The sequence below is a fragment of the Actinomadura geliboluensis genome (assembly GCF_005889745.1).
Classification (GTDB): domain Bacteria; phylum Actinomycetota; class Actinomycetes; order Streptosporangiales; family Streptosporangiaceae; genus Spirillospora; species Spirillospora geliboluensis.
The window spans coordinates 1-48284 of record NZ_VCKZ01000011.1 but is presented as its reverse complement, the minus strand read 5'-3'; the positions used below and the strand labels follow the sequence as shown (position 1 = coordinate 48284).

Sequence of the window (48284 nt, the reverse complement as noted above, 5' to 3'; positions counted from 1 at the left end):
GCCGTCCAGCCGCCGGTGCCCAAGAAGATCAATTTTGCAATTGGACGCCAGGTCAGAGCGGTCCTCTGCTGCACCCCCGGCGGAAGGACACCCACCCCACATGAGACGCGTAAGCCTGCCCAAAACCAGACCGGCACTCCTGATCGTCGGCACCCTCATGGCCGTACTGATGACGGTCACCGCCGCCCAGGCCGTCACCGGCAGAACACCGGCCAGAGCCGGCACCACCACACCGACGGCGGCGGCCGTCCCCTGCCAGCAGCTCACCGGCCTGGACCTCACTGCCCTGCCCGACGCCCCCACAAGGATCATCTCCGCGACGCACGTCGCCGCCACCGCCGACAAGCCCGCCTACTGCCAGGTCAAGGGCTACGTCTCACCCCAGATCCAGTTCGAACTCCGACTCCCCGCACAGGGCTGGACCGGACGCTACGTGCAGCTCGGCTGCGGCGGCTTCTGCGGATTCGCCGCCCCCGACAACCCCAACCACTTCCTCCCCGGCGGATGCGCGCCCCCCGATGACGGGCGCGTCGTCCTCGGCGCCAGCAACGGCGGCCACATCGGCGTCGACTCGCGAGACGCCCTCTGGGCCCACTCTGACCCGCAGCTGCGAATCGACATGGCCTACCGGTCCGAGCACGTCACCGCGCTCGTCGCCAAGGCGGTCACCAAGGCCTACTACGGGCAGGCGCCCCAGTACTCTTACTTCGCCGGTTGCTCCAACGGCGGCCGGCAGGCGCTGATGGAGGCCCAGCGCTACCCCGACGACTTCGACGGCATCATCGCCGGCGCCCCCGGCAACAACCTCGTCGCACTGGCCGGCGAGTTCTTCCCCTGGATCGCCACCGTCAACACCGACGACAAGGGCCGCCAGATCCTCGGCCCGGACAAGTTGCCGCTCCTGCAGAGCAAGGTCATGCAGGCCTGCGACGCCACCGACGGGCTCACCGACGGCCTCATCAACAACCCGCGCAACTGCGACTTCGATCCCGGCACGCTGCGCTGCCCCACCGCCTCGCCCCAACCGACCTGCCTGACCAGAGACCAGGTCTACGTGGTCCGCAAGATCTACCAGGGACCGGTCGACGCCAAGGGCCGACGGCTGTTCCCTGCCGGACTCGCCAAGGGCACCGAAGCGGCCTGGCTCGGCTACGTGATCGCACCCCAAGGCCAGACCGGCGGCCTGGAGGCCCTCGGCTACAACTACCTCAAGTACTTCGCGTCCTGGAACAACCCACCCGCGTCCTACACCCTCAAGGACCACCGCTTCGACCTGCGCACCTTCAAGAAACTGCGCGAGATGAGCGGCATCTACGACTCCACCGACCCCGACCTCACCCGCTTCCGCGACCGCGGCGGCAAGCTCATCATGTGGCACGGCTGGGCCGACCCCGCCATCCCGACCGAGAGCACCCTGGCCTACCACCACGCCCTCACCCAGCGGATGGGCGGCCCCGAGGCCACCGGACGATTCGCCCGAACCTTCCTGTTCCCCGGCGTCTACCACTGCGTCCAGGGATACGGACCCGACACCTTCGACCTGTTCACACCCATCTACGACTGGGTCGAGAAGGGCGCCGCACCCGAGAAGATCATCGCCGCGAAGAAGGACGGCGACCGGACCGTCCGGACCCGGCCCGTCTACCCCTATCCGATGCAGACCAAGTACACCGGCACCGGGAGCATCGACGACGCCGCCAACTTCACCGGAGTCATGCCCACCGAACAACCCGACGACCGCTACCCCTGGGTCGGCGCCCCATTCCGCTCCGACTACCAGCAGACCTGCCGCTGGGAAGGCACAAAACTAAAGTGCACCCGGACCAGGTCCGCCTGAGTCCACACTGAAACACAGCCTCACGGGGGACCGCGGGAGCGCATAGTGCACGTGGCAGAACGCCACAGGAGCAGCGCACCCCGCGGTCCCACGCGGTCTAGGCGTTCCCCTCCCGCATGCCACCGCACCGACGCCCACCGCTACGACGCCCGAACTGAGCGGGCTTTGCACCTCTGTCCACACCCTCAAACCGGCGAAGCCATTGGGCAGAGATGGCCGGCACAGGATGCGATCGGCTCGCGGACATCAAGTTTCATCTGAGGACTCGAACGGAATAGAAAACGAGGCATCCGAACAGGCACGATAATCCGTAGGCAATGTTCCGGCCGGTGCCACCGAAGAAGACGTAGAAGCAGGCTGCGAAAACGCAAACCAGGACGAGAACGATGTCCAGGATTCCGAGAATGAGCGCGAGCACAAGTCGGATCAAGAACCAGACGAACCCCAGGCCGTACCACTTCCCCATGGTGGAGTCGCCGTAGGCCCATCGACTCAGGGCCAGTGGACTGTAGAACGCGTCATCCCAGTAGCCGTTCCACCTGTCGATTCCTTTGTTCAGCAGGTTCGGCGGTGCCTCCTGGGCAGCGGCCTGAGCGGGCCTGAACTCGATGCTCCTCGTCTCGACCTGAGTGACATCGATCGTGACCGTCCGGTCGCGGACCTGGACCTTCGTCGTACCGTCCAGGGTGGCCTCGAACTCGCCCGCATGCCCGCCGAGATCATAGACCTCGTCGAAACCGACTGACCGGTCCCGGAGCACCACACGGATGGCATCGGCAGGCCGCCGAGGCAGCGAGTACTTGGCACCGATCGAGAACTCCCCCAGCGGCGTCACGACCGACTTGTCGCCGGTGACAACCATCCCGCTCCCCGGACTATAACTGATCTTGAAGGGAAGGAACGTCGGCTTGTACGACCCCTGGGCACCGCCACCGTTGCCGCATCCCGCAAGTCCGAACAGAACAAAGATCAGCAGCGGGGCGATGACGAGCCCAGTACGGCGAGCCATATCGCCGGAGCCTAGGGTGAAATACGCCCAACGACCATGTCAAACGACACAGACACGAAGTCTTTCGGAGGCGTGTCTTCCCATGCTGCCGGGTGCATGCTCACCACTCGATAGATGATCATTAAGGAGGGACATACGTGCCCGTGGCGTGGTGAGATGACGTACAGCCTGCGGCCCCTTGAGGCAGGCCTCGGCTTGGCTGAGTGGACGATCGCCAAGTGCATCCCGTCGGTTGTTGGAAGGGATGATGGTGGTCTCGGTGGAGCCGATGACGGTCAGGTGGTTGCGCTAATCGGCGGAGGTTGACGGCGCCCGGGTGGTGCGAGGATGCGGTCATGGCCGACCTCCGTAAGCGCGAGCCCCGGACGATCAAGGCGCATCTGGCCACGGTGACCTTGCGCGGCGACCGCGTGGAGATACGCCGAAGCGGCTTGGCACGCATAGCGGCCGAGCGGCACACGGTGATCCCCTTGGCCGACATCGTCCAAGTGCAATGGAAAGATCCCACGATGCTGGTCAACGGGTGCGTCTTCATGGCTACAGCCGAGGATGTCAAGACCGTGAAGGCGCTGGGGACGACCAAAGAGACGGCGATCGGAGGCAACTCGCACACCGTGCTGTTCACCGGGTATCAGCGCAGGCGCTACGCAGAACTGCGTGCCGCGCTGAAGGCACTCCTGCCGGACGTCCCCACGGCACCGGCGGGATAGGCGCCTTCTGGCACCTGCTGGATCCAGCCTGCCCGCAGAGAACACGGCCGGGAGGCGTGCCGGCGGTCTATTCGAGGTCGAGTTGCGCGATGATGTCGCGGACGGCGTCTCGGGCGGTTCTGGCAGAGCCGACCAGGGTCGCCGAGCCGGGGCCCGTCCAGTCGCCGTAGCCGAGCAAGTGCAGCCGAGATTCGGCCAGTGCGCGGGTTCCCCCGCCGGTCGGTATACGCCCCGTCCCGTCACGCAGGCCGAGCGGCGTGAGGTGACCCAGCGCCGGGCGGAAGCCGGTGCACCAAATGATCGCGTCGCAGTCCTCGGTCCTGCCGTCGGACCAGGCCACGCCGGTCGGGGTGAGGCGGTCGAACATCGGCTGGGCGCGCAGAACGCCCCGGTCCCGGGCGTCCCGTACCGCAGGCACAGCGACGATGTCTCCCAGCCCGCTGATGCCGCCGGAGTCGGCGTGCCCATCGCGGAGCTGGCGGATACGGCGAGTGGCCAGCTCGAAGAGGGCACGTCCGTCGAGGTCGTCGGGGAGGAAGCGCGGCGGGCGCAGGGTCGTCCAGATCGTTGTCGCCCGCGAGTGCAGGTCTGCGGTGATCTGGGCGGCGGAGTTGCCTGCACCGACCACCACGACGCGCTGCTCGCGGAAGTCATCGGGCGTGCGGTACTGCGCGGTGTGGAGCTGACGGCCTTGGTAGTCGCCGCGTCCCGGATAATAGGGCAGGTAGGGGCGCCACCAGGTCCCCGTCGCGCTGATGACGTGCCGGGCCCACCAGGACGCGGTCGCGCTGTCCAAGCGGAGGAGATCGCCGTCGCGGTGCACCGCCTGGATGCGCACTGGCCGGTGTATCGGCAGGTCATAGCGCTTCTCGTAGGCGGTCAGGTAGTCGACGACGTGGGCGCCGGGTGGGTAGCCGTGGTTCCAGGGCGGCATCGGCCAGCCTGGGAGCGAGCTGTAGCGGGCGGGTGAGAACAGCCGTAGCGACTCCCACATGTGCGGCCAAGCCCCGCCCGGCTCTTCCTGTGCGTCGAAGATCGCGAACTCCCTGCCGCTGCGGCGCAGGTAGAAACCGGCGGCCAGACCTGCCTGACCGCCGCCGATGACGGCGACGTCGAGAACATTGGTAGGCATGTGTCATTCCTCGTTCCTGCGCGGTGCCAGGCGCGGGGCGGGCATGCGCGCGGTCGATGTGGCGGGCGATGTGCGGCGTGTGGTGCGGGCCGTTGCGGTACCGGCTGCGAGTACTGCGGCCAGGGCGGCGACGACGGTCAGCACCAGGAACATGCGGGGGTATCCGCCGAGTCCGGCGGCGATGGGGTGATGGCCGCGGTGGACCAGCCGGTGTCGCGGGTGATGTCCTGCGCGAGCACGGGGAAGGCGTAGTAGAGCACGCCCCAGCTGGTGATCTCGGTGACGCAGAGGGCGAGCAGCGGAACGCGGGACACCGTGCCGGGCCCGGCGGCGGAGGTGTCCGCCGCCGGCCCCGGTGCGGGAGTGCCTTGGCTCATCAGGTCGTCGCCCCGTCACGCACCACTGTGTTCGGCCTCGCCGGAGTAGCCGTGCACGTGCCCGGTCGCGAAACCCAGCCCGGCGGGTGCGCCCATGCCGATGCCGACCGGCTCGGGGGCCGCCGGGCCGCAGCACGACCCGCCACCCGGCCCGGACTGGGCGGCAGGGGCAGGCGTCGCCTCGGTGGAGCACGACGTCCCGCAGCCGTCATCCTGGCCGGCGCTCTGGTTGACGGCGCCCGGTAGCAGGTCGTCGGTGACCAGGCTGGTGGAGCACACGCCGGTCTCGGGCAGGTCGAGGTGGACGGTGTCGGCGGCTTCGCGGTCGCCGGAGAGCGCGGCGGCGATGGAGCGGACCTGCTCGTACCCGGTGGCCATCAGGAAGGTGGGGGCGCGGCCGTAGCTCTTCATCCCGGCCAGGTAGAAGCCGGGTTCGGGGTGGGCGAGGTCGCGTTCGCCGTGCGGCGGGACGGTCCCGCAGCTGTGGAAGTTCGGGTCGATCAGCGGGGCGAGCCTGACCGGCGCCTCGGTGGCGGGGTCGAGTTCGACCCGCACCTCGCGCAGCATGTCCAGATCGGGCCGGAACCCCGTCGCGGCGACCACGATGTCGGCCTCCAGGACGCGCGGGCCGTCCGGGGTCTGGCCGTTGACCTGGACGGCTGCGGCTTCATCGCCCGTCGTGGCGACGCCGGTGATGGTGAAGCCGCGGACCAGGTCGATCTCACCGTTGTCCACGGCCGCCTTCAGGCGGGTGCCGAGCGCGCCGCGCGCGGGAAGGCCGTCGGCGTCGCCACCGCCGTAGAGCCGGGCCACCGATGCGCCGCGCACCGCCCAGGTGATGCGGGTGCCGGGCTCGTTCTTGGCGAGTTCGGCCAGCGCCAACAGCGTGTTGGCGGCCGAGTGCCCCATCCCCACCACCAGCGTGCGGCGGCCCGCGAAGCGGGACCGGTCGCGACCCAGCACGTCCGGCAGCGGGCCCGTGATGCGGGCGGCTGCCTGCTCCTCGCCGGGCGCGGGCAGGCCGGAGTGGCCCAGCGGGTTGCTGCGGCCCCAGGTGCCGGACGCGTCGATGACCGCGCGGGCGGCGATGTCGTCCACGGCTCCGTCCGGGCCCACTGCGCGGACCAGCAGCGGACGCTCCGCACGCCCGACCGTGCGGGTCACGTCCACGCCCTGCCGGGTCACGGCCACCACGCGGGTGCCGGTGCGGATCCGACCGGCCAGCGCGGGAACCTGAGCGAGCGGCGCCAGGTAGTCGCGGACGAGTTCGGCACCCGTGGGCAGGGCCTCCGGGTCGGGCAGACGCCATCCGGTCGGCTCCAGAAGCCGCCGGGCGGCGGCGTCGGTGTCGTACCGCCATGGCGAGAACACCCGCACATGCCCCCACTCCGACATCGCCGCGCCCACCTCTCCCCCGGCCTCCAGCACGAGGAAGTCCTGATCGCGTTCGGCCAGATGAGCGGCGGCGGCCAGCCCGACCGGCCCGGCACCGATCACCACGACCGGCAGCCCGTCGAGCGCCCCATCCTCCGCGCAGCCGCAGCCGGCGCCGGTCTTGGCCTGCTGGACGGTGACACCAGGGTCTACGGCCTGCTCGGTGCTGGTGCAGCACGCGCTGACACCGCAGCAGCTCTCCGGTCGTCCGGCCTCGTCATTCACGGCAGCCCCTTGTTTCGATACTCGTCTAAGCAGGAGCCAGTTTGCATCGCTGGATCGATGGATGTCAAATTAGATGCATGTCTAAGTTGCTGGACCTCGAAGACGTGACGGCCCCCGCCTGCTGCGCGCCGCTGAGCGATTCGGCATTGAGCGAGGCGGAGGCCGCCGAACTGGCCAAGGTCTTCAAGGCCCTGTCCGACCCGGTGCGGCTGCGCCTGCTGAACATGATCGCCTCGGTGGACGGCGACGAGGCGTGCGTGTGCGACCTGACCGGCGCGTTCGACCTCACCGCGCCGACCATCTCCCACCACCTGAAGGTGCTGCGCCAGACCGGGCTCATCGAGGGCGAGCGGCGCGGCACGTGGGTGTACTACCGGGTGGTACCGGACAGGCTGACCCGCCTGTCGGGTCTGTTCGCCCTGCCGACCCCGGCCTCGGCCTGACTCCACTGGGGAACGAGAGGGTCGGTTACTGGTCTCGGATTGGGCAAGGAAAGCTCGATCGTGGGTCGGGTGTGCCGGAAGAGGGCAGAGTGTCCGTGTCGCACGACGGCTCGTTGATTCGCCGGGTGCACACCACGACCCAGGGGCATTGCATGGAGGCCGAAGCCGGCCGGGGGCAGGAGAAGACCCTGCTCCTGCTGCTGGAGAAGATGCACTTCGTGTCGCCGGACCGGCTGCCGTCGCTGTTCAACGCGTACGCGGCCGACCTGGGCGTCCGGGCGATCACCATCTATCTGTCCGACCTCCGCCAGAACACCCTGGTCTCGCTGCCGGAGGGGCCCGACCAGCCGTCCCTGCGGCTGGAGGTGGACGCCACCGAGGCCGGCCGGACCTACCGCACCGGCCAGCTGCAGGCGGCCGAGCACCGCTCCGGCGGGCTCCAGTTGTGGCTGCCGATGAACGACGGCATGGACCGCATCGGCGTCCTGGAAGTGCGGACCGACACGCTCGATCAGGCCACCCTGCGGGTCTGCCGGACGCTGGCGTCGCTGCTGGCCCTGGCCGTGATCGGGAAGGGCGGCCACAGCGACGCCTACTCCCGGCTCCAGCGCAGCGCGTCGCTGAAACTGGAAGCGGAGATGGCGTGGGCCTACCTGCCGCCGCGCACGATGGGGACCGAGCAGGTCACCTCGAGCGCCGTCCTGGAGCCCGCCTACGATCTGGGCGGCGACGCCTTCGACCACTCGCTGATCGGCGGGGAACTGCACATCACCGTCCTGGACTCCATGGGCCACGACCTGCTGTCGGGGCTGACCTCCACGGTCGCCATGGCCAGCTGCCGGAACGTGCGCCGCAGCAGCAGCGGGTCCCTGCAGGAGATCGTCACCACCGTCGACCAGAACCTCGACACCTGGTTCCCCGACCGCTACATCACCGGGGTCTTCGCCCATCTCAACCTCGCCAGCGGGGCACTGACCTGGATCAACTGCGGTCACCCGTCCCCGCTGCTGCTGCGCGAGCAGAACCTGCTGCCGGGTGCCCTCGACCGGGAACCGCAGCTGCCGCTCGGCCCCGCCCGCCAGCTGACCGGCGACTCCGGCGGGCCCGCGTGGCGGGTCGACACCGTCCAGCTCCAGCCGGGTGACCGGGTCCTGCTCTACACCGACGGCGTCACCGAGGCCGAGGCGCCCGACGGCACGCGTTTCGGTCAGGAGCGCTTCACCGACTTCATCATCCGCGCCATCGCCGCCGGAGAGCCCGCCCCGGAGGCGCTCCGCCGCCTGGTCAACAACATCATGGCCTACCAGGACGGCCGTCTCACCGACGACGCCACGATCCTGATGTTCGAATGGCATCCCACTCGGGCCTGAGCCGCGACGCCGCCGGGGCGGGCCCGCCGGAAACGCGCCATGGGCTCCGCCGGACGGCGGCGGCACGGCGGGCGGGGCGCCAGGTGGCGACGAGGGCGGCGGCGAGCAGGAGTTCGGCGATGTCTCCGCCGTAGTACATGATCTCCGCGCCGCCGCGGACTTCGGCGATGGGGGCGTGCACGTCGATGAGGAACCCGCCGTACATGAGCTGGGCGATGACGGCGTGCAGGGCGATGGCGGCGCCGAGGACGAGCAGCCGCGCGTTGACCCGGGGCCGTGAAGGCGCGGGATCGGGCCCGGCGATGACCCACGCGAACAGGAATCCCGAGAGCACGAAGTGCGCATGCATCAGCCAGTGCAACGCCGGACGGGTGGTCGTGGCGTCGTACAGCGGGGTGAAGTACAGCACCGCCAGACTGCCGGTACTGAGCGTCAGCGCGATGATGGGGTGGGCCAAGACCCTCATCGGCCTACTGCGCAGTACGCCGGTCAGGTCCCTGGCCCAGTCGGTGGGCAGCGCACGCAAGAGCACGGTGATCGGGGCGCCCAGGACAAGGGCCAGCGGCGCGTACATTCCGAGCAGCATGTGCTGGAGCATGTGACCGCGGAAGTCCTCGTGCGCCCACGGAGCGATCGGCGGAAGGAGCGCCACCGCCAACAGGGTGCATCCGGTGAGGAACATCGCCGTGCGCCACCCGTCCCGGGAGCCGGCCTTCCTGCCGGGTCCGCGGTGGGCCAGCAGCACGTAGGCGATCGCGAGGGCGACCACGCCGGCCACCGCGAGCACGGTGCCCCATCCCCCGCCGTGGTGCGCCGGCGTCGGGTGATGGTGCATCACGGGCTCCACGGCCGGAAGGAGGCATCGGGCTCGGGGTCGAACGGTGTGCCGGTGCGCTGCACCAGCCATCCGACGGCCACCAGCACCGCGCCCAGGAGCAGGAAGCCGACGTCCCACCAGATCTGGAGCGGGCCGCCGTGCACGTGGTGGATGCCGAGGATCTGGTGGTCGACGACGCCTTCGACGACGTTGAACAGGCCCCAGCCGACCAGCACCCATCCCCACAGCACCTGGGAGGTCCACACCCGGCGGCGCCGATGAGTGACCCGTGAGTACAGGATGGACAGCCCGGCGAGCACTGCCAGCCAGCACACCACATGGAACAAGCCGTCCCACAGCGTGTTCATCTCCAGCCCGGAGACCGTGTGGGGGTCGTAGTACTTCACCCCGATCCGGGCGGTGTCGGTGCTGCTGAGCATGTGGTGCCACTGGAGGAGCTGGTGCAGCAGGATGCCGTCGACGAAGCCGCCGAGGCCGACACCCAGCGTGATACCGGGCAACTGCAGGCTGGCCGGCATGGATGTGGCGCCGGTACGGCCGGTGGCGGTCATGGTCCGTCGTCCCTCCCAGATGCGGGTGCGGCAGAGCCAAGATCAGGTACCGCCACAGGCGGCTGCTACCCCGCGCCGACCCGAGTATTCGCTGGACGATCCAGGTCGGCCGCGCGTCTTCGCCATCTGGAGCGCCGGACGCCGTCGGAGCCGCGCGCGTTGATCACGACCAGTGCGGAGAGGATGAGCATCCCGCCGAGGACGATCCGCGCGTCAAGGCGCTCACCGAAGACGGACAGGCCGATGACGCCGGCCCACACCGGCTCCAGGACCATGGTGATCGAGACCGTCGACGCCGGGAGGTGGGCCTGGGCCCAGGTCTGCCCGAGCAGCGCGATGCCGCCGGCGACGATCGCCAGATAGAGGAAGGCCGGGACGTCCCGGGACTCCGGCAGTTGCACCCCGTCGACGGAAGCGACGGCGAGGAAGGCGAACCCCATGGTCCCCAGTTGCACGACGGCGAGCGCGTAGGCGGTTCGTGCCTGCGACCAGCGTCCGAGGGCGAGGATGTGGACGGCGTACAGCAGGGCGGCGAAGAGCGTGAGCATCTCGCCCCAGCCGAGGGAGAAGCCCCGCAGGGACATGGCCGCGACGCCTCCGGTGGCGAGAAGCGTCGCGGCGCTCGTCCGGACGGACGGCGGCTTACGCGCGAACAGGCAGGCCAGGAGCGGCGTGAACACCACGTACATGGACACGACGAAGGCCGACACGGTCGGCGCGGTGTGCTTGAGCCCGACGAACTGCAGGTACTGGCCGGTGAAGTACGCGAGCCCGAGCCCGGCGCCCACGCCGACGACGCGCCAGCCCGCGCGCAGGACCGCCGCCGGGCGCACGAGCCCGACGACGAGCGCGGCCGTGAGGAACCGGAGCGCCAGGAAGTCCGGGACCGGCAGCCGGGTGAGGAGGTCCTTGGAGATGGGGAAGGTCGAGCCCCACACCGCGGTGACGGCCACGAGCACGCCGCCCGCGAGCGTCAGCCGGACGTCACGCCGGGCGGACACGGGCGGTCACAGTTGCAGCGCCTTGGTCTCCAGGAACTCCTCGATCCCCCAGCGGCCCAGCTCGCGGCCGTTGCCGGAACGGCCGTAGCCGCCGAAGGGCGCCGCCGGGTTGAAGGCACCGCCGTTGACGTCGACCTGGCCGGTGCGCAGGCGGCGGGCGACGGCGACGGCCGCGTCCCGGTCCGGCCCCCACACGGCGCCGGCCAGCCCGTAGGGCGTGCCGTTGGCGAGCGCGACCGCCTCCTCGACGCCGTCGTAGGGCTGGACGGTCAGGACGGGCCCGAACACCTCCTCCTGGACGATCTCCGCGTCGGGCGCGACGTCGGTGACGACGGTCGGGCGCACGTAGTGGCCGCGCGGCAGTCCCGCCGGGCGCTCCGCGCCGCCGGTGGCGATCCGCGCGCCGGCGGCCTCGGCCCGCTCGATGAAGCCCGCGACGGTCCGCCGCTGGGCCGCCGACGCGACCGGCCCGAGGTCGGTCTCGGAACGGGCCGGGTCGCCGACGACGAGCGCGTCGGCGCGCGCGGCGGCGAGGCGCAGCGCGGAGTCGAGGTCCGCGCGCGGCACGAGGAGCCGGGTCCAGGCCGTGCAGGTCTGCCCGGAGTTGAGCATGGCCGCGTCGACGGACGCGCGCACGGCCGTCTCAAGGTCGGCTCCGGGGAGGATGACGCTTGCGGACTTGCCGCCGAGTTCGAGGCTGACGCGTTTGATGCCCGCGGCGGCGACGGCCGCGACGCGGGCGCCGACCTGGGTGGAGCCGGTGAAGGAGATCGCGTCCACGTCCGGGTGGCCCGCGAGGGCCTCCCCGACGACCCGTCCCGGGCCGGGGACGAGGTTGAAGACCCCCGGCGGGACCCCGGCCTCGTCGATCGCGTCGGTGAGCAGGTACGCCGACAGCGGCGTCAGCTCGGCCGGTTTGAGCACGACGGCGGCGCCGGCGACGAGGGCGCCGCCGATCTTGGCGAGGACCTGGTAGAAGGGGTAGTTCCACGGGGTGACGCAGGCGGCGACGCCGATCCCCTCGCGCAGGACGAGCGAGTTCCCGACGCGTTCCTCCCAGACGAGGTCCGCGGCGGCGTCGAGGTAGGCGCGCAGGACGTCCAGTCCCGTGTCGATGTGCGCCTCCCGGGCCACGCGGAGCGGCGCGCCGATCTCGGCGACGGTCGTCTCCACGAGCAGGTCCCGCCGGCGTTCGAGGGCGGTGTGGACGCGTCCGAGCACGGCCAGCCGCTCGCGCGGCGGCATGGCCGACCAGGACGGGAAGGCCGCCGCCGCGGCGGACACCGCGGCATCGGCGTCCTCGGCCCCGGCATTGGCCGCGGTCCCGACCGGCGCCTCGGTCGCCGGGTTCTCGACCTCCGTGGTCCGGCCGCCCGCCGCCTCCCGCCACCGGCCGCCGATGTACACCGCCGACCGCGCCCATTCGGGGCGGCCGGCCTGCCGGGCGCTCATGCCCGTGCCGAGGAGTCGGAGTAGACGGCCTTGCCGAGCCACTGGCCGCCGTCCACCGACAGGACGTCGCCGGTGATGTAGGCGGCGCGCCGGGGGTCGAGCAGGAACGCCGCCGACTCGGCCACCTCCTCGGGGGTGGTGAACCGGTTCGCGGGGACGCTGCCGAGCACGCGGCGGCGGTCCTCCTCGGTCGGCCACAGCGCGGCACCGGCGCCCTCGGTCTCGGTGGGGCCCGGGGAGATGCAGTTGACCCGCACTCCCCGTCCGCCCCACTCGGAGGCGAGGGTGCGCGTCATCGCGAGGACGCCGCCCTTCGCCGCCGCGCTGTGAACGGTCCCGGGGTGCCCGTGCCAGGCGTAGCTGGCGATGACGTTGAGGATGGCGCCCCGGCCCGCGGCGAGCATGTGGCGGCCCGCGGCGCGGGTGCCGTAGAAGGTGCCGTTGAGGACGATGTCGACGACGGCGCGCCAGCCTCCGGGCGAGAGGTCCTCGGCCGGGCACACGAAGTTGCCCGCCGCGTTGTTCACCATCGCGTCGATGCGCCCGTGCTCGGCCGCGACGCCGTCGATCGCGGCCGTGAGCGCGTCGGCGTCGCGCACGTCGCAGGTGACGACCGCGGCCTCGGCGCCGAGGCTCTCGGCCATGCGGGCGGTCTCCGCCAGGGGCTCGGCGCGCCGGCCGATGACGACGACGTTCCCGCCACCGGCGGCGTAGCGGACGGCGATGGCGCGGCCGATGCCCGAACCGCCGCCGGTGACGACGGCGACCTGGCCGGCGAACTCGGCGAGCGGAGACTTCTCGATCATGGCTTCCCTCACTGGTCGGTGGTCGGGGTGGGGGCCGGCGCGGCGGCGAGGACGAGGGCGTCGACGGCGATCGCGCCGCCGGGCCCGGCGCGCAGCGGGTTGACCTCGCATTCGGCGACGCCGGGGTCGTCCGCGATGAGCCGGGACACGGCCGCGACGCTCTCGGCGACCGCGTCGAGGTCGACGGCCGGGCGGCCGCGGAACCCGGTGAGCAGCGGCAGCCCGGCGAGCGACTCCACGAGGCGGCGGGCCTCGGCGGCGCCGACGGGCGCGAGCGCGAGCGCGACGTCCCGGTACACCTCGGCCTGGACGCCGCCGATCCCGACGAGGACGACGGGTCCGAAGGCGTCGTCCCGGCGGGCGCCGACGATGAGTTCGACGGCGTCGGTGCGGGCGTCCATCTCCTCAAGGACGTAGTCGCCCTCGCCCAGCCGGGCGACCATGTCGGTGAGGGCGGCGCCGACGGCGTCCGGGCCGGTCAGGCCGACCGCCACTCCGCCGACCTCCGTCTTGTGCTCCAGCCATCCGGCCTTGAGGACGAACGGACCCGACATGGCCTGCGCCGCCGCGGCGGCGTCCGCCGGGGTCCGGACGGCGACCGCGCGCGGGTAGGCGAGGCCCGCGGCGGCGAGGAGGTCGCGTCCCGCGAGGTAGGGAAGCGCCTCGCCCGCCCCGCCGAGCGGCGCGGTGGGGGCGGCGGGTCCCGCGGCGTCCTCCGGCGGTGCGGAGCGGACGAGTTCGACCGCGAGCCCGAGCGACCGCGCCACCGCGTCGATGGTGAACAGCGCGGGGACGGAGCGGGCGCGCAGCTCCCGCACCGCCTCCGAATCATGGCTCATGCTGTGCGCGAGCACCGGGCGCCCGTGCTCGGCGGCCGACAGCCCGAGCGACGCGGCCACCTCCAGCTCCCGCTCGACGAGCGTCGGGGTGTCGGCGCCGTAGCAGCCGAAGTACCCCGACAGCACGACCGCGTCCACCTCGCCGCTGCGCAGGAGCACGTCGACGATGCGCGCGTAGGTGTCGAGGTCCTGCTCGCCCGCTCCGGCGAGGTCGATGGGGTTGGCGGCCCCGGCGCCCTCGGGCAGCAGGGCGGAGACGGCGGCCCGCGCCGCGTCCGAGAGCCGGGGCACGGTGAGCCGGTGGCGGGCCATCACGTCCGCGGCGAGGGCGCCCTGGCCGCCGCTGTCGCTGACGATCGCGACGCGGTCCCCGGCGGGGAGCGGGCCGCCGGCCAGCAGGTGCGCGAGGTCGATGGCCTGCGCGGGGGTGTCCACGAGGACGGCTCCGGCCGCCCGGCAGGCCGCCGCGACGACGTCGGTCGACGCCGTCAGCGCGCCGGTGTGCGACCGGGCCGCGGCCCGGCTCGCGTCGCTGGCGCCCACCGTGAGGACGATGACCCGCTTGCCCGCAGCGCGGAGCCGGGCCATGACGTCCACGAGGTCGCGTCCCGCGCCGAAGCTCTCCAGGTAGAGGACGACGGTCCGGGTCGCCTCGTGCGCCACGAGGTCGGCGAGCAGGTCGGCCGCGGTGACGTCGACCTGGTTGCCGACCGAGACGAACCGGGAGACGCCGAGGCCCGCGTGGGCCGCGAGCCCGGCGATCTCCAGGCCGAGCTGCCCGGACTGCGACACGATCGCGATGCCGCCCGGGACGAACGTGCCCCAGGCGAGCTCCAGCTCGGCGTCCGCGTCGTACAGGCCGAGGCAGTTCGGCCCGACGATCCGGGCGCCGGCCCGGCGGATCCGGTCGGCGAGCCGGCGCTCCAGCCCGGGCTCGCCGTTGGCGAGGTCGATGTGGGCGGTGATCCCGAGGAACCCCTTGACGCCCAGGGCGAGCGCCTCGTCCACGACGGCGGGGATCGTCCGCGCCGGGGTGGTGAGGACGACCAGCTCCGGCACCGACGGCAGCTCGCCGAGCGACCGGGCCGACTGGACGCCCTCGATCGTGGCGCCCTTGGCGTTGACGAGGTGGACGTCCCGCCGGTGGGCGCCGCGGAGGGCCCCGCGGGCGATCCAGTGGCCCCACTTGGCGGGGTCGGGGGAGGCGCCGACGACGGCGACCGACTTCGGGTCGGAGAAGACCGACAGGGCGTCGCTCATCGCCCGGCCACGGCGCGCGAGATGATGAGGCGCTGGATGTCGGAGGTGCCCTCCTCGAGCTCCTCCAGCTTGGCGTCCCGCAGCCACTTCTCGACCATGAACTCCCGCGAGTAGCCCCAGCCGCCGTGCGTCATCAGCCCGGCGTTGGCCACCCACGTCGCGTTCTCCGAGGCGGTCAGCTTCGCGACCGCCGAGGCCGCGGTGACCGGCGCGCCGGCGTCGTACAGCCGGGCGGCCCGCATGGTGACGAGGTGGGAGACGTCGGTCTTCGCGGCCATGTCGGCGAGGCGGAACGCCACGGCCTGGTGCTCGATGATCGGCTTGCCGAACTGGACCCGCTCGCGGGCGTACCGGACGGCGTCCTCCAGCACCGCGCGGGCCAGGCCCGTCGCGGCCGCGCCGATGAGGATCCGGGACGCGTCGAAGGTGTGCATGAGCCCGTAGAAGCCCTTGCCCTCCTCGCCGAGCCGGTTCTCGACCGGGACGCGGACGTCCTCCAGGAAGACCTCGGCGTTCAGGGTGCCGCGCTGGCCGTACTTCCGCATGGGCGCGCCGACCGTGAGGCCCTCGCGGTCGCGCTCGACGACGAACGCGGTCACCCCGCGGGAGCGGAGGGCGGGGTCGACGGTGGCGAACACGACGAAGTACTGCGACAGGGGGGCGTTGGAGATCCACGTCTTCGACCCGTTGAGGACGTAGTGGTCGCCGTCGCGGACCGCGCGCGTCTGCAGGGCGGCGGCGTCCGACCCGACGCCGGGCTCGGTGACGGCGACGCTGGTGACCGGCGGGGTGGCGCCGGTGAGCGGGGTGATCCACTTGCGCTTCTGCTCCTCGCTGCCGAGGGACAGGATCGGGTCGGCGAAGAACGAGCTGGAGGTGAGGAAGTTGGCGATGCCGATGTCGCCGTGGCACAGCTCCTCCTGGACGAGGCACTGGGTCACGAGGTCGGTCACGCCGCCGCCCCCGTACTCGGCGGGCAGCATGTAGGCCGCGAGCCCGATCTCGGCGGCCTTGGCCCACAGGTCCATGGGGGCCTCGGTGTCCGCCTCGTCGACGGCGCGCGAGCGGGGGCGGATCTCGTTGCGGGCGAAGTCGCGGGCGAGCGTGACGAACTCGCGCTGTTCGTCGCTCAGCTCGATCCCGTCGGTGAGGTCGTAGGACATGGAGGGGCTCCCGATGAAATTTAACTGACCCGTCAGTTATGTTTGTGTGATCGTGGGGCAGGGCGCAACAGGCTGTCAAGGGGTTTCAGGGGGCGGACCGCGCGGCCGCCCGGGCGGAGGGGCGCGCGGGCGCGCGGCGTCCGGAGGAGGGCCGGGGGGCGCTCAGCCGATGGCGGCCCGGGCGGGCTCGGTCGACATCGTCGCGAGCAGATGGTCGCACACGCTCTGCATCCGCTCGATCGTCATGTGCCGGGACCCGACGAGGGCCTGGATCGCGAGGCCGTCGATCATGCTGACCAGGGCGTTCGCGAGCAGCACCCGGTCCCCCTGGACGATCAGCCCCTCGGCCTGGCCGGCCCTTATGATCTCGGCGATCACGCTGCGCCACTCGCCGTAGATCCGCTCGTTGAGCTCGCGGAGGTCGGGGTCGTGCAGCGCCTCGACCCAGGTCTCGGCCCAGATGCGCCAGGCGGCCGCGGTCTCCTCGTCGTGCGGGAGGTAGGAGTCGACGAACGCGCGCAGCCGGTCCCGGGCGTTGGGATGCCGGTCCAGGATCTGCTTGCGGCGCTCCAGCGAACGGGTGAAGTTGTACTCGAACGCGGCGTGCACGAGGTCGCGCTTCGTCTCGAAGTAGTAGTGGACGGAGCCGGTACTGATCTTGGCGCGCCTGGCCACGTCGGTCACGCGCAGCGCCTTGTAACCCCGCTCGCTGACGACCTCGCAGGCCGCCCTCAGGATCTGGTCGCGACGCTCCGCTACGACGCTCGGTCGTGGCATCCGTTCTCACCTCGTGTGCTGTAAATGGTCAGGTTGTCAGACGGCCGCGGCTCAGTCCAGCGCCGGTCGCGGCCCCGCGCCCGGCCCTCTCCGCCGCCCTTCGAGGACGGCGGAGACGGGCCGGCCGCGGGCGTGCCACTCGACGACGTTCCGGGCCTGTTCGAGCACGTAGTCAAGGGTGCTGGCCGCCGACAGGTACGCGGCGTGCGGTGTGACGAGCACCCGGGGATGGCGGACGAGCGGGTCGCCTGGCTCGGGCGGCTCCTGCGGCAGCACGTCGAGGGCGGCGCCGGACAGGCGGCCCTCGTCCAGGCACCGCAGGAACGCGCGGTGGTCGACGAGGCCCGCGCGCGACACGTTCACGAGCGCCGCGCCCGCGCGCATCAGGCCGAGCCGCCGGGCGTCCAGCAGGTTCCGGGTGGCATCGGTCAGGGGCAGGTGCAGGCTGACGACGTCGCTGCACGCCAGCAGCGCGTCGAGCTCCATCGACTCGACGCCGTCCACCTCGGCGGCGACGGGGTCGTGCCCGACGACGCGGCCGGCGAGCGGGCGGACGAAGCCGGCATAGCGGCGTCCGATCCGCCCGAGGCCGACGACGCCGACGGTCGTCTCCGAGAGCCGCCGCAGGTCGTGCCGCGTGCCGTCCCACATCCCGGCGCGGACGTCGCGGTCCAGCCGGGGCAGCCCGCGCAGCAGGGCGAGCGTCATGGCGAGCGCGTGGGACGCGACCTCCTCGGTCGCGGCGCCCGGAACGTTGGCGACCCAGACACCGCGTTCGCGGCAGGCGTCGAGGTCCACCATGTCGTAGCCGACCGACTGCGTGGCGACCAGGCCCACGCCGGGAAGCGCGTCGAGCAGCGACGGGCCGACCTCGGCGTAGCCGAGCAGGAGCGCGTCCGCGTCCGCGGCGGCGGCCACGATGTCCGCGGGCGCGGGCGTGCGGGCGAACCGCACCGCGAACCCGGCCCGCTCCAGCAGTTCCACGCCGGGTGCCGGGTCGGTGTCGACCACGTCGGTGTAGACGGCGACGGGTTTCGTCATGCCATGCCCCTCGCGGCGCGGCTCTCCTCGCGGACGTGGATGAGCGTGGGGCGGTCCGCGTCCAGGGCCGCCTTGATCTCGCCGGTCAGCTCGGCGGCGTCCTCGACCCGGACGCCGCGGCAGCCCAGCGAGCGGGCGAGCGCGGGGAAGTCGGGCCGGCCGAGGGCCACGGCGTGCACCGGCTCGTCCCGGTCCGCCATCTCGTTGCGGATCTCGCCGTAGCCGCCGTTGTCGACGACGACGACGGGCAGCGCGATCCCGAGCTCGGCCGCCGCGGCCAGCTCGGCGACGGTGAACATCGTGCCGCCGTCGCCCTGCAGGACGAGCACGGCGGTGTCCGGGTGGGCGGTCTTGGCGCCGATGCCCGCGGGGAGGCCGAAGCCGAGCGTGCCGCCCCCGGTCGGATAGAGGAAGGCGCCAGGACGGTGCAGGGGCAGGTTCGACAGCGCGCCGTAGTAGCAGGCCATCGCGCTGTCGGACGCCACGATCGCGTCGCGGGGCAGCGCCTCAGCGATCGCGGACACGATCCGCAGCCAGGGCGCGCCCTCCTCCCGCGCGGCCGCCCGGTGCAGGTCGCGCCATCTCGCGGCCCGCTCCGGAGCGTCCGCCGGCGCCGGGACGTCGAGCCGTTCCAGCAGGGCGCGGAGCGCGAGTGCGGCGTCCCCGACGAGGGACACCGCCGGGATCACGTTGGTCACGATCTGCGCCGGGTCGACGTCGACGCGCAGCACCTTGCCGGACAGGTCGGGCAGCCCGATCCACCAGTCGGACGGGGCGAACTCCGTCCCCACCGCGATGACGAGGTCGCTGTCGTCCATGAGCTCCAGGACGCACCGGTGCTGGAGCCCGGCGCCCACGAAGAGCGGGTGGTCCTCCGGGACGACGCCCTTGCCGTTGGCGGTGGACACGACCGGGGCGCCGACCGCCTCCGCCAGGGAGAGCGCCTCGTCGCCGGCGCGCGCCGCTCCCCCGCCGACGACGAGCACCGGCCGCCGCGCGGCGGCGCACGCCGCCGCTCCGGCCTCGACCGCCTCCGCCGCCGGAGTGCGGGCCGCGGCCGGGACGGGACCGGGCACGGTCACGTCCGCCTGCTCTTCGAGCAGGTCGAGGGGTATCTCCAGATGGACCGGGCGGGGGCGTCCCGAGACCAGGTCCGTCCACGCCTGGGCCACGGCGAGCGGGATCTCCTCGACGCTCGTCACCCGGTGGCTCCGGCCGAGGACGGCCGCCATGGCGGCGCTCTGGTCCTTGACCTCGTGGAGGAGGCCGTTGCCCCGGCCCGGGTGGCGCAGCGGCATCCCGGGGGACACGAAGAGAACCGGCACCGAGTCCGAGTACGCCTGCGCCGCGGCGGCGGCCGCGTTGAGGATCGCCGGGCCGGTCGTGGTCAGGCAGACGGCCGGCCGTCCGGACGACCGCGCGTACCCGTCCGCGGCGTAGCCGGCGCCCTGCTCGTGGCGCGGCGAGACGTGCCGGATCCCGTGCCGCTCCATGGCCGCGTAGACCGTGAGGTTGTGCGTCCCCGGGATCCCGAAGATCGTGTCCACGCCGTGCGCGGCCAGCGCGGCGACGAGTGCCTCGCCGCCCGTCATGCTCGTCATGCTGCTCACTCCTTCCGGGTCAGTCGAGGACGCAGGCGTCGCGGACGTCCCAGTACGCGTTCACCCGCGCGCCGGGGGCCACCCCGTCCGGGGTCCGGGGGACCTCGGTGCTCGCCACCAGCCGCCGGCCGGCGTCCGTGCGCAACTGGACGGTGCGGCTGCTGCCGAGGTAGATGCAGTCCTCCACGATCGCCTCGACGCGGTCCATCGTGTCAGGGACGGGGTCGCCCGCGAGGGCGATGCCGAGACGTTCCGGCCGGATCAGCAGGGACGCGCCGCCCTCGTCCGCGGCCCCGTCGAGCCGGAAGCTGCGGCCGCTGTCCTCGTCGACGAAGCTCCCGCCCCGGACGGTGCCGGTGAAGACGTTGGAGGCCCCGACGAACTCCGCGCTGTAGCGGCTGTTCGGCTCGGCGTAGAGCTGCTCGGGCGTGCCGAGCTGGACGATGCGCCCGTTCCGCAGCAGGGCGATGCGGTCGGACATCGTCAGCGCCTCGTCCTGGTCGTGCGTGACGAAGACGAAGGTGATGCCCATCTCCCGGTGGAGCCGCCGGATCTCCAGCTGGAGCTGCTCGCGGAGCAGCTTGTCGAGCGCGCCGAGGGGCTCGTCCATGAGCAGCACGCGGGGGCGGAAGACGATCGCCCGCGCGAGCGCCACGCGCTGCTGCTGGCCGCCCGACAGCTCGGCCGGGCGGCGGGCGCCGAGGTGGCCGAGCTCGACGAGGTCGAGGGTCTCGGCGACCCGCCGCCGGATCTCCGCCTTGGCGGTCTTCTGCCGCTTGAGGGGGAAGGCGATGTTGTCGGCGACCGACATGTGCGGGAAGAGCGCGTAGTGCTGGAACACCATCCCGAAGCCGCGCTTGTGCGGTGGCAGGGAGGTGATGTCCCGGCCGTCCACCTCGACGGTCCCGGACGTGGGCCGGGTGAAGCCGGCGACGATGTTCAGCAGGGTGGACTTGCCCGAGCCGGACGCGCCGAGCAGGGTCAGGAACTCCCCCGCCCGGACGTCGAGGTCGACGGCCTCCAGCACGGTGTTGTCGCCGTACTCCTTGCTGACTGCGCCGATGGAGATCGGGGCGCCGGTCGACGCCGGGGCGGGCGTCGTCTCTAGGGCTGCGGTCATGTCATGCACCTGTGTTCGTTGCGGGGCGTGCCGTGCGGCGGCGGGCGACCTGCCGGATCAGCCGGGTCAGGCCGAGGACGATGAAGGAGCCGAAGATGACGATCAGCACCAGCGTCGAGAGGGCCGCGACGGTGGGATCGATCTGGACCCGGATGCCGGACCACATCTGGACGGGCAGGGTCGTCATCTCCGGGCCGGAGAGGAAGATCGCGGTGACGACCTCGTCCCAGCTGATGAAGAAGGCGAACAGCCCGCCGGCGAGGACGCTCGGGAGGATGAGCGGGAGGGTCACCTTGAAGAAGGTCGTGACCGGTCCCGCGCCGAGGCTCATCGCGGCCATCTCGAGCCGCCGGTCGACCGAGACCAGCCCCGCCACGACGTTGATCACGACGTAGGGGACGGCCAGGCACGTGTGGACCAGGACGAAGCCGAGCGTCGTCTGCGTGAGCCCGAGCTCCAGGAAGGCGATGTAGGCCGCCAGGCCGACGATGACGTAGGGGACGATCAGCGGCGCCAGCAGTACCGCCATGATCGTGTTGCGGAACGGGAGGCTGCCGCGCACCAGGGCGAGGGCCGCGAGGACGCCGAGGACGACCGCGCAGACCGACGACAGCAGCGCGACGTTGAGGCTCGCCAGGGCCGAGTCGATCCAGACCGGGTCGTCCAGGATGTTGCGGAACCAGCGCAGCGACATCTCGCCGGGCGGGAAGGACAGGAACGAGCTGTCCGAGAACGACATCGGGACGACGATGAGGACCGGCAGGACGAGGTAGACGCCGACGACGGCGGCCAGGGTCACGAGTCCGGCACGGGTGAGGATCTTTGTCATGGCTGCCGCATCAGGTGTTTCTGGAGGTCGACGAACCGTCCGGCCACCACGAGCAGGAGGAGGGTGGTGAGCAGGAGCATCGTCGCGAGGGCCGCGGCGAAGCCGAAGCGGAGCACGGTGCTGACCTGCTGCACGATCAGCTCGCCGATCATCGTGTTCTTCGGGCCGCCGAGCAGCGCCGGTGTGATGTAGTACCCGAGCGCCTGGACGAACGTGAGCAGCACCGCCGCCGCGACGCCGGGCGCGCTGAGCGGCACGAAGATCCGCCAGAACGCGCCGGCCGGGCGGTCGCCGAGCGACTCCGCCGCCTGGAGCAGCCGCCGGTCGATGCCCTGCATGGTCGCGTAGATCGGCAGCACCGCGAAGGGCAGCGCGACCTGCACCATGCCGAAGACGACGCCGGTGAGCGTGCGGATCAGCGGGATCGGCTGGTCGACGAGGTCGAGCGACTGGAGCGTCGAGTTGAAGGCGCCGGTGTCCCGGAGGAAGAGCACGAGCGCGAAGCTGCGCACCAGGATGCTCGTCCAGAACGGGACGAGGACCAGCCCCAGCATGATCATCCGCCAGCCGGGCCCGACGAGCGTCATCAGGTAGGCGTAGGGGTAGGCGAGCGCGAGCGTCACCACCGTGACGATCGTCGCGATCAGGAACGTGTTGCCGAGGACGCGCGGGTACACGGCGTTCGCGAAGACGTCGCGGTAGTTCTGGAGGCCGACGGTCGGGTCCGTCAGGCTGCGGGACAGCATGACGACGAGCGGCACCACGAACACCAGGACGAGGAAGACCAGCAGCGGCAGGACCAGGACGCCCCAGCCGTCGAAGCGCGTCCAGCGGGGCAGCCGCAGCGGGCGGGGCCGCCCCCGGACCCTGCCCGCCGAGGAGTCAGCGGTGGCCGACGTCACTTGGCGATCCACGCGTTCAGTCGCTCGGTCACACCGTCGTAGTTCTTGGCCCAGTAGGCGTAGTCCACGAGACCCGCGGAGCTCTGCGCGTTGGCGGGGAAGCCCGGCAGCTCCTTGCGGACGTTCTCGGGCACCAGGTCGAGCGCCTTCGCACTGGCCGGGCCGTAGATCGACGCCTCGGCGTCCGCGGCCTGCGCCTTGGGGTTGTCGAGGAACCAGCGCATCCACTCGAAGGCGAGGTCCTTGTTCGGGTAGCCCTTCGGCACCACGATCTGGTCGTAGGAGACCAGGTTCTCCTTCCACTCGTTCGCGACCTTCTCCCCCGCCTGCTGGGCCTGGAAGATCCGGCCGCTCCACGCCTGGACGAGGGGCGCCTCACCGCTGGCCAGCATCTGGGTCATCTGGTCGCCGGTGTCGAAGAAGACGATGTCGCGCTTGATCGAGTCGAGCTTCTTGAAGGCCCGGTCGATGTCGAGCGGGTAGAGCTGGTCGGGCTTGACGCCGTCCGCGAGGAGCGCGGCCTCGAACATGCCGCCGGTCGCGTACTTCCAGAAGCCCCGCTTGCCGGGGAAGCGCTGGGTGTCGAAGAACTCGGCCCACGTCGTCGGGTGCGCGCCCGAGAAGGTCTTGGAGTTGTACGCGATCGTGAAGGAGTACTGCAGGATCGGGATGGCGCACGGGCCGATCTGGTTCTCGGCGACGCCCGTCGCCTTGGCCTTGTCGAGGATGTCCTGCGGCAGCTTCTCCAGCAGCCCGCCCTCGCAGGCCGTGTTCGCGAAGTTCGGCTCCACCTCGGTCGGCCCCGAGGTGACCTTGCCCGCCTCCACCTGCGCCTTGATCTTGGCGTAGTCGGTGGGAGAGTCCTGCTTGATCGTGACGCCCTTGGTCTTGGCCCAGGGGGTGAAGTAGGAGTCGACGTGCGCCTTCTGGGCGGCCCCGCCCCACATGGTCACCGTGAGCGACGAATCGGAGGCGCCCGAGCCGCCGCCGCAGGCGCTCAACGCGACGGCCAAGCCCGCCGCCGAGGCGATGGCGAGCAACCTGGTGGTCTTCATCGACCCTCCCGTTCCGGGGGTTGTTTGACTGATGCGTCAGTTAATGTCGTACACCGTGACGTGCGCCACGCTCGGTGTCAAGAGGTCACCGGCAACTTCTCGCCCACCGGACCCCGCGCCGTCGCATCACCCTCGGAAACCGCCGTCCGCCTCACCGAAGCGCTGGTCAACGCGCTGCCGCACCCCCGGCCGCCGGAGAATCCGGCGCCCCGGGCGACCGTTCGCGAACCCGGGCCACGACCCCGCCCGAACAAGCGCCGTCGGCGGGGCCGCCGCTCGGGTGAGCGGAACGGCCCCGCCGAATGGGACGAACTGTGCGCGCCGAAATGCGCATTCGCCGGGAACTCTGACAGCAGGTCAAAAGTCCGGTTTCATGCGGCGCGCGGCGGCGCAGTAGACGCCTGAGCTAACGCCCGGAAAAAGCCACCACGCCCGGAATTGCGGACGCCTGATCGTCAGGCGGCGGCGGTGAGCGGCAGGCCGGCGCGGGCGCTCGCGGCGTACTCGTCGTCGATGGCGACCACGCGCCGTCCGGCGGCGGCCAGCAGCGAGGCGGCGATGGCGGCGCGGTAGCCGCCCGCGCAGTGCACCCACACCTCGCCGCCCGGCACCTCGTCCAGGCGCTTCGGCAGGTCCTGCAGCGGGATGTGCACGGCGCCGTCGATGTGCGACTCGTCCCACTCCAGGGCACGGCGCACGTCGAGGACCACGACCGGGCGGTGGTGCCGGACGGCCGCCAGTTCCTCGAACGACGCCCGCGGGAAGGACGCGAGGTCCTCGGCGCCCGCCCAGCGCTCGGGGCCGCCGGTGGCCGACGCGGCCGGGCGGTCGATCCCGATGCGGACGAGTTCGCGCTGGGCGTCCGCCACGTCCTCGGGTGTCTCCCCCAGCAGCGTCAACGGCGTGCCCCACGGGACGAGCCAGCCGAGGTAGGTCGCGAAACTGCCGTCCAGCCCGAAGTTGAGCGTTCCGGCCATGTGCCCGGCCGCGAACGCCGTCCGGGTCCGCAGGTCGACGACCCACTCCCCGGCCTCGATGCGGCGGCGCAGTTCGGCGGCGTCCGCGCGGCGCGCCTCCGACAGATCGGGCGCCTCCGGCCCGGCGGTGTTGGCCGGCTCCATGTGGGCGTAGTAGGCGGGCCAGGCGTCCAGGCCGGCCAGCAGCCCCTCGACGTACTCCTTCTCGTCCAGGGTGAGCGCGGGATTGCCGCGCTTCTCCCGCCCGATCGTCGACGCCTCGGCCTCGGACTGGGTGGCCGAGCAGAAGCTGCCGAACCCGTGGGTGGGGAAGATCTCGGCGTCGTCGGGCAACTCGCGCGCCAGCCGCCGCACCGAGCCGTACTGGGCGGTCGCGAGGTCGAGGGTGTGGGACGGCCCGAGCAGGTCCGGCCGTCCGGTGGACCCGTACAGCAGCGACCCGCCGCTGAACACCGCGGGCGGCCGGCCCTCGGCCTCCAGGACGTAGGCCAGGTGCGTGAACGTGTGGCCCGGAGTCGCCAGGACCCGCACCCGCATCCGGGAGCCGACCTCGATCACGTCGCCCTCGGCCACCGCGTGGTGCTCGAAGGCCACGGGGTCGGCGGCGTTGAGGTGGTAGGCGGCACCGGTCGCCCGGGCCAGCGCCAGTCCGCCGGTCACGTAGTCGTTGTGGACGTGGGTCTCGAAGACGTCGACGACCGCCACCCGCCGGGCCTCGGCCAGGGCGAGCACCCGGTCGATGTCGCGCTGCGGGTCGATCACGAGCGCGACCTCGCCGTCGGTGACGAAGTAGCTGCGGTCCCCCAGCGTGGGAGTGTCGATCGGAACGATCTCGATCACTGGCCTGCCTCGCTCTCCGTTGTCCGCGATCTGTCGCTCATATACCCCTGGGGGTATCTTTCCTCGCACGTTAGCCGATGGACGAAGCCGGATGCAAATACCCCCTGGGGTATCCTGGAGAGCGCCAGGGGGTGCGGGCAGGCATCGCCCGGGAGGCGCGGCGGCCACCTGGCGAGGGCCACGGCGCCCGCATGCCGCTCCCGTCCGGCCCGGTCGAAACCGTCCCGCGCCGTATACCCTGGCGGGTATTAGGAGGTCAACGTGAGATTCGAGGCTGACTCGCTGGCCGACGTCCTCGTGCGCCTGCGCCGTGCGCAGGGGCAGCTCGGCGGCGTCATCCAGATGATCGAGAACGAGCGGGACTGCAAGGACGTGATCGCCCAGCTGGCGGCGGTCTCCCGGGCGCTGGACCGCGCCGGGTTCAAGATCATCGCAACGGGCCTGGAGAAGTGCGTCCAGGAGGGCGCGGATCCCGAGCAGGCCGCGGTGGACCGCGCCCAGCTGGAAAAGCTCTTCATGAGCCTCGCCTGACCGGTCGGACTTCCCCGCGGCCGGGCGGGAACGAGGGCCGCCGCGTCACCAGCTGATCGCGGCCGCCACCGGCAGGTGGTCGCTGCCGGTGGACGGCAGCGACCACGCCCTCTCCGGCTTCACGCCCCTGACCAGGACCTGGTCGATCCGGACCATCGGGAACGCCGCCGGCCAGGTGAAGCCGAAGCCGTCCCCGGCCGCGTCCTGGGCCGAGCGCATCCGCGACGTGAGGGTGTCGAACGCGCGGTCGTCCATGGTGCCGTTCAGGTCGCCGAGCAGCACCACCCGCTCGTTCTTCTCCGAGGCCACGGCCTCGGCGAGCGCCTGCGCGCCCCTGTCCCGATGGGTCGTCCAGAAGCCCGCCCTGGGATTCACCCGTACGGACCCCAGGTGGGCGACGTACACCGCCAGCGGCCCGTGGTCCGTAGCCACTGTGGTGCGGAATGCCCGGTTGTAGGTCATCTTTTCGTCGGTCGGCTTGGTCTCCCCCAGCGGGCCGTAGTCCATCTTGATGTCGATCGGCCGGGTGTCCGACAGGGGCAGCTTGCTCCACAGCCCGACCGTGCCCTGCACCGTGTGGTGCGGGTACGCCTTCGCCAGTTCCCGCTCGTACGATCCCAGGGCCTGCGTGGTCAGCTCCTGCAGAGCCAGGACGTCCGCCCCGGAGGCTGCCAGGTCGCGCGCGGCAACGGCCGGGTCGGGGTTGGCGGCGCCGACGTTGTGGCTGGCCACGGTGAGGTCGCCGCCCGGACCGGACCTGTCGCCGAGCAGCCCGCCGAAGAGGTGCAGCCACACCGCGACCGGCAGCAGCAGCGCGAGCGTCGCGGTGGCGGAGCGGCGCAAGAGCGCGGCGACCAGCAGCACCGGGATGAGCAGGCCGAGCCACGGGAGGACGGTCTCCAGCAGGCTGCCGAGGTGCATGCCACGGTTCGGGACCTCGGCGTGCAGCAGCATGAGCATGGCCAGCAACAGAGCCGGCGCCGCGAGGACCATGCCGCGCTTCCACGGGCCGGGCCGGGAGCCGAGGCGGACCGCGCGGCGGACGGCCGCGCGCCAGGCGCCGGAGCCGGTATCCGGGCCGCCGGTGCCGACCGAGCCGGTCTCCGCCGTGTCCACCTGCGTCATCGTCTGGCCTCGCTCACTGCCGCTCACCCCTGCATCCTGCATGCCGCCCAGTCAACGCGGCGCGATGTTGCCGTCGCGTATGCGGTTTTACATACGCCGGCGATATGCGCCCGTTCGTAGCATCGAGCGCATGCGCGTGCTGATCGTCGAGGACGAGCCCTACATGGCGGAGGCGATCCGCGATGGCCTCCGCCTGGAGGCCATCGCGGCCGACATCGCGGGGGACGGCGACACCGCGCTGGAACTGCTCGCCGTCAACGCCTACGACATCGCCGTCCTGGACCGCGACGTCCCCGGGCCGTCCGGCGACGAGATCGCCGAGCGCATCGTCGCCTCCGGGAGCGGCATGCCGATCATGATGCTCACCGCGGCCGACCGCCTCGACGACAAGGCCACCGGGTTCGGGCTCGGCGCCGACGACTACCTCACGAAGCCGTTCGAACTGCGCGAACTCGTGCTCAGGCTGCGGGCCCTCGACCGCAGGCGGGCCCACAGCCGGCCCCCGGTGCGGGAGATCGCGGGCCTGCGGCTGGACCCGTTCCGCCGGGAGGTGTTCCGGGACGGCCGCTACGTCGCGCTGACCCGGAAGCAGTTCGCGGTGCTCGAAGTGCTCATCGCCGCCGAAGGCGGCGTCGTCAGCGCCGAGGAACTGCTGGAGCGCGCATGGGACGAGAACGCCGACCCGTTCACCAACGCCGTCCGCATCACCGTCTCGGCGCTGCGCAAACGGCTCGGCGAGCCCTGGGTCATCGCGACCGTGCCGGGCGTCGGCTACCGCATCTCCACCGGGCCGGGAGCCGGAGGTGAGGGCGGCGGGCATGGATAGGGGCCCGGGTCTGAGCGCCCGCCTCCAGCTCACGCTCAGCTACGCCGCGTTCCTCATGCTCGCGGGTGCGCTGCTGCTCGCGGCGGTGTGGGTGTTCCTCCTGCGCTACGTCCCCGACCGCGCGCTCATCGTGCCCTCCGGCACCACCAATACGGGCGTCTTCCCCATCCGGTCGAACCTGCTGCGCGTCTTCGCCCCGCGGGCGGCGGCCGTCCTGGCCTTCCTGCTGGTCTTCGGCCTAGTGGGAGGGTGGATCCTCGCCGGCCGCATGCTCGCCCCGCTGACCCGCATCACCGGCGCCGCCCGGCTGGCCACGGAGGGGTCGCTCTCCCACCGGATCCGGCTGCCCGGCCGCCGGGACGAGTTCCGCGAACTCGCCGACGCCTTCGACGCGATGCTCGCGCGGCTCGAAGCGCACGTCGCCGAGCAGCAGCGGTTCGCGGCCAACGCCTCCCACGAGCTGCGGACCCCGCTGGCGATCTCGAAGACGCTGCTGGACGTGGCCCGCGGCGATCCGGCCCGTGACACCGGCGAGATCATCGACCGCCTCCACGCCGTCAACGGCCGGGCCATCGACCTCACCGAAGCCCTTCTGGTGCTCAGCCGCGCCGACCAGCGTGCCTTCACCCGAGAGCACGTCGACCTCTCCCTCGTGGCGGAGGAGGCCACCGAAGCGCTCCTGCCCCTGGCGGAGAAGCACGGCATCACCATCGAGACCTCGGGCGACATCGCTCCCACCGTCGGCTCACACGCGCTGCTGCTGCAACTGACCACGAACCTCGTGCAGAACGCGATCGTCCACAACCTGCCCGAACGGGGCACCGCTCGGGTCACGACCAGCGTCCGTCCCGAAACGGTGGTGCTCACCGTTGAGAACACCGGCGAGAACCTCACTGCCCAGCGAGTGTCGACGCTCACCGAGCCGTTCCAGCGCGGCACCGAACGCGTCCACACCGATCACGCGGGCGTCGGCCTCGGCCTGGCGATCGTCAAGTCCATCGCCCACGCACACGGCGGAGCGCTCACCCTCGTCCCGCGCCCCGCCGGCGGGCTCCGCATCACCGTGGAACTCCCGCGGCATTCCCTCGCACCGCTGAACGAAGCACCGGGAAACCGCTCGCGGTGCCCGGTCGGCGAACAGCCGGTCAGCGAACGGCCGGTCGGCGAACGGCCGGTCAGCGAACGGAGCGCAGGGTGAGTCTCCGGATCAGGTGCACGTCGGTGTGCGGGCCCGTGGAGGCGGCGAAGCCGAACTTGACGGTGTCGGGCAGGGGCTCGGGAGCCGGGAACCGCAGCACCCGCTGGAAGCCCTTGCCGTCCCGGAAGTCGATGTCCACCGTCACCATCGGGTCGGACCCGGGCGGCACCACGACGCGGACGACCCGCTTCACCGGTTCGAGAAGGGCCTCGGCCCGCGTCGGCTTGACCCGGGCGGGCATCTCCTTCAGGGAGCCGTGGAGCCGGCCGGGAAGCGCGGACGGCCACGGGCCGGTGTCCTTCTTGTTGGCCGTCGTGGCGTCGAGAACGCAGTAACCCTCGGTGCCGTCCCCCGGGCCGCGCGCGGTCACGATGTTGGGCCCGGGAGGAGGCGCCTGGAACCTCGTCCCGGCCGGGGAACGCCGCTCGCAGCCGTTCCCGCGCTGCTCTCCATCGCCGAAGTAGTCGCCCAGCACGTCCAGGCCGATACCGAGGTATCCGCCTTCGACACCCGGGATGAGCCGGCCTTCGGTGCTGCCGTCCGGCAGTTTCTGGGCGTAGCCGAGGCTTCCGCCGAAGGCGCCGGGCGTGGTGAGCCCTTTCTCGCCGTCGGTGAGGAAGAAGGAGATCCCGTCCGCCGGGGTCCGCGTGGTGTTGCCGTACTGCCACTGCTCGAAGGTCACCTCCAGGCCGTCCTCCGCCTGGACCGGCGAGTCGAACAGCACGGCGCCGGTCTCCTCGAAGTGGGCGTCGGTGAGCTGGAGATAGCCGTGCGGCGCCGCGCCGACCGGCGGAACGGGACCGGCCGGGTCCGGGTGGCAGCCGCCGAGCGGGTGGTTCGCGGCCTCCGCCACCCGGCCCCCGCGGTGCGCGCCCGTCAGGCACGCGGCCCCGTACCCGATGAAGCGCGAGTCGGTGACGGCTCCGGTGAACGACTCCGCGACCAGGACCGCCCTCGGACGCTGCCGCGCCGCCTGGGCGGGACCGGCCGACGCGGCGGCCGCGGCGACTCCGATCAGCGCGACGACACGAAGCATCCCACGTCTCATGCTGGACTCTTCCATTCGAATTCGAAGTGATCTCCCCTGCCGGTTTCATATGACCATGGACTCACGACGAGCTCCAGCAATTGCCGTGCCCGCAGCGGCATTCACACCAATTCATTACGGAAATGCGCGGCATCCCATCAGGCGGTCATGCCTTTCCCATGGCCGGGCTTTCCGCCGCGCGGCGCGGCCCGCCTCCGCTCGCGCTGACAGGTCACGGCGTCGCTCCTTCCTCGGCGGGCATCTCCCAGCCGAGCAGGCGCATGGCCTTGCGGGCGACGGGCGGAGCGCCGTACACGCGGAGCCGCCGTCCCTGGCGGATCAGGGCCTGCTCGGCCCGGTGCAGGAGAGCCAGGCAGCCGACGTCGATGAAGGCGAGGCGCCTCAGGTCCACGTGCAGGTCCGAGGTACCGGGAGCCGTCATGGTGCGCAAGGTGGCGGCGAGGAGGTCCCGGGTGGACAGGTCGGCCTCGCCTTCGAGCCGAAGCAGCAGGGGGTGGGGGGCGGTGACGACCTTCAGTAGTCCGTCCCGGGTCTCGGTGACGCCTGGACGCGGACTGGGCAGGCTCATCGTCCCGTGATGGACGGGCTGAACGAGCGAGATCGGAGGAGTGGACAGCTCAGCGTAGGGAGTCATGCGCACAGCCTGCTCGCCGCACCACGAGATCGCGCCTGGGGATGTCACTGGCCGATACCCAGGTCCTCCCGGGCGCACGCAGGGCACCAGTGCATCGGCCAGGGTCTTCCCCGGCGCGGTCCAAGGCCATGCAGAGCAAGCCTGGAGAGACGTCTTGCGCAGGTCCTTCGGAGCCCCGATCCGGCAGAGCCCGCGCACCTACTCCCCCTGGTAGGGCCGTCGGCCCCGGTCGGTTGGGAGATGCCTGTGAAGGAGCCCGCATGACCACCTCTCTCAACGAACTCGCAATCACCGGGCCGCTGCTCACCGGCCTCGATCTGGACGGCGGCCGGCTCCGGGAACTGCTGTCGCTCGCGGCCCGGCTGAAGGACGGAGCGGCCGGCGAACCGGCCGCGGAGCCGCTGCGGGGCAAGAGCATCGCGCTGGTCCTCCAGCGGCCCGCGCCCCGCTCCCGCGCCGCGGTCGAGACCGCCGCCGCGGAGCTGGGCGCCGGCACCACCGTCCTGTCCGCGGCGTCCCTCCGGAAGCCGCCCGCCGCCACCGCCAGGGCGCTGAGCAGGGACTTCGACGGCATCGCCTACGCCGGCACCGACCACGACGCCCTCGTCCGGCTCGCGCGGGCGGCGACCGTGCCGGTCTGGAACCTCGGCACGGACTCCTGGCGTCCCGTCCAGGCCGTCGCCGACATCCTCACCATGCGGGAGCTGGACGGCGGCGACCTCGCCGGCATCGCCTTCTGCTTCACCGGCGACGCCCGCGCCCCCATCGCCGCGTCGCTGCTCACCACCGGCGCGAGCCTCGGCATGGACGTGCGGATCGCCGCCCCCGTCCACATGCGCCCGCCCGCCGGCGTCCTCAGCCGCGTCCACGACCTCGCCCGCCGCAGCGGCGCCCGCGTCCTCATCACCACCGACGCCCGCGACGCCGTCGCCGGGGCGGGCTTCGTCCACACCGCCGCGTGGGTCACGACCGACCTGCCGTTCCACAGCCTGCTCGCACGCGTGCAGGCCCTCGTCCCGTACCGCGTCACCGGGCAGCTCCTGCGGGCCACCGGCCGGACGGACGCGCGGTTCATGCACGGCCTGCCGGCGGTCCACGACGCCGAGTCCCCGGTCGGCCGCCGCCTCTACCGGCAGTTCGGGCTCACCGGCGCCGAAGTCACCGAGGCGGTCTACGGATCGCCGCAGTCCGTCGTCGTCCAGCAGGCCGCCAACCGCGTACCGGCCGCCAAGGCGCTTCTGCTCAGCGCCTTGGCGCCGGCGCGATGAACACCTGAGGGCCCTTCTCGCGCCCGGTTCCGGTCGGCGATCCAAAGAAAAGTTCGACGGCTTGTCGATCCGCCGGACCGCCGTTCGACCTCTGGGTGACGGTCCCCTCCACGGGGCCGGCCCGGACGCGTTCAAGGGAGCATTCCGATGGGATTCATCAAGTCCAGCCTCTTCATCTCGCTCGACGGTGTGATCGAGGCGCCGGAGACCTGGCACTTCCCCTACTTCGACGACCAGATGGGCGCCGTGGTCGGTGAACTGATGAACGAGGCCGAGGCGACCCTCCTCGGCCGGACGACCTACGACGGGTTCGCCGCCTACTGGCCCGACGCCGACCCCGCGGACCCGATGACCAAGGCCATGAACAGCGCCCGCAAGTACGTCGTGTCCACCACGCTGACCGAGGCCACCTGGGAGAACTCGACGCTGATCAACGGGGATGTCGCGGCGCGGCTGGCCGAGCTCAAGGCCGGCACCCGGCTCGGCACGACGGGCAGCGCCGCCCTGGTGCGCTGGATGCTCGGGCAGGGCCTGGTCGACGAGCTGCACCTGCTCCTGCACCCGATCGTCGTCGGGCATGGCGACAAGCTCTTCACCGACGGCGAGACGGTGCCTTTGAAACTGGTGTCCTCCACCACCTTCGAGGGCACCGGCGTGGTTCACCTCGTCTACGCCAACGCCGACTCGTCCACCGGCTGAACCCGCGAGCCTCATCATCGCGCGCCCCGACGAATTGCCTCCGGGCGCGGCGCGTTTGGCGATCCGAATACCGGGTGCCGTTACCGCTTTCTCTGCGCGTAACCGAGGCATTGCGCGGCTATACGGTGCATTGAACGCGAGGCACGTAGGCTCCTTGGCATGCGTGCCGCCCCGCGCCGGGGCGGCACATTCCAGCCGGGGGAACGACCTTGCCGGAACGGTACGGCCCGCAGTTCGGGCCCGACATCACCTTCCTGGGCGTGCCCCGATGCACCTGGTCGGAGCCGTCCACCTACGCCGACGCCGATGTGGTCATCCTCGGGGCGCCGTTCGACGGCGGCACGTCCCACCGGCCGGGGACCCGGTTCGGGCCGCAGTACATCCGCAAGACCTGCTACCTGCCCCAGATGGGCTCGCGGCCGTCGCTGGCCCTGCGGGTGGACGGCCTCCAAGGCGACCTCACGGTCTACGACGCCGGCGACGTCGAGATGTACTCCGGCGACGCCGAGCGCTCCGTCCGCGACCTGCAGAAGGCCGTCTCCACCGTCGCCCGCACCGGGACGATCCCGCTCATCCTGGGCGGCGACCACACGATCGCCTGGCCCGACGCCGCGGGCGTCGCCGAGCACGTCGGCGCGGGCCGCGTCTCGATGGTCCACTTCGACGCGCACGCCGACACCGGAGACGTGGCGTTCGGCTCGCTCATCGGGCACGGGCAGCCGATGCGGCGGCTGATCGAGTCCGGCGCGGTGCGCGGCGACCGGTTCCTGCAACTCGGCCTGCGCGGGTACTGGCCGGGGCCGGAGACCCTCGACTGGATGGCCGGGCAGGGCATGCGCTCCTACGAGATGACCGAGATCGTCGCGCGCGGCCTGGACGCGTGCCTGACCGAGGCGTTCCAGATCGCCACCGACGAGTGCGACGCGGTGTTCCTGTCGGTCGACATCGACGTGTGCGACCCCGGCCACGCCCCCGGCACCGGCACGCCCGAGCCCGGCGGGCTGACCGCGCGGCAGCTCCTGGACGCGGTCCGCCGCGTCACCTACGAGCTGCCGGTCGCCGGCGTCGACGTGGTCGAGGTGTCCCCGCCCTACGACCACGCCGACATCACCTCGGCGCTGGCCAACCGCGTCGTGCTGGAGGCACTGTCGGGCATCGCCCGGCGCCGCCGCGACGCCCGCGACGGCACCTCCTGGGACCCCCGCCGCCCCCTCCTCGACGGCCGTTCCACCGACGGCTGACGACGGCGAGCGATCCGTGGGCCCCGGCCGCGGGGACGACGCCGTCCGATAGCATCTGCGCCATGTCTGCCGCTTCGTGCGCGGCCGCCTGCGCCGCGGTGACGAGGACGCTCCGCTAGCGGCGGGGCGTTCCTCCACCACCTGACAGAACGTCCGGCCGCTTCGCCGTTCAGCCGAAGCGGCACATTCGTGCTGCTCGGAACCTCTTCTGAGCAACGGAGCACTCGGTGTTCTCAGGCATTCTCTCCGCGCGCCGGGACGCATCGTCCCCGGCGCGCGCGTGGCTGGTGCTGTGCAGCCTGGCCATGCTGCAGTTCTTCATCGCCGTCGACGTGACCGTGGTCAACGTCGCGCTGCCCTCGATCGGCGCCGCCCTCGGCGCGGACGGCCACGCGCTGACCTGGGTCGTGGTCGGCTACACGATCACCGGCGGCGGGCTGCTGATGCTCGGCGGCCGGCTCGGCGACACGCTCGGCAGGCGCCGCGTCCTGCTGCTCGGCACGGCGCTCTTCGGCGCGGCGTCGCTGCTGGCCGGGCTCGCGCCGTCCTTCCCAGCGCTGGTCGCGGCCCGGCTGCTGCAGGGGGCCGGCGAGGCGCTCGCGCTGCCGGCGGCGATGGCGGTGATCGTCCTGCTGTTCCCCGAGGGGCCGCGCAGGTCGCGGGCGCTGAGCGTGTGGGCGGCCGTCGCGAGCTGCGGGCTCGTCCTCGGGTTCGTGGTCTCCGGGGCCGTCACCGAGCTGCTCGGCTGGCGGTGGATCTTCCTGATCTCCGTCCCGTTCATCCTGGCCGTGCTCGCCGCCGCGGTGCTGCTCGTCCCGGGCGAGCGGCCCGCCGGGCGCGCCCCGCTGGACCTGCCCGGCGCGTTCCTGCTGACCGCGGCGCCGCTGCTGTTCACCCTCGGGGTCGTCGAGGCCGGCGCGGCGGGCGGCACGCCGCCCTGGCTGCCGCCGGTCGCGCTGGCCGGGGCGGTGGCGGCCGGGGCCGGGTTCGTCCGGGCCGAGCGCCGCGCGCCGGACCCGCTCGTGCCGCCGCGGTTCTTCCGCAACCGGACGCGCGTCCTGGCCAACCTCGCCACGGCCCTGCTGAGCGCGGCGCTGTCCGCCTCGTTCCTGCTGTTCAGCTACTACCTGCAGGACCGGGCGGGCGCCGGCCCGCTGCGGGCCGGCCTGACGATGCTGCCGCTGGCGGTGTCGCTGATCGCGGCGTCCGTCCTGGTCCCCCGGCTGCTCGGACGGTGGGGCGCGCGGCGCTGCGTCCTCGCCGGGATCGGCTTCACCGCGCTGGCGATGGCCTCCATCGCGCTGGTCGCCCGCACCGGGGCCGCCGGCCCGGCGCTGGTCCCGGCCATGGTGCCTCATCGCCGCCGGGATGGGGTTCGGGATCGTCGGGCTGCAGTACGTCGCGGTGACCGGCGTGACCGAGTACGACGCGGGCATCGCCTCCGGCGTCCAGCGGGCCGCCGACCAGCTCGGCGGCTCCACCGGGGTCACCCTGTACGTCGGCGTCGGGTTCGCGCCCGCCCTGGACGGCGCCGACCCGTTCCTGGTCGCCGCCACGGCGGCCATCGCCGGGCTCGGGGCGGCGGCGCTCGTCGTCCGGCGGATCTCCGCGCCCGCCGGGGCGCTGGAGGAGGCCGTCGAGTGACGGCTACCCGGTCCCGCCGGCCCCGTGGACCACCGCCACCGGGCAGGGCGCGTGCTGGACGAGCGCGTGGCTGACCGACCCCATCAGCAGGCCCCGGAAGCCGCCCAGGCCCCGGGACCCGACGACGAGCAGGCGGGCGCCGCCGGCGGCGTCCAGCAGGACGCCGCGCGGCGGCCCGGTGACGACGGAGATCCGGACGTCCACGCCGGGATGCAGCTCGCGCAGCGGGATCATCAGCTGGGCGAGCCGCTTCTCCGCCGCGTCCCGCATGCCGGCCTCGTCCACCAGCGGCGGCAGGTCCCCGGGCGGCGGCGCGGCCCAGGCGGTCACCGCGTGCACGGACGCCCCGTGCAGTCCGGCCTCGGCGAAGCCCATGGCGAGCGCGGCCCGGGACGCCGGTGAGCCGTCCACGCCGACGACCACGCAGTCCTGGCCGGTCCGGGGGCCGCGCTCACCGCGGGCGATCACCACCGGGCAGGCGGCGTGCGCGACGACCTGGGCGCCGACCGATCCCAGCACCAGCCCGGCGAAGCCGCCGAGGCCCCGCGGGCCCAGCACGATCAGGTCGGCGCTCCGCCCGGCCTCGATCAGCCGCTCGGCGGCCGGTCCCTGGACGAGCAGCCCGCGGACCGGCAGGCCGGGGGCGGTCTCGCGGACGTGCGCGACGCCGCCGTCCAGGGTCTCCTGGGCCAGGGCCCGCAGGTCCACGGCCGGCACCGCGACGGGGCCGCCGAGGAAGGCGTCCCACACGTGGATCACCGTGAGCGGCAGCTCCCGGACGCGGGCCTCCTCGGCGGCCCAGTCCAGGGCCAGGATCCCGTTCTCGGAGCCGTCGTAGCCCGCGACGATCCCGGTGATCGGCTGTGCGTTCATGCGGCCCCCCGTGCCTTGCGCCTCCATGAGTCCGTCACCTCCAGACTCACCGGCAAACCGCCTACCCGGGAGAGCCGTCCGTCCGAGCGAGAGGGGACCTTCGCCCGCGACCAGGACATGGCCGGGGACGCGGGCATGGAGCGGCTGCTGGAGCAGATCCACGACATCACCGGCCTCCGGGTGGCGACCGGCGCCGGGCGACTTCGCCGCCGCGCTGCTCGACTTCGTCCGGAAGGCGGCGGTTCGGTAGCGTCGGGCGGCATGCGGGTTCATGTGGGGTGCGCGATGTGGGCGCACGCGCGGTGGCAGGGCCGGTTCCTGCCGCCGGCGCTGCCTCCGGCCGAGCGGCTGCGCGCCTATGCGAGCTGGTGCGACGCGGTGGAGGGCAACACCACCTTCTACGCGACGCCGGCGCGGAGCGCGGTGGAGTCGTGGGCGGAGCAGACCCCGCCGGACTTCCGGTTCCTGCTGAAGCTGCCGAAGACGATCACGCATGAGCGGCGGCTCGCGGACGCCGGCGAGGAGCTCCGCGCGTTCCTGTGGGCGATGGAGCCGCTGGGGCCGCGGACGCACGCGCTCTGGGTGCAGCTCCCGGGCTCGTTCGGCCCCGGTGACCTCGGCGCGCTGGCCGGTTTCCTGCGCGGGCTCCCCGCCGCCCACCGGTACGCCGTCGAGGTGCGGCACCGGGCCTTCTTCGAGGACGACCGGAGCGCCCGCGACCTGGAGCGGGTGCTCGGCCGGGCCGGCGCCGAATGGGTGCCGTTCGACACCACCGCGTTCTTCACCAGCCCGCCGACCAGCGACGCCGAACGGGACGCGTGGACGAAGAAGCCGCGCGTGCCGCGCCGGTCGGCGGCGCTCACCGACCGGCCGATCGTCCGCTACCTCGGCCGGGACGACACCGAGCGCACCGTCGAGGGCTGGCGGTTCTGGGTGGAGAAGGCCGCCGCATGGGCGCGCGAGGGGCGCTCGCCGACCGTGTTCGTCCACACCCCCGACAACGCCGACGCCCTGGAGCTGGCCCGCCGCTTCCACGAGGAGGTGCGGGCCCTGGCGCCGGAGGTGGAGCCGCTGCCGGAGCCGGTCCCGGCGGAGCCGCCCACCCTCTTCTAGGACGTCACGCGCGTCCGGGCGTCACTCGCCCGCGTCCAGCATCGCCCGCGTGGCCTCGTCGACGATGTCGCGCATGGCGCGTTCGGCGGCGTCGGCGTCGCCCGCCTGGACGGCCTGCGCCACCTCCGCGTGCCAGCGGATCGCGGCCGGCTCGGGGCGGGCGGGCATCAGGTGGTGGTGGGTGCGGCCGGCGAGGACGGCGGCGACCAGGCCGCTGAGCGCGGCCATCATCTCGTTGCCGGACGCCTCCAGCAGCGTCCGGTGGAAGAGGACGTCCGCGGTGAGGTAGGACTCCAGGTCGCCGGACCGGCCGTGCACCGCCATGTCCATCACCGCGCCGGTCAGCGTGCCGCACTGGGCGGGGGTGGCGCGGCGGGCGGCGAGCGCGGCGGCGGCCGGCTCCAGCCCGCGGCGCAGCTCGCCGAGCGAGCGCAGCTGCTCGTCGCGGCCCGCGCCGTCCAGCCGCCAGCCGATGATCTGCGGGTGGAAGACGTTCCACCGCATCCGCTCGGCGACCGTGACGCCGACGCGGCGGCGGCTGGTGACCATGCCCATCGACTCCAGGACGCGGATCGCCTCCCGCACCACCGACCGGGACACCCCGAACCGGGACTCCAGCTCCTCGATCCGCAGCACCGCGCCCGCGCCGAGCTCGCCGGACGTGATCAGCATGCCCAGGCGGTCGAGGACGCTGCCGTGCAACCCGGCCTGCGGGATGTCCATCATGGCCCAATCATCACACGAATCTCGGCATCACTCGCACAAAGATATGATTTTTAGCCCCGATCTCTTGTAAAAAGCAGGTCATTGCGGTCACACTCGGGCGGACCATCCACCCCTCCTCGCTCCCCGGAGGATGAGAAATGCACACGATCGTGCTGGCCGCGGCGCCGGCCGCCGACGGCGGGCGGCTCGTGCCGGCGGCGCTCGCCGGCATCGCGCTGATCGTCGTCCTGATCACCTACTTCAAGGTCCACCCCTTCCTCAGCCTGACGCTCGGCTCGCTGCTGGTCGGCGCCATCGCCGGTCTTCCCATGGCGGACACCTTCGAGGCCTTCGGCCAGGGCTTCGGCAAGACCACCGCCGACGTCGGCGCGCTCATCGCGCTCGGCGCCATGTTCGGCAAGCTGCTCGCCGACTCCGGGGGCGCCGACCAGATCGTCGACACCATCGTCGGGCGGTCCAGGCGCGCCCTCCTGCCGTGGGCGATGGCGCTCGTCGGCGCGCTCATCGGCCTGCCGATGTTCTTCGAGATCGGCCTCGTGCTGCTGATGCCGGTCATCTTCCTGGTCGCGCGCCGCTCGGGGCTGTCGCTCATCGCGGTCGGCATCCCGGCGCTGGCCGGGCTGTCGGCCATGCACGGGCTCGTCCCGCCGCACCCCGGGCCGCTCGCCGCCATCGGCGCCCTCAAGGCCGACCTCGGCCTCACGCTGGGCCTCGGCGTGCTCGTCGCGATCCCGACGGTCGCCCTGTCCGGCCCGCTGTTCGCCCGGTTCGCGGCCCGCTGGGTGGACGTGATGCCCCCGCAGCTCTACGTCGACCCCGGCGAAGAGGAGGAGACGAGCCTGGCGAAGGAGGGCCGCAAGCGCCCGTCGTTCGCCGTCACGCTCGCCACCGTGCTGCTCCCCGTCGTGCTGATGCTGGGCAAGGCCGTCGCCGACATCACCCTCGACGAGGGCGGGACCCTCCGCACCGTCCTGGACGACCTCGGCACGCCGCTGATCGCGCTGCTCATCGCCGTCGTCGTCGCGATGTTCACCCTCGGCCTCGGCTCCGGCATGGACCGCCGGGCCGTCTCGTCGTCCACCGCGGAGTCGCTGCCGCCCATCGCCGGGATCCTGCTGATCGTCGCCGCCGGCGGCGGGTTCAAGCAGACGCTGATCGCCACCGGGATCGGGGACCTCGTCGCCGACTGGGTCAAGGACAGCGGGTTCTCCGTGCTGCTGCTCGCCTGGCTGGTCGCCGTCCTCATCCGGCTGGCCACCGGGTCCGCGACCGTCGCCACCGTCACCGCCGCCGGCATCTTCGTCCCGCTGGTCGGCGCCCTCGACAGCGGCGAGACCTCGCTGCTCGTGCTCGCGATCGGCGCCGGCTCGCTGTTCTTCTCGCACGTCAACGACGCCGGCTTCTGGCTGGTCAAGGAGTACTTCGGGCTCAGCGTCGGGCAGAACATCAAGACGTGGTCGCTCATGGAGACCGTCATCTCGGTGTCCGGCCTGGTGTTCGTGCTGCTGCTGAACCTGGTCGTCTAGCGGGGGCGCGGGCCCGGGGCGTCCCCGCCTTGGGCCCGCGCCCACCGATACCCGATCATGGAAGACGGAACACCCACCCACGGGCGGAGCGAGACGATGCGCGTCATTTCTGAATCACACCTCGGAACCGTCCTCGCGGGCCTGCCGGGGCGGCCGCGGGTCGTGGCGGGCGGCAACTTCGCCACCCCGCGCCGGGCCCTCGCCGTCCTGGACGCGGCCGCCGCCGAGTACCGGCTGTTCATGCTCAACGCCCAGGGCGACCTGCCCGACCGCGACGGCGTGGACCTGGAGACGCCGTTCGTCGGGGCGGGCATGCGCGGGCACGCGCGCCTGCGCTACTTCCCGTCGCGGCTGTCGCTCGTCCCGAACCTGCTGAAGGGGTCGCTGCCGCCCGACGTCGTCATCCTGCAGACGTCCACGCCGCGCGACGGGACGGTGTCGCTCGGCATCGAGGTCAACATCCTGCCCGCCGCCGTGGAGGCCGTCCGCGCCCGCGGCGGGCTCGTCATCGCCCAGCTCAACCCGCGCATGCCCTACACCTTCGGGGACGCGGTCATGGCGGTGGACGAGATCGACTACGCGATCGAGTCGGACGAGCCGCTCGCGAACCCGGTGCCCCGGCCGCCCGGCGACACCGCCCGCGAGATCGGCGGCCGGGTGGCGGCCCTCGTCCCCGAGCGGGCGACGCTGCAGCTCGGCATCGGCGCCGTCCCGGACGCCGTGCTCGCCTCGCTGCTCGGCCGCCGCGGCCTCGGCATCTGGTCGGAGATGTTCAGCGACGGGGTCCTCGCGCTGGAGAAGGCGGGCACGCTCGACCCGGACACGCCGATCACCGCGTCGTTCGCGTTCGGCGGCGAGGAGCTCTACGACTGGGCCGACCGCAACGAGCGCGTCCGCATGCTGCGCACCGAGAAGACCAACGACCCGAGCCTGATCGCGCGCCGCCCCCGGCTGGTGTCGGTGAACTCGGCGCTCCAGGTCGACCTGTACGCGCAGGCCAACGCCAGCCGGGTGCGCGGCGTGGTCTACTCGGGGTTCGGCGGGCAGACCGACTTCGTCGTGGGGGCGCTGCACTCCCCCGGCGGCCGAGCGATCATCGCGCTGCCGTCCTGGCACCCGCGCGCGGACGTGTCCACGGTCATCCCGCGGCTGGCCGGGCCCGTCACCTCCTTCCAGCACAGCTTCATCGTCAGCGAGCAGGGCACCGCCACGATCTGGGGCCACGACTCGCTGTCGCAGGCGCAGCAGCTCGTGGACGAGGTGGCGCACCCGGACGCCCGCGACGGCCTGCGCGAGCAGGGCCGCGAGCTCGGCTTCCCGCTGCGCTGACCCCGGTCAGGAGGCGGCCTTCGCCCGCGCCTTCCCCTTGCCCGCCTTCTTCTTCGCGCTCTTGCCGCCCTTGCCGTTCTTCGCGTTCTTGTCGGCCTTGTCGGGCTTCGGCGTGGCCTTCTTCGCCACGGCCTTGGCGGGACGCTTCTTCGCCTCGGCGTCCTTCTTGGCCTCCTTGCCCTCGGCCTTGGCCTCGGCGTTCTTCTTCGGCTTCTTGCCGTTCTTGGACGGCTTCGGCGCCGGGGCCTCGACCGGCGCGGCCACCGCCACGGCGGCCTCCGTCTCCGCCGCAGGGACGGCGGCGGGGGCGTCCCCGGCGACCCGGGTGCGGAACGTCTGCCCGGACCGGAACCGCGGCACCTGCGCGGCGGGGACCTCGACCGGCAGCCCGGTGCGCGGGTTGCGGGCGCTGCGGGCGGGCCGGGCGAAGCTGTCGAACGTCCCGAACCCGGTCACGGTGACGCGCTCCCCGGCGGACACCCGCTCCATCACGGTGTCGAACACGGCGTCCACGTGCCGGCGGGCGGCGGCCTCGTCGCTCCCCGCGCGCTCCGCCACCATCTTGACCAGTTCACTCCGGTTCATGCGCCATGCCCTTCACTGTGGCGATATGTGCTGCTCAGCGTAATGGGGCGCGGCCGTCCGGGCCCCTCACTTGCCGATGAACCCCCGGGACTGCAGCCAGGTCTCGGCGACCTCCGCCGGCTCCTTGCCCTCGATGTCGACCTCGCCGTTCAGCTCCCGCAGGACGGAGTCCGTCAGCGCCGCCGCGATCGGGTCCGCGATCTTCCCGATCGCCGGGTGGTCCCGGTAGACGGAGTCGCGGACGGTGAGGGCGGGGTTGTAGACGGGGAAGAACCTCTTGTCGTCCGGGACGGGCGTGAGGCCCAGCGCCTTGATGCGCCCGTCGGTCGTCGCGACCTCGCCGAAGGCGCACGGCTCGCCCTTGCCGATGGCGTCGTAGATGGCGCCCTCGGCCAGCGTCGCGACCGACGACTTCGGCAGCGTGAACCCGTAGGACTTCTGCAGGCCGGGCCATCCGTCGCTGCGCCCGGCGAACTCGCTCGCGACGCACGTGGACGCCTTGGCCGGGTCGGTCTTCGCCAGCGCGGCGTAGTCCGACAGGTTCTTGATCCCGAGCTGCCGCATCGTCGTCGTCTTCACCGCGATGGCATAGGTGTTGTTCGCGGGCGCCGCCGCGAGCCACTTCACCTTGTTCTTCGCGAGGTCCTGCTCCGCGACCGCCTTGTACTGCGCGGCCGGGTCTCCGATCGGCTCGGTCTCCTTCAGGTAGTTGATCCAGGCCGTCCCGGTGTACTCCCAGTACATGTCGATGCTGCTGGACGTCAGCGCCGCGCGCGTGGTGTTGCTGCCCTGGAGCCCGCACTTCTCGCGGACGGTCGCGCCCGCCGAGCGCAGCGCGAGCGCGGTGACCTGGCACAGGACGAGCTGCTCGGTGAACTCCTTGGACCCGACGGTGAGCGTGGCGCCGTCCAGCGAGTTGCCCTCCGCCAGGCTGCCCGCCTTGGCGTCGGTGCCGCCGGAGCTGAAGCATCCCGCGGTGAGGGCGACGGCGGCCAGGGAGACGGCGACGGGTGATCGTCGGATGGTGGGCAGGCGCATGGTGACTCTCCTCTGGGGTTCAGACGCCGCGGGGGCGGACGACGTGCTCGACGAGTCCGATGAGCCAGTCGGCGGCCATGGCGAGCACGGCCGTCAGGACGCTGCCGGTCAGCAGGATCGGGGTCCGGTTCAGCGCGATGCCGGTGTTGATGAGCTCGCCGAGCCCGCCCGCGTTGGTGAAGGCCGCGAGCGTCGCGCTGCCCACGTTGAGGATCACCGCGACGCGGACGCTGGCCAGGATCACCGGCACCGCGAGCGGCAGCTCGACGCGGAACAGCACCGCCGTCCGGGACATCCCGATGCCGCGCCCGGCGTCGATGAGCGACCGGTCGACGCCCTGGAGTCCGACCATGGTGTTGCGCAGCACCGGCAGCGCCGACACGAGGATGAGGGCGATCACCGCCTTCTGGAAGCCGATGCCGACCGTGACCGCGAGCAGGACCAGCACCCCGATGGACGGGACGGCCTGCCCCACGTTCGCGAGCGCGAGGAACGGCGCGGACAGCCGGCGCAGCCGCGGCCGGGTCAGCAGCACCCCCAGCGGGATCGCGATCGCGAGGACCAGCGCCGTGGACACCGCGACCAGGCCGACGTGCTCGCCGAACTGCCGGACGACCTCGTCCCGGTCGATGGCGCGGCGCTCGATCGGGTCGAGGTCGAGCCCGCGCACGTAGAGGTAGAGCGCCGCGCACACCAGCAGCAGGAAGACGGGCGTGACGAGGAGGCCGGCGCGGCCCCGCGCCTCCTCCCCCGCGGCCGTCCGCTCCGGGACGGCGGTGACGGTCATCGCCCACCGCCCGCCGCCGGGGTCTCCCTGACGATCGCCGACCAGGAGACCGAGCCGGCGGGCCGTCCGTCCTCGTCCAGGACGGTCGCGGTCTCCGCGCCGGCCCGCAGCATCGCGTCGAGCGCCTCGTACAGCGACTGGTCGGCCCGGACGGTCGCGCCGCTCGCGCTCCCCTCCGTGGCGGCGGGCAGCGCGATCGAGCCGACCTCGACGAGCCGGAGCCTGCGCATCGCCGCGCCCGTCCCGACGAACGACGCGACGAACTCGTCGGCGGGCTGGGCGAGGATCTGCGCGGGCGTGTCGTACTGGACGAGCCTCGCCCGCCGCCCGAGCATCGCGATCCGGTCGCCGAGCTTCAGCGCCTCGGTCAGATCGTGCGTGACCAGCACGATCGTCTTGCGGATCCGGCCCTGCAGGTCCAGGAACGCGTCCTGGAGCCGCTCCCGCGTGATGGGGTCGATGGCGCCGAACGGCTCGTCCATCAGCATCGCGGGCGGGTCCGCGGCGAGCGCGCGGGCGACCCCGACGCGCTGCTGCTCGCCGCCCGACAGCTCCTTCGGGTACCGGCCCCGGTACGTGCCGGGGTCGAGGCCGACCATGTCGAGCAGCTCGTCGACGCGGTCCCGCACGCGCCGCTTCGGCCAGCCGAGCGTGCGCGGGATGACCCCGATGTTCGCGGCGATCGTCATGTGCGGGAACAGCCCGACCTGCTGGATGACGTACCCGATGCGGCGGCGCAGCTCGTCGGGGTCGGCGCGGGTGACGTCCTCGCCGCCGAGCAGGATCCGGCCCGCGGTCGGCTCGATCAGCCGGTTGATCAGCCGCAGCGTGGTGGTCTTCCCGCAGCCGGACGGCCCGAGCAGCACGACGATCTCCCCGTCCCGGACGCCGAGCGTCAGGTCCTCGACCGCCGGGGCGTCCTGGCCCGGGTACCGCTTGCTCACCCCCTCCAGCCGGATCATCTCCCGGACGGCGGTGCTCTCGGTGACGGCGGCTTCGGTCATCGCAGCCCCCTGGCGGTGGTGAGGCGGGACAGCACGACGAACAGCAGGTCGAGGACGAGCGCCAGCACGGCGACGCCGAGCGTCCCGGCGAGGGTGTCGTTCAGCGCGTTCGCCCCGCCGATCCGGGCCAGCCCGCCGAAGATCAGCTCGCCGAGGCCGGGCCCCGCGACGGCGGCGGCGATCGCCGCGATCGCGACCGTCATGATCGTGGCCACCCGGATGCCGGTGAGCACCACCGGCCAGGCCAGCGGCAGCCTGATCCGCAGCAGCCGGCTCAGCGGGCTCATGCCCATGCCGCGCGCCGCCTCCTCCACCGCGCCCGGCACGCCGTCCAGCCCGGTGATGGTGTTGCGCAGGATCGGGAACACCGCGTACAGCACCAGCGCGGTGATCGTCGGTGCGAGGCCCAGCCCGAACAGCGGGATGAGCAGGCCGAACAGCGCCAGCGACGGGACGGTCAGCAGGGTGCCCGCGACGCCGAGCGCGAGGGCCCGCGCCCGCGGGCGGTCCTCGACGGCGATCCCGAGCCCGATCCCGACGACCGCCGCGACGGCGACGGCGATCAGCACGACCTCGGCGTGCTCGGCGGCGAGCCGGGCGATCGTGGGCCAGCGTTCGGAGAGGTAGTCGGAGAAGCTCATCGCCGCCTCCCGGCGGCGGGAGCCCGGGCGAGGAGGGTACGGCTCGCGTCTCCCATACCTCAGAGGCTGCCTACGGATGATCAGTTGTGCAATGGCCGATCGGTCATCCCGGAGTGTCGCGCAGGTGCCGCAGCAGCAGGGCCAGGTCGAGCCGGCGCCGGCCGCCGGGCGCGGAGAACGCGAAGCCGAGCCGCGCCTCGGCGTACGCGAGCCGCGCGGCGATCGTGCTGTGGTGCCGGTGCACCTTCGCCGCGGCCCGGCGGGCGGAACCCGTCGCGCAGAACGCGGCGAGGACGGCGATGAGCCCGGCGCCGTTCGGTTCCCGGGCGAGCTCGTCCAGCACGGCGACGTCCGCGACCTCGGCGATGTCCTCGTCCCGCATCCGCGCGGCGACCACCGCGAGGGCGCCGAGCCCGTCGTAGTGGACGACGTCGGAGCCGAGCCCGGCGAACCGCAGCGCGGTCCGCGCACGCCGCCACGACACGGGCGCCTCGATCGCGGGCAGGGCGGGACCGACCCCGACCCGCACGCCTTCCGGCACCCGCTCGGGCAGCGCCCCGCCGAGAACCGCGCGGACCCGCCCGACCGGCACCGCGTGCCCGCCCACCGCGACGTCCCCGTCAACGGCGAGGACCCGCATGACGGCCCCCGGTTCGATCCGCAGCATCCGCAGGGCCCTGGCGCGTTCGAGTTCCCCGGCCTCGCTCGAAAGGGCCACCTCGGCGAGGCCCTCACCGCTATCCCTCGGCGCGGGCTCCAGCAGGAACCGGGCCGCGATCGCGAACCGGTCGAGGATGATGTCGTCCAGCGGCAGGGGCGCGTCCCGTCCGAGCCACACGTGCCCGCTCTCCGAGAACTCCCTGACCTGCCGGCGCCCGCCCGGCGGCTCCCCCGCCGCCAGCGACAGGCCGGCGTCGACGAGCCCGGCCGGGCATTCGGCGAGCCGCGCGGTCTCCTGGACGAGGACCCGCGCGCTCGCCCCGGCCGCCATCAGCCCGTCGAAGAAACTGATCACCCGCACCGCGGTCTCCGCGTCGGCGTCCAGCGCCGAAAGCCGCAGGATCAGGCCCTTCATGACGGCAGGGTACGGCACCCGACGACCGGCGGTCAGCGGGCCGATTTTCCCGGCGGCCGTCGGCTGGGCACGGCGGCCCCGGCGTCCGACACTGAGGACGCCGGCCGCGTGAGAGGAGCCCGTGGTGACCTACGCCTACGACCCGGAACTCGCCCCCTGGATCTCGATGATCCCGCACCTGACGATCGCCGACGTGGAGAAGGTCCGCCGTGAAGAGGCGGAGATGTTCGGGGACAAGCCCGCGTACGAACCTCCGGTCCCGGTCGAGACCCGCGACGTCACCGTGCCGCCGGGCGTGCCCGTCCGCGTCTTCCGGCCGGCGGAGCACGACGGCCCCCTGCCCGGCCTCGTCTACATCCACGGCGGCGGGTTCGTCCTCGGCTCCGTCGACCTCTACCAGGACGACACGACCGCGATCGCCGCCGAGGTCGGCGCCGTCGTCGTCTCGGTCGAGTACCGCCTCGCCCCCGAGCACCCCTTCCCCACCGGCCTGGAGGACTGCTACGCCGCCCTCACCTGGACCGCCGAGCACGCCGGCGAACTCGGCATCGACCCGGCCCGCCTGGCGGTCGGCGGCGAGAGCGCGGGCGGCGGCCTGTCCGCGGCGGTCGCGCTCCTGGCCCGCGACCGCGGCGGCCCCGCCCTGTGCTTCCAGCTCCTCGGCGTCCCCGAACTGGACGACCGGCTCGACACCCCGTCCATGCGCGCCTTCACCGACACGCCGATCTGGCACCGCCCCAACGCGGAACTGAGCTGGGACTACTACCTCGGCGAAGGCGTCCGCGGCACCGCCGGCGTCTCCCCGTACGCGGCGCCCGCCCGCGCCGAGGACCTGTCCGGGCTGCCGCCCGCCTACGTCACCACCTGCGAATTCGACCCGCTGCGCGACGAGGGCCTGACCTACGCGATGCGGCTGGTCCAGTCAGGCGTCCCGACCGAGATCCACCACTATCCGGGCACCTTCCACGGCTCGACCCTCGTCCCGCAGGCGGCCGTGACGAAGCGGATGAACGCCGACCGCCTCGGCGCCCTCCGCCGCGCCCTGCACCCCTAGAGCTCCAGCACGAGGCGGGGCCCGCGGGCCCGGGACACGCAGATCATCATGAACCCCCCGTCCGCGCGCTCCGCCTCGCTCAGCACCGAATCCCGATGGTCGGGCTCACCGTCGAGGACCACGGTCTCGCACGTCCCACAAGTGCCCTCCCGACAGGACGAAAGAACGCTCATACCCGCCTTCTCCACGGTCTCCAGAATCGAGCGACCAGCCTCGACCCGCAGCGTCCGCCCACTCAGCGCCAACTCAACATCGAACGCCTCAACAGGCCCGGAGACCGCCTTCGGCGAGAACCGCTCCGTACGCAGCACACCCGCCCCGCACCGCTCCTCAACCGCCGCGAGCATCGCCTCCGGCCCGCAGCAGTAGACGAGCGCGCCCTCCACCTCTCCCAAGACCACATCAAGATCGAGCAGCCCCCGCTCGTCCTGCGGCCAAACGTCAACACGCTCCCCGAACCGCGACAGCTCCTCAAGAAACGCCATGGAGGAGCGCCGCCGCCCGCCGTAATACAACCGCCAATCAGCCCCCGCCGCCTCGGCCGCGGCCACCATCGGCAGGATCGGCGTAATCCCGATCCCACCCGCAAGAAACACGTAACGAGGCGCGTCCTCCAGCACAAAGTGATTCCGAGGCCCGCGCGGCGGCCGTTCCGCCGTGCACGGTGGTCGTCCCGCCGCCCGTCCCCTGGACGACGAACGAGTTGTTGATGAACGGGGTCGTGCCGCCC

At 72.5% G+C, this 48284-nt stretch carries 46 protein-coding genes; 15 read left to right on the top strand and 31 right to left on the bottom strand.

Annotated elements, in window-relative coordinates:
* Positions 1–100 precede the first annotated feature (100 nt).
* Positions 101–1837 carry a tannase/feruloyl esterase family alpha/beta hydrolase gene (locus ETD96_RS03515; RefSeq protein WP_138633913.1) on the top strand — a complete coding sequence of 579 codons (1737 nt, stop codon included), beginning with the start codon at positions 101–103 and terminating at the stop codon, positions 1835–1837.
* Positions 1838–2090: 253 nt separating this feature from the next.
* Here the strand turns inward: ETD96_RS03515 and ETD96_RS03510 are convergent, their stop codons facing one another.
* Entirely contained in the window at positions 2091–2846 is a 756-nt protein-coding gene (locus ETD96_RS03510) for a hypothetical protein (RefSeq protein WP_138633910.1), read from the bottom strand.
* Between the two features lie 335 nt (positions 2847–3181).
* On the opposite strand from ETD96_RS03510, the gene ETD96_RS03505 reads away from it, so the two are divergent.
* Positions 3182–3556: a hypothetical protein gene (locus tag ETD96_RS03505; RefSeq protein WP_131951879.1), complete on the top strand. Its 375-nt coding sequence runs from the start codon at positions 3182–3184 to the stop codon at positions 3554–3556.
* 67 nt (positions 3557–3623) lie between these two features.
* On the opposite strand, the gene ETD96_RS03500 is transcribed toward ETD96_RS03505, so the two are convergent.
* The 3 genes from ETD96_RS03500 to ETD96_RS03490 all read right to left on the bottom strand — a co-directional run bounded on the left by ETD96_RS03500 (position 3624) and on the right by ETD96_RS03490 (position 6724).
* Positions 3624–4688, bottom strand: a complete 1065-nt coding sequence (locus ETD96_RS03500) for an ArsO family NAD(P)H-dependent flavin-containing monooxygenase (RefSeq protein WP_138633907.1) — start codon at positions 4686–4688, stop codon at positions 3624–3626.
* Positions 4689–4825: 137 nt separating this feature from the next.
* A complete protein-coding gene (locus ETD96_RS45705) occupies positions 4826–5065 on the bottom strand; it encodes a hypothetical protein (RefSeq protein WP_205719088.1) in 240 nt (79 codons plus the stop codon).
* Between the two features lie 15 nt (positions 5066–5080).
* Positions 5081–6724 (bottom strand): FAD-dependent oxidoreductase, encoded by a 1644-nt coding sequence (locus ETD96_RS03490; RefSeq protein WP_171068834.1) that lies wholly within the window; start codon positions 6722–6724, stop codon positions 5081–5083.
* Positions 6725–6801: 77 nt separating this feature from the next.
* Here ETD96_RS03490 and ETD96_RS03485 point away from each other — a divergent pair, with 77 nt between their 5' ends.
* Together ETD96_RS03485 and ETD96_RS03480 are read left to right on the top strand one after the other, a co-directional pair.
* Complete coding sequence (locus tag ETD96_RS03485) at positions 6802–7167, top strand: ArsR/SmtB family transcription factor (RefSeq protein WP_138633904.1); 366 nt, start codon at positions 6802–6804, stop codon at positions 7165–7167.
* A gap of 152 nt (positions 7168–7319) precedes the next feature.
* Positions 7320–8537: a PP2C family protein-serine/threonine phosphatase gene (locus tag ETD96_RS03480; protein ID WP_138633901.1), complete on the top strand. Its 1218-nt coding sequence runs from the start codon at positions 7320–7322 to the stop codon at positions 8535–8537.
* Here ETD96_RS03480 and ETD96_RS03475 read toward each other — a convergent pair.
* The 15 genes from ETD96_RS03475 to ETD96_RS03405 all read right to left on the bottom strand — a co-directional run bounded on the left by ETD96_RS03475 (position 8485) and on the right by ETD96_RS03405 (position 25589).
* The gene (locus ETD96_RS03475) at positions 8485–9372 is read right to left on the bottom strand and encodes a cytochrome c oxidase assembly protein (RefSeq protein ID WP_138633898.1); all 888 of its coding nucleotides are present in this window, start codon (positions 9370–9372) and stop codon (positions 8485–8487) included. The genes ETD96_RS03480 and ETD96_RS03475 overlap by 53 nt on opposite strands.
* Entirely contained in the window at positions 9372–9926 is a 555-nt protein-coding gene (locus ETD96_RS03470; protein ID WP_138633895.1) for a DUF2243 domain-containing protein, read from the bottom strand. The genes ETD96_RS03475 and ETD96_RS03470 overlap by 1 nt, the downstream gene beginning before the upstream one ends.
* 65 nt (positions 9927–9991) lie before the next feature.
* Positions 9992–10927 (bottom strand): DMT family transporter, encoded by a 936-nt coding sequence (locus ETD96_RS03465; protein ID WP_138633892.1) that lies wholly within the window; start codon positions 10925–10927, stop codon positions 9992–9994.
* 6 nt (positions 10928–10933) lie between these two features.
* On the bottom strand, positions 10934–12379 hold the full coding sequence (locus tag ETD96_RS03460) for an aldehyde dehydrogenase family protein (protein WP_138633889.1): 1446 nt from the start codon (positions 12377–12379) through the stop codon (positions 10934–10936).
* The gene (locus ETD96_RS03455; RefSeq protein WP_138633886.1) at positions 12376–13185 is read right to left on the bottom strand and encodes an SDR family oxidoreductase; all 810 of its coding nucleotides are present in this window, start codon (positions 13183–13185) and stop codon (positions 12376–12378) included. Before ETD96_RS03455 ends, ETD96_RS03460 begins: the two co-directional genes overlap by 4 nt.
* A gap of 8 nt (positions 13186–13193) precedes the next feature.
* Positions 13194–15284: an acetate--CoA ligase family protein gene (locus ETD96_RS03450; protein ID WP_138633883.1), complete on the bottom strand. Its 2091-nt coding sequence runs from the start codon at positions 15282–15284 to the stop codon at positions 13194–13196.
* The gene (locus ETD96_RS03445; RefSeq protein ID WP_138633880.1) at positions 15281–16447 is read right to left on the bottom strand and encodes an acyl-CoA dehydrogenase family protein; all 1167 of its coding nucleotides are present in this window, start codon (positions 16445–16447) and stop codon (positions 15281–15283) included. The genes ETD96_RS03450 and ETD96_RS03445 overlap by 4 nt, the downstream gene beginning before the upstream one ends.
* 162 nt (positions 16448–16609) lie before the next feature.
* Positions 16610–17224 (bottom strand): TetR/AcrR family transcriptional regulator, encoded by a 615-nt coding sequence (locus tag ETD96_RS03440; RefSeq protein WP_138633877.1) that lies wholly within the window; start codon positions 17222–17224, stop codon positions 16610–16612.
* A 51-nt stretch (positions 17225–17275) separates the two neighbouring features.
* Positions 17276–18265, bottom strand: a complete 990-nt coding sequence (locus ETD96_RS03435) for a C-terminal binding protein (RefSeq protein ID WP_138633874.1) — start codon at positions 18263–18265, stop codon at positions 17276–17278.
* Complete coding sequence (locus ETD96_RS03430) at positions 18262–19866, bottom strand: 5-guanidino-2-oxopentanoate decarboxylase (RefSeq protein ID WP_138633870.1); 1605 nt, start codon at positions 19864–19866, stop codon at positions 18262–18264. Before ETD96_RS03430 ends, ETD96_RS03435 begins: the two co-directional genes overlap by 4 nt.
* A gap of 19 nt (positions 19867–19885) precedes the next feature.
* Positions 19886–20986, bottom strand: a complete 1101-nt coding sequence (locus ETD96_RS03425; protein ID WP_138633867.1) for an ABC transporter ATP-binding protein — start codon at positions 20984–20986, stop codon at positions 19886–19888.
* 1 nt (position 20987) lies between these two features.
* Positions 20988–21815 carry an ABC transporter permease gene (locus ETD96_RS03420; RefSeq protein ID WP_138633864.1) on the bottom strand — a complete coding sequence of 276 codons (828 nt, stop codon included), beginning with the start codon at positions 21813–21815 and terminating at the stop codon, positions 20988–20990.
* Positions 21812–22717, bottom strand: coding sequence for an ABC transporter permease (locus tag ETD96_RS03415; protein ID WP_138633861.1), 906 nt, complete (start codon positions 22715–22717; stop codon positions 21812–21814). Before ETD96_RS03415 ends, ETD96_RS03420 begins: the two co-directional genes overlap by 4 nt.
* Positions 22714–23772, bottom strand: a complete 1059-nt coding sequence (locus ETD96_RS03410) for an ABC transporter substrate-binding protein (protein WP_138633858.1) — start codon at positions 23770–23772, stop codon at positions 22714–22716. Before ETD96_RS03410 ends, ETD96_RS03415 begins: the two co-directional genes overlap by 4 nt.
* 455 nt (positions 23773–24227) lie before the next feature.
* The gene (locus ETD96_RS03405; RefSeq protein WP_138633855.1) at positions 24228–25589 is read right to left on the bottom strand and encodes an MBL fold metallo-hydrolase; all 1362 of its coding nucleotides are present in this window, start codon (positions 25587–25589) and stop codon (positions 24228–24230) included.
* A gap of 261 nt (positions 25590–25850) precedes the next feature.
* Between ETD96_RS03405 and ETD96_RS03400 the strand changes: the two genes are divergently transcribed.
* Complete coding sequence (locus tag ETD96_RS03400) at positions 25851–26120, top strand: metal-sensitive transcriptional regulator (protein WP_138633853.1); 270 nt, start codon at positions 25851–25853, stop codon at positions 26118–26120.
* 45 nt (positions 26121–26165) lie between these two features.
* Here the strand turns inward: ETD96_RS03400 and ETD96_RS03395 are convergent, their stop codons facing one another.
* Positions 26166–27113 carry an endonuclease/exonuclease/phosphatase family protein gene (locus ETD96_RS03395; protein WP_420884731.1) on the bottom strand — a complete coding sequence of 316 codons (948 nt, stop codon included), beginning with the start codon at positions 27111–27113 and terminating at the stop codon, positions 26166–26168.
* 262 nt (positions 27114–27375) lie between these two features.
* On the opposite strand from ETD96_RS03395, the gene ETD96_RS03390 reads away from it, so the two are divergent.
* Positions 27376–28071, top strand: coding sequence for a response regulator transcription factor (locus ETD96_RS03390; RefSeq protein WP_138633850.1), 696 nt, complete (start codon positions 27376–27378; stop codon positions 28069–28071).
* Positions 28064–29269 carry a sensor histidine kinase gene (locus ETD96_RS03385; RefSeq protein ID WP_138633847.1) on the top strand — a complete coding sequence of 402 codons (1206 nt, stop codon included), beginning with the start codon at positions 28064–28066 and terminating at the stop codon, positions 29267–29269. Before ETD96_RS03390 ends, ETD96_RS03385 begins: the two co-directional genes overlap by 8 nt.
* Here the strand turns inward: ETD96_RS03385 and ETD96_RS03380 are convergent.
* Entirely contained in the window at positions 29247–30305 is a 1059-nt protein-coding gene (locus tag ETD96_RS03380; RefSeq protein ID WP_138633844.1) for an L-type lectin family protein, read from the bottom strand. The genes ETD96_RS03385 and ETD96_RS03380 overlap by 23 nt on opposite strands.
* 223 nt (positions 30306–30528) lie before the next feature.
* A complete protein-coding gene (locus ETD96_RS03375; RefSeq protein WP_138633841.1) occupies positions 30529–30951 on the bottom strand; it encodes an STAS domain-containing protein in 423 nt (140 codons plus the stop codon).
* 260 nt (positions 30952–31211) lie between these two features.
* Between ETD96_RS03375 and ETD96_RS47445 the strand changes: the two genes are divergently transcribed.
* The 4 genes from ETD96_RS47445 (at position 31212) to ETD96_RS03355 (ending at position 35877) form a co-directional block, all read left to right on the top strand.
* A complete protein-coding gene (locus ETD96_RS47445) occupies positions 31212–32219 on the top strand; it encodes a Rossmann-fold NAD(P)-binding domain-containing protein (protein ID WP_171068833.1) in 1008 nt (335 codons plus the stop codon).
* 147 nt (positions 32220–32366) lie between these two features.
* Complete coding sequence (locus ETD96_RS03365; RefSeq protein WP_138633835.1) at positions 32367–32918, top strand: dihydrofolate reductase family protein; 552 nt, start codon at positions 32367–32369, stop codon at positions 32916–32918.
* A 209-nt stretch (positions 32919–33127) separates the two neighbouring features.
* Complete coding sequence (speB, locus tag ETD96_RS03360) at positions 33128–34159, top strand: agmatinase (RefSeq protein ID WP_138633832.1); 1032 nt, start codon at positions 33128–33130, stop codon at positions 34157–34159.
* Between the two features lie 227 nt (positions 34160–34386).
* A complete protein-coding gene (locus tag ETD96_RS03355; protein WP_240807166.1) occupies positions 34387–35877 on the top strand; it encodes an MFS transporter in 1491 nt (496 codons plus the stop codon).
* Here ETD96_RS03355 and ETD96_RS03350 read toward each other — a convergent pair.
* Entirely contained in the window at positions 35807–36676 is an 870-nt protein-coding gene (locus ETD96_RS03350) for a universal stress protein (protein WP_138633829.1), read from the bottom strand. The genes ETD96_RS03355 and ETD96_RS03350 overlap by 71 nt on opposite strands.
* Before the next feature lie 117 nt (positions 36677–36793).
* On the opposite strand from ETD96_RS03350, the gene ETD96_RS03345 reads away from it, so the two are divergent.
* On the top strand, positions 36794–37789 hold the full coding sequence (locus ETD96_RS03345) for a DUF72 domain-containing protein (protein WP_240807165.1): 996 nt from the start codon (positions 36794–36796) through the stop codon (positions 37787–37789).
* Positions 37790–37810: 21 nt separating this feature from the next.
* Here ETD96_RS03345 and ETD96_RS03340 read toward each other — a convergent pair whose 3' ends face one another.
* Positions 37811–38515 (bottom strand): FadR/GntR family transcriptional regulator, encoded by a 705-nt coding sequence (locus ETD96_RS03340; protein WP_138633826.1) that lies wholly within the window; start codon positions 38513–38515, stop codon positions 37811–37813.
* A gap of 137 nt (positions 38516–38652) precedes the next feature.
* On the opposite strand from ETD96_RS03340, the gene ETD96_RS03335 reads away from it, so the two are divergent.
* Both ETD96_RS03335 and ETD96_RS03330 read left to right on the top strand, forming a co-directional pair.
* The gene (locus ETD96_RS03335; protein WP_138633823.1) at positions 38653–40041 is read left to right on the top strand and encodes a GntP family permease; all 1389 of its coding nucleotides are present in this window, start codon (positions 38653–38655) and stop codon (positions 40039–40041) included.
* Positions 40042–40137: 96 nt separating this feature from the next.
* Entirely contained in the window at positions 40138–41370 is a 1233-nt protein-coding gene (locus ETD96_RS03330) for an acetyl-CoA hydrolase/transferase family protein (protein WP_138633820.1), read from the top strand.
* Between the two features lie 6 nt (positions 41371–41376).
* Here ETD96_RS03330 and ETD96_RS03325 read toward each other — a convergent pair whose 3' ends face one another.
* The 6 genes from ETD96_RS03325 to ETD96_RS03300 all read right to left on the bottom strand — a co-directional run bounded on the left by ETD96_RS03325 (position 41377) and on the right by ETD96_RS03300 (position 46500).
* Positions 41377–41955 carry an HU family DNA-binding protein gene (locus ETD96_RS03325; RefSeq protein WP_138633817.1) on the bottom strand — a complete coding sequence of 193 codons (579 nt, stop codon included), beginning with the start codon at positions 41953–41955 and terminating at the stop codon, positions 41377–41379.
* 66 nt (positions 41956–42021) lie between these two features.
* A complete protein-coding gene (locus ETD96_RS03320) occupies positions 42022–42993 on the bottom strand; it encodes a glycine betaine ABC transporter substrate-binding protein (protein WP_138633814.1) in 972 nt (323 codons plus the stop codon).
* A gap of 19 nt (positions 42994–43012) precedes the next feature.
* Entirely contained in the window at positions 43013–43780 is a 768-nt protein-coding gene (locus ETD96_RS03315; protein ID WP_138633811.1) for an ABC transporter permease, read from the bottom strand.
* The gene (locus tag ETD96_RS03310; protein ID WP_205719087.1) at positions 43777–44784 is read right to left on the bottom strand and encodes an ABC transporter ATP-binding protein; all 1008 of its coding nucleotides are present in this window, start codon (positions 44782–44784) and stop codon (positions 43777–43779) included. Before ETD96_RS03310 ends, ETD96_RS03315 begins: the two co-directional genes overlap by 4 nt.
* Positions 44781–45425 carry an ABC transporter permease gene (locus tag ETD96_RS03305; protein WP_138633808.1) on the bottom strand — a complete coding sequence of 215 codons (645 nt, stop codon included), beginning with the start codon at positions 45423–45425 and terminating at the stop codon, positions 44781–44783. The genes ETD96_RS03310 and ETD96_RS03305 overlap by 4 nt, the downstream gene beginning before the upstream one ends.
* Positions 45426–45528: 103 nt before the next feature.
* On the bottom strand, positions 45529–46500 hold the full coding sequence (locus ETD96_RS03300) for a helix-turn-helix domain-containing protein (protein ID WP_138633805.1): 972 nt from the start codon (positions 46498–46500) through the stop codon (positions 45529–45531).
* 124 nt (positions 46501–46624) lie between these two features.
* On the opposite strand from ETD96_RS03300, the gene ETD96_RS03295 reads away from it, so the two are divergent.
* Positions 46625–47554, top strand: a complete 930-nt coding sequence (locus tag ETD96_RS03295) for an alpha/beta hydrolase (protein ID WP_138633802.1) — start codon at positions 46625–46627, stop codon at positions 47552–47554.
* On the opposite strand, the gene ETD96_RS03290 is transcribed toward ETD96_RS03295, so the two are convergent.
* Positions 47551–48174 carry a flavin reductase family protein gene (locus ETD96_RS03290; protein ID WP_205719086.1) on the bottom strand — a complete coding sequence of 208 codons (624 nt, stop codon included), beginning with the start codon at positions 48172–48174 and terminating at the stop codon, positions 47551–47553. The two genes, ETD96_RS03295 and ETD96_RS03290, sit on opposite strands and share 4 nt — an antisense overlap.
* Positions 48175–48284 lie beyond the last annotated feature (110 nt).

Coding starts and splice junctions, on each gene's coding strand:
- ETD96_RS03515 (WP_138633913.1), top strand. CDS start 101: ATGAGACGCGTAAGCCTGCCCAAAACCAGACCGGCACTCCTGATCGTC.
- ETD96_RS03510 (WP_138633910.1), bottom strand. CDS start 2,846: ATGGCTCGCCGTACTGGGCTCGTCATCGCCCCGCTGCTGATCTTTGTT.
- ETD96_RS03505 (WP_131951879.1), top strand. CDS start 3,182: ATGGCCGACCTCCGTAAGCGCGAGCCCCGGACGATCAAGGCGCATCTG.
- ETD96_RS03500 (WP_138633907.1), bottom strand. CDS start 4,688: ATGCCTACCAATGTTCTCGACGTCGCCGTCATCGGCGGCGGTCAGGCA.
- ETD96_RS45705 (WP_205719088.1), bottom strand. CDS start 5,065: ATGAGCCAAGGCACTCCCGCACCGGGGCCGGCGGCGGACACCTCCGCC.
- ETD96_RS03485 (WP_138633904.1), top strand. CDS start 6,802: ATGTCTAAGTTGCTGGACCTCGAAGACGTGACGGCCCCCGCCTGCTGC.
- ETD96_RS03480 (WP_138633901.1), top strand. CDS start 7,320: ATGGAGGCCGAAGCCGGCCGGGGGCAGGAGAAGACCCTGCTCCTGCTG.
- ETD96_RS03475 (WP_138633898.1), bottom strand. CDS start 9,372: ATGCACCATCACCCGACGCCGGCGCACCACGGCGGGGGATGGGGCACC.
- ETD96_RS03470 (WP_138633895.1), bottom strand. CDS start 9,926: ATGACCGCCACCGGCCGTACCGGCGCCACATCCATGCCGGCCAGCCTG.
- ETD96_RS03460 (WP_138633889.1), bottom strand. CDS start 12,379: ATGAGCGCCCGGCAGGCCGGCCGCCCCGAATGGGCGCGGTCGGCGGTG.
- ETD96_RS03455 (WP_138633886.1), bottom strand. CDS start 13,185: ATGATCGAGAAGTCTCCGCTCGCCGAGTTCGCCGGCCAGGTCGCCGTC.
- ETD96_RS03450 (WP_138633883.1), bottom strand. CDS start 15,284: ATGAGCGACGCCCTGTCGGTCTTCTCCGACCCGAAGTCGGTCGCCGTC.
- ETD96_RS03445 (WP_138633880.1), bottom strand. CDS start 16,447: ATGTCCTACGACCTCACCGACGGGATCGAGCTGAGCGACGAACAGCGC.
- ETD96_RS03440 (WP_138633877.1), bottom strand. CDS start 17,224: ATGCCACGACCGAGCGTCGTAGCGGAGCGTCGCGACCAGATCCTGAGG.
- ETD96_RS03435 (WP_138633874.1), bottom strand. CDS start 18,265: ATGACGAAACCCGTCGCCGTCTACACCGACGTGGTCGACACCGACCCG.
- ETD96_RS03430 (WP_138633870.1), bottom strand. CDS start 19,866: ATGACGAGCATGACGGGCGGCGAGGCACTCGTCGCCGCGCTGGCCGCG.
- ETD96_RS03425 (WP_138633867.1), bottom strand. CDS start 20,986: ATGACCGCAGCCCTAGAGACGACGCCCGCCCCGGCGTCGACCGGCGCC.
- ETD96_RS03420 (WP_138633864.1), bottom strand. CDS start 21,815: ATGACAAAGATCCTCACCCGTGCCGGACTCGTGACCCTGGCCGCCGTC.
- ETD96_RS03410 (WP_138633858.1), bottom strand. CDS start 23,772: ATGAAGACCACCAGGTTGCTCGCCATCGCCTCGGCGGCGGGCTTGGCC.
- ETD96_RS03395 (WP_420884731.1), bottom strand. CDS start 27,113: ATGGTCCTCGCGGCGCCGGCTCTGTTGCTGGCCATGCTCATGCTGCTG.
- ETD96_RS03390 (WP_138633850.1), top strand. CDS start 27,376: ATGCGCGTGCTGATCGTCGAGGACGAGCCCTACATGGCGGAGGCGATC.
- ETD96_RS03385 (WP_138633847.1), top strand. CDS start 28,064: ATGGATAGGGGCCCGGGTCTGAGCGCCCGCCTCCAGCTCACGCTCAGC.
- ETD96_RS03380 (WP_138633844.1), bottom strand. CDS start 30,305: ATGCTTCGTGTCGTCGCGCTGATCGGAGTCGCCGCGGCCGCCGCGTCG.
- ETD96_RS03375 (WP_138633841.1), bottom strand. CDS start 30,951: ATGACTCCCTACGCTGAGCTGTCCACTCCTCCGATCTCGCTCGTTCAG.
- ETD96_RS47445 (WP_171068833.1), top strand. CDS start 31,212: ATGACCACCTCTCTCAACGAACTCGCAATCACCGGGCCGCTGCTCACC.
- ETD96_RS03365 (WP_138633835.1), top strand. CDS start 32,367: ATGGGATTCATCAAGTCCAGCCTCTTCATCTCGCTCGACGGTGTGATC.
- ETD96_RS03350 (WP_138633829.1), bottom strand. CDS start 36,676: ATGAACGCACAGCCGATCACCGGGATCGTCGCGGGCTACGACGGCTCC.
- ETD96_RS03345 (WP_240807165.1), top strand. CDS start 36,794: ATGGCCGGGGACGCGGGCATGGAGCGGCTGCTGGAGCAGATCCACGAC.
- ETD96_RS03340 (WP_138633826.1), bottom strand. CDS start 38,515: ATGATGGACATCCCGCAGGCCGGGTTGCACGGCAGCGTCCTCGACCGC.
- ETD96_RS03335 (WP_138633823.1), top strand. CDS start 38,653: ATGCACACGATCGTGCTGGCCGCGGCGCCGGCCGCCGACGGCGGGCGG.
- ETD96_RS03330 (WP_138633820.1), top strand. CDS start 40,138: ATGCGCGTCATTTCTGAATCACACCTCGGAACCGTCCTCGCGGGCCTG.
- ETD96_RS03325 (WP_138633817.1), bottom strand. CDS start 41,955: ATGAACCGGAGTGAACTGGTCAAGATGGTGGCGGAGCGCGCGGGGAGC.
- ETD96_RS03320 (WP_138633814.1), bottom strand. CDS start 42,993: ATGCGCCTGCCCACCATCCGACGATCACCCGTCGCCGTCTCCCTGGCC.
- ETD96_RS03315 (WP_138633811.1), bottom strand. CDS start 43,780: ATGACCGTCACCGCCGTCCCGGAGCGGACGGCCGCGGGGGAGGAGGCG.
- ETD96_RS03310 (WP_205719087.1), bottom strand. CDS start 44,784: ATGACCGAAGCCGCCGTCACCGAGAGCACCGCCGTCCGGGAGATGATC.
- ETD96_RS03305 (WP_138633808.1), bottom strand. CDS start 45,425: ATGAGCTTCTCCGACTACCTCTCCGAACGCTGGCCCACGATCGCCCGG.
- ETD96_RS03300 (WP_138633805.1), bottom strand. CDS start 46,500: ATGAAGGGCCTGATCCTGCGGCTTTCGGCGCTGGACGCCGACGCGGAG.